The 57,671-nt window shown below is 40.0% G+C and carries 53 protein-coding genes and 1 tRNA gene (2 of these 54 running past the window's edge); 26 read left to right on the forward strand and 28 right to left on the reverse strand.

The genetic code is table 11. From position 1 onward, the window contains the following. The 4 genes in view from lsa66 to EHO58_RS06465 are tightly spaced (at most 7 nt apart) and all read left to right on the forward strand, a layout consistent with a single transcriptional unit that may run on beyond the window. Positions 1 to 330, forward strand: the 3' portion of a protein-coding gene (gene lsa66 / locus EHO58_RS06450) for a fibronectin-binding adhesin Lsa66 (RefSeq protein WP_135679390.1). Its footprint begins 1,443 nt before the window's first position; 330 of the gene's 1,773 nt are visible here — the last part of the coding sequence; its start codon lies beyond the left edge, outside the window; it ends in the stop codon at positions 328 to 330. A gap of 1 nt (position 331) precedes the next feature. Then, the gene (locus EHO58_RS06455) at positions 332 to 1,078 is read left to right on the forward strand and encodes an NRDE family protein (protein WP_135628304.1); all 747 of its coding nucleotides are present in this window, start codon (positions 332 to 334) and stop codon (positions 1,076 to 1,078) included. A 7-nt stretch (positions 1,079 to 1,085) separates the two neighbouring features. Continuing rightward, positions 1,086 to 1,469: a PilZ domain-containing protein gene (locus tag EHO58_RS06460; RefSeq protein WP_100721962.1), complete on the forward strand. Its 384-nt coding sequence runs from the start codon at positions 1,086 to 1,088 to the stop codon at positions 1,467 to 1,469. After that, positions 1,466 to 2,641: an MFS transporter gene (locus tag EHO58_RS06465; RefSeq protein WP_135679391.1), complete on the forward strand. Its 1,176-nt coding sequence runs from the start codon at positions 1,466 to 1,468 to the stop codon at positions 2,639 to 2,641. Before EHO58_RS06460 ends, EHO58_RS06465 begins: the two co-directional genes overlap by 4 nt. A 7-nt stretch (positions 2,642 to 2,648) precedes the next feature. Here EHO58_RS06465 and cueR read toward each other — a convergent pair whose 3' ends face one another. After that, positions 2,649 to 3,038: a Cu(I)-responsive transcriptional regulator gene (cueR, locus tag EHO58_RS06470; protein WP_135679392.1), complete on the reverse strand. Its 390-nt coding sequence runs from the start codon at positions 3,036 to 3,038 to the stop codon at positions 2,649 to 2,651. 137 nt (positions 3,039 to 3,175) lie between these two features. Between cueR and EHO58_RS06475 the strand changes: the two genes are divergently transcribed. From EHO58_RS06475 to EHO58_RS06505, 7 genes are all read left to right on the forward strand, one after another. Continuing rightward, positions 3,176 to 3,382 carry a heavy-metal-associated domain-containing protein gene (locus tag EHO58_RS06475; protein ID WP_135679393.1) on the forward strand — a complete coding sequence of 69 codons (207 nt, stop codon included), beginning with the start codon at positions 3,176 to 3,178 and terminating at the stop codon, positions 3,380 to 3,382. A gap of 4 nt (positions 3,383 to 3,386) precedes the next feature. Next, entirely contained in the window at positions 3,387 to 5,747 is a 2,361-nt protein-coding gene (locus EHO58_RS06480; protein ID WP_135679394.1) for a heavy metal translocating P-type ATPase, read from the forward strand. A gap of 76 nt (positions 5,748 to 5,823) precedes the next feature. Beyond that, complete coding sequence (locus tag EHO58_RS06485; protein ID WP_135628299.1) at positions 5,824 to 6,660, forward strand: adhesin OmpL37 family surface protein; 837 nt, start codon at positions 5,824 to 5,826, stop codon at positions 6,658 to 6,660. 75 nt (positions 6,661 to 6,735) lie between these two features. After that, positions 6,736 to 8,697, forward strand: a complete 1,962-nt coding sequence (locus EHO58_RS06490) for a DUF4178 domain-containing protein (RefSeq protein WP_135679395.1) — start codon at positions 6,736 to 6,738, stop codon at positions 8,695 to 8,697. A gap of 9 nt (positions 8,698 to 8,706) precedes the next feature. After that, positions 8,707 to 8,907 carry a hypothetical protein gene (locus EHO58_RS06495; RefSeq protein ID WP_100767349.1) on the forward strand — a complete coding sequence of 67 codons (201 nt, stop codon included), beginning with the start codon at positions 8,707 to 8,709 and terminating at the stop codon, positions 8,905 to 8,907. Between the two features lies 1 nt (position 8,908). After that, the gene (locus tag EHO58_RS06500) at positions 8,909 to 10,408 is read left to right on the forward strand and encodes a polyamine aminopropyltransferase (protein ID WP_135679396.1); all 1,500 of its coding nucleotides are present in this window, start codon (positions 8,909 to 8,911) and stop codon (positions 10,406 to 10,408) included. Positions 10,409 to 10,557: 149 nt separating this feature from the next. After that, positions 10,558 to 10,935 (forward strand): hypothetical protein, encoded by a 378-nt coding sequence (locus EHO58_RS06505; protein ID WP_135679397.1) that lies wholly within the window; start codon positions 10,558 to 10,560, stop codon positions 10,933 to 10,935. On the opposite strand, the gene EHO58_RS06510 is transcribed toward EHO58_RS06505, so the two are convergent. From EHO58_RS06510 to EHO58_RS06555, 10 genes are all read right to left on the reverse strand, one after another. Beyond that, positions 10,910 to 12,934, reverse strand: coding sequence for a PP2C family protein-serine/threonine phosphatase (locus EHO58_RS06510; protein ID WP_135679398.1), 2,025 nt, complete (start codon positions 12,932 to 12,934; stop codon positions 10,910 to 10,912). The two genes, EHO58_RS06505 and EHO58_RS06510, sit on opposite strands and share 26 nt — an antisense overlap. A gap of 11 nt (positions 12,935 to 12,945) precedes the next feature. After that, positions 12,946 to 13,425, reverse strand: coding sequence for an EVE domain-containing protein (locus tag EHO58_RS06515; RefSeq protein WP_135628294.1), 480 nt, complete (start codon positions 13,423 to 13,425; stop codon positions 12,946 to 12,948). Next, the gene (gene ftsH / locus EHO58_RS06520) at positions 13,422 to 15,398 is read right to left on the reverse strand and encodes an ATP-dependent zinc metalloprotease FtsH (protein ID WP_135628293.1); all 1,977 of its coding nucleotides are present in this window, start codon (positions 15,396 to 15,398) and stop codon (positions 13,422 to 13,424) included. The genes EHO58_RS06515 and ftsH overlap by 4 nt, the downstream gene beginning before the upstream one ends. Before the next feature lie 211 nt (positions 15,399 to 15,609). Next, the gene (gene pth, locus EHO58_RS06525) at positions 15,610 to 16,173 is read right to left on the reverse strand and encodes an aminoacyl-tRNA hydrolase (RefSeq protein WP_086447991.1); all 564 of its coding nucleotides are present in this window, start codon (positions 16,171 to 16,173) and stop codon (positions 15,610 to 15,612) included. A 42-nt stretch (positions 16,174 to 16,215) separates the two neighbouring features. Continuing rightward, a complete protein-coding gene (locus EHO58_RS06530) occupies positions 16,216 to 16,851 on the reverse strand; it encodes a 50S ribosomal protein L25/general stress protein Ctc (RefSeq protein ID WP_100721974.1) in 636 nt (211 codons plus the stop codon). Between the two features lie 17 nt (positions 16,852 to 16,868). Further along, a complete protein-coding gene (locus EHO58_RS06535; RefSeq protein WP_135679399.1) occupies positions 16,869 to 17,810 on the reverse strand; it encodes a ribose-phosphate diphosphokinase in 942 nt (313 codons plus the stop codon). After that, entirely contained in the window at positions 17,807 to 18,562 is a 756-nt protein-coding gene (locus EHO58_RS06540; protein ID WP_135679400.1) for a sugar phosphate nucleotidyltransferase, read from the reverse strand. The genes EHO58_RS06535 and EHO58_RS06540 overlap by 4 nt, the downstream gene beginning before the upstream one ends. Before the next feature lie 25 nt (positions 18,563 to 18,587). Continuing rightward, positions 18,588 to 18,663 (reverse strand) — tRNA-Gln (locus EHO58_RS06545). Positions 18,664 to 18,673: 10 nt separating this feature from the next. Continuing rightward, positions 18,674 to 19,567 (reverse strand): 4-(cytidine 5'-diphospho)-2-C-methyl-D-erythritol kinase, encoded by an 894-nt coding sequence (locus EHO58_RS06550; protein ID WP_135679401.1) that lies wholly within the window; start codon positions 19,565 to 19,567, stop codon positions 18,674 to 18,676. 45 nt (positions 19,568 to 19,612) lie between these two features. After that, the gene (locus tag EHO58_RS06555; protein ID WP_135679402.1) at positions 19,613 to 20,566 is read right to left on the reverse strand and encodes a helix-turn-helix transcriptional regulator; all 954 of its coding nucleotides are present in this window, start codon (positions 20,564 to 20,566) and stop codon (positions 19,613 to 19,615) included. A gap of 163 nt (positions 20,567 to 20,729) precedes the next feature. Between EHO58_RS06555 and EHO58_RS06560 the strand changes: the two genes are divergently transcribed. After that, the gene (locus EHO58_RS06560) at positions 20,730 to 21,035 is read left to right on the forward strand and encodes a hypothetical protein (protein ID WP_135679403.1); all 306 of its coding nucleotides are present in this window, start codon (positions 20,730 to 20,732) and stop codon (positions 21,033 to 21,035) included. 155 nt (positions 21,036 to 21,190) lie between these two features. After that, a complete protein-coding gene (locus EHO58_RS06565; protein WP_135679404.1) occupies positions 21,191 to 21,598 on the forward strand; it encodes a 5-fold beta-flower protein in 408 nt (135 codons plus the stop codon). A gap of 64 nt (positions 21,599 to 21,662) precedes the next feature. Here EHO58_RS06565 and EHO58_RS06570 read toward each other — a convergent pair whose 3' ends face one another. After that, positions 21,663 to 23,240, reverse strand: a complete 1,578-nt coding sequence (locus EHO58_RS06570) for an LA_3751/LA_3752 family putative glycosyltransferase (protein WP_135679405.1) — start codon at positions 23,238 to 23,240, stop codon at positions 21,663 to 21,665. A gap of 128 nt (positions 23,241 to 23,368) precedes the next feature. Here EHO58_RS06570 and EHO58_RS06575 point away from each other — a divergent pair, with 128 nt between their 5' ends. Beyond that, on the forward strand, positions 23,369 to 23,605 hold the full coding sequence (locus EHO58_RS06575; protein ID WP_135679594.1) for a hypothetical protein: 237 nt from the start codon (positions 23,369 to 23,371) through the stop codon (positions 23,603 to 23,605). A 61-nt stretch (positions 23,606 to 23,666) separates the two neighbouring features. Here EHO58_RS06575 and EHO58_RS06580 read toward each other — a convergent pair whose 3' ends face one another. After that, positions 23,667 to 24,002, reverse strand: coding sequence for an LIC10421/LIC12816 family protein (locus tag EHO58_RS06580; RefSeq protein ID WP_008595389.1), 336 nt, complete (start codon positions 24,000 to 24,002; stop codon positions 23,667 to 23,669). A 572-nt stretch (positions 24,003 to 24,574) separates the two neighbouring features. Here EHO58_RS06580 and EHO58_RS06585 point away from each other — a divergent pair. After that, positions 24,575 to 24,997 carry a VOC family protein gene (locus tag EHO58_RS06585; protein WP_135679406.1) on the forward strand — a complete coding sequence of 141 codons (423 nt, stop codon included), beginning with the start codon at positions 24,575 to 24,577 and terminating at the stop codon, positions 24,995 to 24,997. Positions 24,998 to 25,003: 6 nt separating this feature from the next. Here EHO58_RS06585 and EHO58_RS06590 read toward each other — a convergent pair whose 3' ends face one another. Next, entirely contained in the window at positions 25,004 to 26,119 is a 1,116-nt protein-coding gene (locus EHO58_RS06590) for an AraC family transcriptional regulator (protein WP_135679407.1), read from the reverse strand. A gap of 116 nt (positions 26,120 to 26,235) precedes the next feature. On the opposite strand from EHO58_RS06590, the gene EHO58_RS06595 reads away from it, so the two are divergent. Then, a complete protein-coding gene (locus EHO58_RS06595; RefSeq protein ID WP_135679408.1) occupies positions 26,236 to 27,378 on the forward strand; it encodes a DJ-1/PfpI family protein in 1,143 nt (380 codons plus the stop codon). Between the two features lie 7 nt (positions 27,379 to 27,385). Here the strand turns inward: EHO58_RS06595 and EHO58_RS06600 are convergent, their stop codons facing one another. Beyond that, complete coding sequence (locus EHO58_RS06600) at positions 27,386 to 28,624, reverse strand: M48 family metallopeptidase (RefSeq protein WP_135679409.1); 1,239 nt, start codon at positions 28,622 to 28,624, stop codon at positions 27,386 to 27,388. A gap of 10 nt (positions 28,625 to 28,634) precedes the next feature. After that, positions 28,635 to 29,654, reverse strand: coding sequence for a helix-turn-helix transcriptional regulator (locus tag EHO58_RS06605; protein ID WP_135679410.1), 1,020 nt, complete (start codon positions 29,652 to 29,654; stop codon positions 28,635 to 28,637). Between the two features lie 156 nt (positions 29,655 to 29,810). Between EHO58_RS06605 and EHO58_RS06610 the strand changes: the two genes are divergently transcribed. Beyond that, a complete protein-coding gene (locus EHO58_RS06610) occupies positions 29,811 to 30,026 on the forward strand; it encodes a hypothetical protein (RefSeq protein WP_135628279.1) in 216 nt (71 codons plus the stop codon). Between the two features lie 175 nt (positions 30,027 to 30,201). After that, positions 30,202 to 31,302 carry a DegT/DnrJ/EryC1/StrS family aminotransferase gene (locus tag EHO58_RS06615; RefSeq protein ID WP_135628278.1) on the forward strand — a complete coding sequence of 367 codons (1,101 nt, stop codon included), beginning with the start codon at positions 30,202 to 30,204 and terminating at the stop codon, positions 31,300 to 31,302. 21 nt (positions 31,303 to 31,323) lie between these two features. Here the strand turns inward: EHO58_RS06615 and EHO58_RS06620 are convergent, their stop codons facing one another. Together EHO58_RS06620 and EHO58_RS06625 are read right to left on the reverse strand one after the other, a co-directional pair. Beyond that, positions 31,324 to 31,932 carry a hypothetical protein gene (locus tag EHO58_RS06620; protein WP_135679411.1) on the reverse strand — a complete coding sequence of 203 codons (609 nt, stop codon included), beginning with the start codon at positions 31,930 to 31,932 and terminating at the stop codon, positions 31,324 to 31,326. Between the two features lie 328 nt (positions 31,933 to 32,260). Continuing rightward, positions 32,261 to 34,507: a hypothetical protein gene (locus EHO58_RS06625; protein WP_135679412.1), complete on the reverse strand. Its 2,247-nt coding sequence runs from the start codon at positions 34,505 to 34,507 to the stop codon at positions 32,261 to 32,263. Between the two features lie 609 nt (positions 34,508 to 35,116). Here EHO58_RS06625 and EHO58_RS06630 point away from each other — a divergent pair. The 3 genes from EHO58_RS06630 (at position 35,117) to EHO58_RS06640 (ending at position 40,278) form a co-directional block, all read left to right on the forward strand. After that, positions 35,117 to 38,473 carry an efflux RND transporter permease subunit gene (locus EHO58_RS06630; RefSeq protein ID WP_135679413.1) on the forward strand — a complete coding sequence of 1,119 codons (3,357 nt, stop codon included), beginning with the start codon at positions 35,117 to 35,119 and terminating at the stop codon, positions 38,471 to 38,473. 183 nt (positions 38,474 to 38,656) lie between these two features. Then, the gene (locus tag EHO58_RS06635) at positions 38,657 to 39,073 is read left to right on the forward strand and encodes a hypothetical protein (protein ID WP_135628273.1); all 417 of its coding nucleotides are present in this window, start codon (positions 38,657 to 38,659) and stop codon (positions 39,071 to 39,073) included. A 179-nt stretch (positions 39,074 to 39,252) separates the two neighbouring features. Then, on the forward strand, positions 39,253 to 40,278 hold the full coding sequence (locus EHO58_RS06640) for an LEA type 2 family protein (RefSeq protein WP_135679414.1): 1,026 nt from the start codon (positions 39,253 to 39,255) through the stop codon (positions 40,276 to 40,278). Between the two features lie 67 nt (positions 40,279 to 40,345). Here the strand turns inward: EHO58_RS06640 and EHO58_RS06645 are convergent, their stop codons facing one another. Both EHO58_RS06645 and EHO58_RS06650 read right to left on the reverse strand, forming a co-directional pair. Next, a complete protein-coding gene (locus EHO58_RS06645) occupies positions 40,346 to 40,759 on the reverse strand; it encodes a hypothetical protein (protein ID WP_135679415.1) in 414 nt (137 codons plus the stop codon). 12 nt (positions 40,760 to 40,771) lie between these two features. Next, positions 40,772 to 42,037: a sugar transferase gene (locus EHO58_RS06650; RefSeq protein WP_135679416.1), complete on the reverse strand. Its 1,266-nt coding sequence runs from the start codon at positions 42,035 to 42,037 to the stop codon at positions 40,772 to 40,774. A 111-nt stretch (positions 42,038 to 42,148) separates the two neighbouring features. Here EHO58_RS06650 and EHO58_RS06655 point away from each other — a divergent pair, with 111 nt between their 5' ends. The 3 genes from EHO58_RS06655 (at position 42,149) to EHO58_RS06665 (ending at position 46,541) form a co-directional block, all read left to right on the forward strand. After that, entirely contained in the window at positions 42,149 to 42,916 is a 768-nt protein-coding gene (locus EHO58_RS06655) for a response regulator transcription factor (RefSeq protein WP_135679417.1), read from the forward strand. Further along, positions 42,900 to 44,900, forward strand: a complete 2,001-nt coding sequence (locus tag EHO58_RS06660) for a sensor histidine kinase (protein WP_135679418.1) — start codon at positions 42,900 to 42,902, stop codon at positions 44,898 to 44,900. The genes EHO58_RS06655 and EHO58_RS06660 overlap by 17 nt, the downstream gene beginning before the upstream one ends. Before the next feature lie 162 nt (positions 44,901 to 45,062). After that, complete coding sequence (locus tag EHO58_RS06665; protein WP_135679419.1) at positions 45,063 to 46,541, forward strand: flavin-containing monooxygenase; 1,479 nt, start codon at positions 45,063 to 45,065, stop codon at positions 46,539 to 46,541. Here the strand turns inward: EHO58_RS06665 and EHO58_RS06670 are convergent. After that, positions 46,527 to 47,180, reverse strand: coding sequence for a TetR/AcrR family transcriptional regulator (locus tag EHO58_RS06670; RefSeq protein WP_135628266.1), 654 nt, complete (start codon positions 47,178 to 47,180; stop codon positions 46,527 to 46,529). The two genes, EHO58_RS06665 and EHO58_RS06670, sit on opposite strands and share 15 nt — an antisense overlap. Before the next feature lie 136 nt (positions 47,181 to 47,316). Between EHO58_RS06670 and EHO58_RS06675 the strand changes: the two genes are divergently transcribed. Continuing rightward, positions 47,317 to 49,341 (forward strand): oxidoreductase, encoded by a 2,025-nt coding sequence (locus EHO58_RS06675; protein ID WP_135679420.1) that lies wholly within the window; start codon positions 47,317 to 47,319, stop codon positions 49,339 to 49,341. Between the two features lie 16 nt (positions 49,342 to 49,357). Further along, positions 49,358 to 51,100, forward strand: coding sequence for an acyl-CoA dehydrogenase family protein (locus EHO58_RS06680; RefSeq protein WP_135679421.1), 1,743 nt, complete (start codon positions 49,358 to 49,360; stop codon positions 51,098 to 51,100). Positions 51,101 to 51,108: 8 nt separating this feature from the next. On the opposite strand, the gene EHO58_RS06685 is transcribed toward EHO58_RS06680, so the two are convergent. From EHO58_RS06685 to polA, 7 genes are all read right to left on the reverse strand, one after another. Beyond that, complete coding sequence (locus EHO58_RS06685) at positions 51,109 to 52,203, reverse strand: hypothetical protein (protein WP_135679422.1); 1,095 nt, start codon at positions 52,201 to 52,203, stop codon at positions 51,109 to 51,111. A 177-nt stretch (positions 52,204 to 52,380) separates the two neighbouring features. Then, positions 52,381 to 53,160, reverse strand: coding sequence for a GNAT family N-acetyltransferase (locus EHO58_RS06690; RefSeq protein WP_135679423.1), 780 nt, complete (start codon positions 53,158 to 53,160; stop codon positions 52,381 to 52,383). A 100-nt stretch (positions 53,161 to 53,260) separates the two neighbouring features. Then, positions 53,261 to 53,617, reverse strand: coding sequence for a PilZ domain-containing protein (locus EHO58_RS06695; protein WP_135628261.1), 357 nt, complete (start codon positions 53,615 to 53,617; stop codon positions 53,261 to 53,263). Positions 53,618 to 53,734: 117 nt separating this feature from the next. Then, complete coding sequence (locus EHO58_RS06700; protein WP_135628260.1) at positions 53,735 to 54,556, reverse strand: histone deacetylase; 822 nt, start codon at positions 54,554 to 54,556, stop codon at positions 53,735 to 53,737. A gap of 84 nt (positions 54,557 to 54,640) precedes the next feature. Next, positions 54,641 to 55,537: an alpha/beta fold hydrolase gene (locus tag EHO58_RS06705; RefSeq protein WP_135679424.1), complete on the reverse strand. Its 897-nt coding sequence runs from the start codon at positions 55,535 to 55,537 to the stop codon at positions 54,641 to 54,643. Positions 55,538 to 55,615: 78 nt separating this feature from the next. Then, positions 55,616 to 56,572, reverse strand: a complete 957-nt coding sequence (locus EHO58_RS06710; RefSeq protein ID WP_135679425.1) for an aldo/keto reductase — start codon at positions 56,570 to 56,572, stop codon at positions 55,616 to 55,618. 59 nt (positions 56,573 to 56,631) lie between these two features. Beyond that, a protein-coding gene (gene polA, locus EHO58_RS06715; RefSeq protein ID WP_135679426.1) for a DNA polymerase I crosses the window boundary here: on the reverse strand, positions 56,632 to 57,671 show its end. Its footprint extends 1,723 nt past the window's final position; only the last 1,040 of its 2,763 coding nucleotides appear in the window; its start codon lies beyond the right edge, outside the window; the stop codon is at positions 56,632 to 56,634.

The raw sequence follows: 57,671 nt of genomic DNA on the forward strand, positions 1-57,671 counted from the left end.
GAAGGTTTCAGATTCTCCGTTCCAAATCGTATCTACGAAGACAAATGGTGGACATTACCTTCTAAACTAAAATCGGTCTTAAATAAATTCCCAGGATACAAAGCGGAATTGCAGATCCATACATCTCATAGGGGAGATGACGAATATAATCTAAGAGCTTCCGAAGAAAAAGCGAAGAAGGTATTCCAATCTTTATTCGGAAAAGATTATGAATTCGGAAGATATAGATACAGAGGTTATGGAGAAACATTACCTTTGATCCCCGGCAACGGAGCTTATGAAGTGGATCGAAACGAAAGAGTAGATTTCTTCTTAAGTGTAGGAAAATAAAATGTGTACTTCTTTAATTTATAGAGATCCAAGTAAAGGAATACTTGGGGTCGGATTTAACAGAGATGAATCCGTAAAAAGAAAACCTTCTCTTTTTCCTCAATTACTCGAATCGAATTCCGGAAAAGCAATCGCACCGATCGACGGAGAAGCGGGAGGCACTTGGATCGGAGTTACCCAAACGGGAGAAATTATCTGCTTAGTAAACTACTACGAGGCTACCTTAAAATTACTGCGCAATCCTGTGAGTAGAGGACTACTAGTTCGTTCCGTTCTTTTAGGAGAGAGAACTCCTGAGTCTTATACGGATTCAGAGTTGGAAAAATATTATCCGTTCAAATTATTTAAAGTAAGCAAAGAGAAAACAGAAATATTTATCTGGGACGGTAAGACTTACCAAACAGAAACGGACTCGGAAACATTTGCAGTTTTCGGAAGTTCCTTCACGCAAGGACCAAAAGCCCAGGTCTCCAGAAGAGAAACATTCGATAATAATTTTCGTCCTTCTTCGCTTCCGGATGCCACAAATTTTGCAAATATAGCTAAGTCATTCTTATCTTCTCATCTACCGGAACAAGGCGCTTTATCGCCTTGTATGCATAGAAGAGACGCACATTCCGTATCCAGAACAGTAATCGTTTTGGATGGAGCTTCTGTTTATTTCTCTTACAAGAATTCTCAGCCTTGCGAAGAAGGACCTGAAGAAGATTACAATTTCACTTTGACTGAATTTCGAACTTCTGCATGATTGTCGTATGGCGGGCACTAATTCCCTTTTCGACGATAAATACGAATACCGGGACCCTTCTCAACAGAAGAGGAAGAACGCTCGCGTCAAAATCACCATAGACGGTGATTTTATAGTCAAAGGTAAAACCCAAAGATTTCCGGTATTCATAGTTGATATAGGAACTGGAGGAGCAGGCCTTGAGACCCGCACTTCCGTTTTCGAAGGAGACAGGATCATCCTATTCGGAAATATCAACGGCAAAAATATGGAACTCGAATCGGAAGTAATCCGAGTCTCCGGAAAAAAAGCGAACGTAATCTTTATCAGCCTTTCTGAAGAAGACAAAGATCTAATCCAAGACTTGATCCACAAAAAGTTCTTCGACAAAGACAAAAAGCCTCTATCCTGAAAAAAATCACCAAAGCAGTCTGGATACTTTCCTTCATCAGTCTTTTCACTGATGTATCCAGCGAGATGTTATATCCGATCATGCCTCTTTATTTAAAGAGTATCGGATTCTCCGTGGTTTTGATCGGAGTCTTAGAAGGGTTTGCAGAAGCGATCGCAGGACTTAGCAAAGGATATTTTGGAAAACTTTCAGACTTAAACGGCAAGAGAGTTCCTTTCGTTCAGTTCGGATATTTATTAAGCGCAATTTCAAAACCTATCATGGGGTTTTTCACATTCCCGTTCTGGATCTTTTTATCCAGGACAATGGATCGATTGGGAAAGGGGATTAGAACAGGAGCAAGAGACGCATTACTTTCCGACGAAGCAACACCGGAGACCAAGGGTACGGTTTTCGGATTCCATCGTTCTATGGATACTTTAGGAGCAGTACTCGGGCCCACATTCGCTTTAATATTTTTGCATTTTTATCCTGAAAATTATTCTGCTCTGTTTTTTATAGCAGCTATTCCGGGACTTTCGGCATTTCTGATCTCGGGCCTTTTAAAGGAGAAGAAGAAAGAAAAATTAGTAATACAAGAGGACTCGAACTTTCTATCTTCTTTTCTCTATTGGAAGAATGCGCCTATTTCCTATAAAAAATTAGTAATAGGACTTTTAGTCTTCGGGCTAGTCAATAGTTCCGATCTTTTTCTTCTTTTGATGGTGAAAGCAAAAGGTTTAGAAGATTCTCAAGTGATTGGAATATACATATTCTATAATTTAGTGTATGCTTTATTTTCTCTTCCCGCAGGTATCTTAGCGGATAAAGTAGGACTCAAGCCCTCATTGGTTTTCGGTTTATTTGTATTCGCTTTCGTATACGGAGGAATGGCATTTGCAGAAAACAAAATTCACTTCTATTCCTTATTCTTTTTGTATGGGATCTATGCAGCTAGCACAGAAGGGACTTCCAAAGCATTGATCACAAATATTATTCCTAAAACGGATTCAGCTTCTGCGATAGGAACATTTGCGGGATTGAATAGTATTGCCGCTTTGATTGCGAGCAATCTTGGCGGATTGATCTGGTTTTATTCGGGACCTAAAAGTATGTTCCTGATGACAGCTTTAGTTTCGATAACTGTTTCTTTTTATTTCATTCGCCTTACACTTAAAAATTCCGAAATTTAGAAGGAAATTATTCTCCTTCTAATTCTTCTAAGATCGGACAATCCGGTCTATGATCTCCATGACAATGTTTTGCTAAATGAGTAAGAGTATCGCACATGGATTGTAATTCCGAAATTTTAGCCTGCATTTCTTTTACATGAGTCATGGCAAGGGATTTGACCTGAGCACTTGCTCTAGATTTATTTTTCCAAAGTCCCAATAACTGTTTAATCTCTGGCAATGAAAATCCAAGACCTCTGGCTCTTTTGATAAATCTCAATATATGAATGTCTTTTTCTGAATACAGTCTATATCCCGAATCTGCACGAATGGGCTTAGAGACTAAACCGATGGATTCATAATGCCTGACTAATTTTGGGTTTACCCCGGATAATTTGGCGACTTCCCCGATATTCATAAATTCATAACCTTCCAATGATTAGAAGGTTAGAAAATCTTATTTTTTATTAAAAATCCGATTTTTTTTGGATTTGGGTCTTGACCTTCCCACTATTGGAAGGTTGACAATAGTATTATAGATTAAGGAGAGATAAAATGTACGAGATCAAATTATCAGGAATGACCTGCGAACATTGTGTAAGAACGGTATCTAAAACAATCCAATCTTTCGATTCCGAGTCTAAACCGGTAGTGGACTTAAACTCCCAGACTGCACGTTTCGAAACCAAAAAAGATATTTCTTCTCTTCCAAAACTATTAGAAGAAGAAGGATATCCAGTGGTTTCCATCAACCAGGAGTAAAAGAATGAACGCGGAAATTAGAGAAGATATCAAAACCTTCTCCCCCGAAGAAAAAACATCCGAGATCACTTTAGATCTTTTCGGAATGACCTGCGCCAATTGTGCAAGAAGGATAGAAACAGGATTAAACAAAGTCCCAGGTGTAGAAGAAGCCAGGGTAAACTTCGGAAGAGAGACTGCATTCATAAGATTCAACGAGTCTGTAAATTCTTCGGAATTATTTTCTAAAGTCGAATCCCTAGGTTATTCAGCAAAGGAACACTCGGAGAATAATTATAAAGAAACGGAAGAGTTACATAGAAAGGAAAGATCCAAATTAAGATCTAGATTTTTTATCTCTCTTTTATTTGCTTCCCCACTCTTCTATTCCATGGTTTCCCATTTTTCCTTTTTGGAATTCCTACCGAATCCTAAAGCTCTAATGCATCCTTGGATACAATTTGGATTGGCATTTCCAGTACAGTTTTGGATCGGATTTCCGTTTTATAAAAGTGCATTCAGAGCGATCAAGAACGGAAGTGCAAACATGGATGTATTGGTTTCCTTAGGAACCTCTGCAGCATTCGGATATAGTTTTATACTTTCCGTTTTGCAAGGCCTAGAACAAGGAGATCTTTTCTTCTCATCCTTCTGGAAAGAAGGCGCACATATACATTCACTTCCACCTTTATACTACGAAACATCCGCAGTATTACTTTGTTTTATACTCGCAGGCAAATGGATGGAGGCAGAAGCAAAAGGAAAAAGTTCCTCCGCAATCCAAACCTTACTGGAATTAAAACCGGAAACAGCTCGTATTAAAAAAGAAGAAACTTGGTCTGAAATCCCCACTGAATACGTAAAAAAAGGGGATATCCTACAAGTCAGACCTGGAGAAAAATTTCCGGTAGATGGACTAGTGTTAGAAGGTTTTAGCTCCGTGGATGAATCCATGTTAACGGGAGAAAGTCTTCCTCTAGACAAAAAGAAAGACAGCCAAGTATTCGGGGGAACAGTTAACGGGAATGGAAATTTGATCATCCAAGCCACTTCCGTCGGTTCCGAAACAGTACTCGCATCTATCATCAAAACCGTCGAAGAAGCACAAAGTTCTAAGGCCCCTATCCAAAAGATCGCGGATAAAATTTCCGCAGTATTTGTTCCGGCCGTGATCCTGATCTCTTTGTTTAACTTTTTATTATGGTTCTTCTTTTTAGAAGCAGGAGAACTAGGATCCGCGCTGGAAAAATCAATCGCTATCTTGGTAATTGCATGTCCCTGTGCTTTAGGACTTGCCACTCCAATTTCAATTTTGGTCGGAACAGGAAAGGCCGCAAGCATTGGGATCTTATTCAGAAACTCGGAAGTTTTAGAAACTACTGCTTCCTTAAATCTGATAGCATTCGATAAAACAGGAACAATCACCGAAGGAAATCCTTCCGTAACGGATTATAAATTTGTAGGAGAAGAATCGGATCTACTCTCTTCTTCTGCATCCGCAGAATCTGCATCTTCTCACCCTTTAGGAAAGGCTATTGTTTCATTTGTGAAATCAAAAGGTCATTCCGTTGTTTCTCCAGAAAATTTGCAAACTGTTCCCGGGCTTGGGATCACTGCTAAAGTAAACCGAAACAAAATTAAGATCGGAAAACTGGAATTTTTCGAAGATAAGGAAAGTTTACCTAAAGATTTATTAGAAATTTCCAATTCTTGGGAAAAAGAAGGTAAAACGGTAGTTTGGTCAAGATCGGAGAATGGGAAAAGTATCAACTCTAATACCGCAGCCGGCTCAACTGCAGATTCAGCCCCAGACGCCCATGTTGGAACTCCTACATGGATCATTTTCGCAATAGAAGATACAATCCGCCAAAATGCAAAATTTGCATTGGAGAAACTAGATTCTCTAGGAATAGAAACCCTACTCTTAACAGGAGATCATCAATCCGTAGCAGAAAGTATCTCTTCCAAAGTAGGGATCAAAAATGTACATGCGTCTCTTCTTCCAAAAGAGAAAGCGGAGATACTTTCCGGCCTACAATCCGAAGGAAAAACAGTTGGAATGACCGGAGACGGTATCAATGACTCTCCCGCATTAGCAAAAGCGGATGTAGGATTCGCAATGGGCACAGGAACAGGAGTCGCAATCGAAACCGCTGGAGTGGTTTTAGTAAAAGGAGATCTGGAAAAAATTGCAGAAGCGATCCTAATCGCTAAAGCCACTACCGGAAATATCAGGCAAAATTTTTTCTGGGCACTCGCATATAATACTCTAGGGATCCCGATAGCAGCTGCTGGGCTTTTAGCTCCTTGGATTGCGGGTGCTATGATGGCATTCAGTTCCGTTTCTGTGGTTCTAAATGCGCTCCGACTCAAGAAAAGGACATAAGATAAAAAATCGTTCAGTGAAATTTATCCTATAACGGGGTTCAATTTGGACCCCTCCTATTTCCGAAAATCCTAATATGGGATCGAAAAGATATCAAACATACATACTTCTTCTTTTCGCATTTCTAATTCTTCCTCTTGGGCAAACAAAGGCTGACTTGGACAGCAATAGAGCAACCGCTTTAGTCCGAGTAGAAAGAGGATTAAAACAAAACGAATTTCATTTAAAAGCGATTAACAGTACAATCTCCAATTACGGAACGGAAGAAGATAAGGCTTTATTCCGTAGATGTTTACAACATCATATAGAGACGTTCACTCTATACTTACAATTCGATCTTGCACACTCTTACGACGAGATGCGCCAGACCCAAAGATTGCTGGTGATATTATACGGTAAGATTGTGGAGGCATCCTCTTCCAGTGTGAGAAGAGAATTAGATTTTTTATCCAAGTATGCTCTCAGAACAAAAGATGCAGAGGCAAGACATCATTTGGAAATGGGCTATAGAGAATATGGAGCCTCTAACCAAAAGAAAACAATCGCAGATAATACAAGACCTTATTTACCTGGGATCAAAACCCAATACTTATACGAAGCTCTGAAATTATTAAAACAATCCAGAGAATACGTCATTCTTCTTTCTCTAAAATTCCTTTCCGATTTCGAACCGGATCTACAAACCACAGAATTCGAGGAAATTTATAATGAGATCAACCGTGCGATGTTTACCAAGGCGGACTATTATAATAGGATCCATTTCGATAACCATTTTCATATCTTCAATTCTCCGAACCTATATGAAGCTACTTGGGAAAATCCAGGCCTCCAAGAATTGGAAAAAGCTTTGGGAGATATAGATCCGGCCAGCGATCGGGCGAGAAGAATGGCAAAACGCTCCGTTATTCCCTAAAAATTCAGGAAATTTCTTTCGGCCCCTTAAAACCAGGATTGACAGAGTATCCTCCCGAAGTTATCACCTTTCTTTGTGTCGGAACTAAGTTGTCCTAATTGCGGAGCCCCGGTTCCCATCATTAATAAGGCTTCCGTGTATGCGGTTTGCTCCAGTTGTAAAACTCTATCCCTCAAAAAAGATGTGAATCTGGAAAAAATCGGCACAGCGGGAGAACTCGCAGACGATCATTCTATCATCCAACTCGGGACCCAAGGAAATTATAAAGGCACTCCATTCAGAGTCCTTGGAAGGATCCAACTTAAATTCGAATTAGGCTTCTGGAATGAATGGCATCTTATGGAAGGAGACGGAAGTTCTGCCTGGCTGGGAGAAGCTCAAGGTTCATATTATTATACAAAACTAAATGTCGGAATTCCAACAGAGAAAATACCGACCTTAGAAGGCGACGAGGATCCGATCGTGATCGCCTCGGGCAGAAGAGAAAGGATCACTCCGGGAGACAGTTTTTATTTAGGAGAAAACTGGACCCTAAAAGAGATCATGAAAGCTACTTGTATAGGTGGAGAAGGTGAACTCCCCATCGGATTCCAAACCGGATACGAAGCGATCTTATTAGATCTTGCAAGCGAAGATGGAATGTTCGGAACCTTGGACTATTCGGAATCTCCCGCATTATTATTCTCCGGAAGTTTTGCTCCATTAGAAGAACTACATTTAACCGGAATCAGGCAAGAAGAAGTAGCATACAACCAAACTCAGATCCCTGCAAAGTCGATTGAATGTAAAGGTTGTGGAGCTTCTATCAATCAATTCAGTCCCGATTTTTCTAAATCTTTGGCCTGCGAATATTGTGGCTCCGTAATGGATACCGAAAGTGATGATCTAAAAATTATCGCGAAATTCGATCAGGTTTCCAGGGATAATGTACTTCTTCCTTTAGGAACTCCTATCAAGTTGCCTAATTTTCCCGAATCAAAAGTTATCGGAGTATTAAGAAAATCTACTGAAGTAGACGATGAGACTTATACCTGGACGGATTACCTTCTCCGATACAAAGGTGGATACGCTTGGCTGAATGAGAATGGGGACAACTGGACCTATTTCGAGCCTCTTCCCGGAGTTCCAAAATGGGCGCCAGGACTAAAACGTGTTTTTCAAAAAAGATCTTATAAGTGGTTCGCTAATTCTGATTCCAATACTGATTTCGCATTAGGCGAATTCTACTGGAAAGTTTCAGCAGGGGAGAAGGCACAGATCGAGGATTTTATTTCCCCTCCTTATATGATCTCTTCCGAAAGAACCGATAAGGAACTTTTCTGGTCCAAAGGAGAATTCATTCCTTTTGATACGATGAAGTCTGCAGTTCCTTTGGACACAGCTTCTAAATTAAGAAAACCTGAAATAGTCGGAGTATGCGAACCGAACCCATTCAAGAACAGATTAAAACGAAATCTATGGGTGGCAGCAGCTCTCACTGCGGTATTTTTGGTATTCCAAATATACGGATGTATCAAGGCGAAAAACCAGGTAGTCTATCAGGGAAAATTCAAATACGTCCAAACCTCTGTGCCGAATACGGATATTGGCAGCGCTAATTTTAGAGATAATTCTTTCGTAACGGACGTATTCGAACTAAAAGGAGAAACAACTGAGAATGTGGAGATCCAGATCGAAGCTCCTAACTTGGACAATAAGTATCTATTTTTCTCGGCCGTTCTAATCAACGAAGACACGGATACAGCTTACGATACTTCTATAGAGACTAGCTATTATCATGGAGTGGATGATGGAGAATCTTGGTCGGAAGGTTCTAAATCGGATTCTAAATCTTTGGCAGAGATCCCTCCTGGAAGATATTATCTTAGATTAGAAAGCCAATCAGATTTTCCGGTCGGATGGGGCTCAGAATACAGCGTAAAGATAGTAAGAGATGTGATGAGCCCTGCTCCATTTTTCTTATTTTCTATCTTTCTATGGCTTCCTTTGATTTACACTTTTTTCAGAAGTTATTCTTTCGAATCCAAAAGAGTTTAAGGATTTATTATGTGGAATTTTTTAAAAGGTCTTGTTTATCCATTTTTCGCAGCATCATTAGGCCTCGGATTTTTTTCGGAATATACAAAAGGTGGAGCCAGCACTGATTTCGAAGAAGTAAACCAGGTCCCTAAAACCGTAAGACAAAACCCTGGGATCTATCGTTCTCATTACGCTTGGTTCACCAGAAATTTCCCAGGGGGAAAATAAACTGCAGAGAGCCTTATTAATCTCCGTCTTAATACTTTCTTCCTGCGGTTTAGTATACGAGCTATTAGCAGGCACCGTAGCGAGTTATTTACTCGGAGAAACGGTCACTCAGTTTTCCTTAGTCATCGGAGTTTATCTATTCTCCATGGGAATCGGAAGTTGGCTTTCCCGCTACCTGATAGAGGATCTAATCCCTAAATTTTTAGATGTAGAGCTCGCGTTAGGATTATTAGGCGGATTCAGCGCGGCGATACTATTCTTAAGTTTTGGACAGACCAGGATTTTCCAAATTCCACTATTTACCATTGTGGTCGCAGTTGGAACATTGGTGGGAATGGAGATACCTCTGCTTCTCCGTATCCTAAAAAACAAATTAGGATTTCGTGATATGGTCTCCAAGGTGCTTAGCTTGGATTATGCCGGAGCACTTTTGGCTTCCTTGGCATTTCCGATCTTCTTCGCACCTAAATTAGGAATGGTGAGGACTTCCTTCTTTTTTGGATTACTGAATGCCGGAACAGCGTTATGGGGGACATTCGTCCTTCCATTATCCAAAAAACATAAAAACCTATTAAGAGCCAAGTCGGCCCTGGTATTGACCTTACTTGGATTAGGCTTCGCATTTTCAGAGATGATCACTTATTACAGTGAAGAAAATCTTTTTTCGGACGAGATCATCTACTCTAAACAAACCAATTTCCAAAAGATCATAGTTACCAGATATAAAAGTGAACTTAGACTCTTTTTGAACGGACATTTACAATTCAGTTCCAGAGATGAATATAGATACCACGAAACATTGGCGCATCCGGCCCTTCTATCTCACCCGAACCCAAAAAGAGTATTGGTATTAGGAGGAGGAGACGGTTTAGCAGTCAGAGAGATACTAAAGTATCCAAGTGTAGAATCGATCACCTTGGTGGACTTGGATCCTGAGATGACACGTATTTTTTCGGAACAACCGGTTCTTACGGAGATCAACGGATCTAGTTTAAAAAACCCTAAAGTAAAAGTACAGAACGCGGACGCTTTTTTATGGTTAGAAGAATCTAGTTCGGTATTCGACGTGGTGTTAATAGACTTCCCGGATCCGAGTAACTTCTCTATCGGAAAATTATATAGTACAGCATTTTACAGAAGTTTAAAAAGAAGACTCAACGAATTCTCAGTCGTAGAGATACAGTCCACTTCTCCTTTATTCGCAAGAATGTCTTTCTGGTGTGTAGAAGCCACCCTCAAGGAATCCGGGTTTAATACTAGAGCATTGCATGTATATGTTCCTTCTTTCGGAGAATGGGGATTTATTTTAGGATCTGTGGGCAAACTGGGAGGATACAGAAAAGATCTACCCGCTGGATTAAAATTCCTGAATGAAACAGAACTTAAATCTATTTCTGAATTTCCTCAAGATATGTCCAGGGTGCCGACTGAACCGAATCGATTGGATAACCAAAGTCTTGTACGTTATTACGACCAAGAATGGAATCGTATCTTAGATTAGAAAGATTCCGAACTTTTACCTTTTCTTAGGTTCCCAAAATTTCAAACGCCTACCAATTTTTCGAAACTAGGATTCTTTCTTAAAAAATGGAAAGGACTTCCCTAAACTTATAAAGACTTAAAAATATAGGAAAAAGAGGACTTTCTTAGATGAACCGTAAACTTAAAAATATCTCATTCGTTTTATTATTCTTACTATGTGTTTCAACTTCCTATGCTCAATCCGGAACCACGGAAACCACGTTACACGATTTCATGGAAGATTATACTAAACCTGCTTCCAAAAAAGCTAAAAAGGGAGATAAGGTCGCTCTCGAAAGGATCTTAAAAGAAGTCCCGAACTGGGCTTTGGATGAACAAAAAACAAAATGGAAAGAGATCACCGACAAGGCTCTTGCATCAGGAGATCTGGAATCATCCTGTAAAAACTGTCATAAAGAATACAAAAAAGAATATAAGAAGAGCTATAGAAAACGCCCGATCCAAGTTTCCAACGAGCTAATCAGCTTTTTGAAAAACTCGAAGTAATTTCCTTAATTCCACTCTCATCGGGGATCGGTAAATAATCTAGGACGAGAAAAGTTAGGTCGTCTTCGAAATGTTTTCTGTTCCCCGTAAAATTCCTTACAGTAGCAAACAGATCCTCGCCAAGTTTCTCTCCAGGCGATTGCATATGATCACTTAACAATTTATAAAATCTCTGGAATCCGAAAATTTCCCCACTTTTACTTCGGGCTTCTGTGATCCCGTCGGTATATACGATCAAACGATCTCCGGGTTTCATCTGGAATTCGACAACGGAGTTTTTCAGATTCGGATCCATTCCCATGATCCAACCTGGTAAAAATATCTCCTTAGTCTCACCGGATTCTTTGTCAATAGCAACGATCGGAGGATGTCCTGCATTTGAGTAAGTCACTTTCCCATTCGCAGGGTCGACTATAAGATAAGCTGCGGTGATAAAATGTTTTCCATACTTACCGCTTAAAGATCTATTAATACTTCTTAAAACTTCTGCAGGATCTTCATTCTTTCTAGATTCAATCGAGAATGCCAACTTCACCATGGAAGAAATGATCGCTGCAGGAACACCATGGCCTGAAACATCGGATAAAAATATACCTAACTTACCGGATTCCAAATATTGGAAATCGTAGAAGTCACCTCCCACAGAACTGGCAAACTCTCCTCTTACGGAAAGTTTTAGATTTTTTACTTCAGGCAAACGATCCGGAAGAATAGATTCTTGTAGCTCTCTCGCGATCTTAAGCTCTTGCTCGATCTCGGTTAACTTCAATTGGCTTTCGTAATTTTCTAATCGAGCCTGCAAAGAATCTTTCTCTAATGTTTTGATCCTATCCGCCAAAGCAAAAGAAAGTAAAGTCATCTCAACCAAAGAACCGAATTGAGCAGACCAATGAGTAAGCTCGGTATCCTGAATAATGGACAGATTCCTAAGAGCAGTGATCAAAACGAAAAGGATCAGAACAGACCATGCCAATAGAAAATAACGTGCAGGACGATATCCCCTTCTCAAACGGATCGCAGCCGAATAGATCACCAAAACTGCAGCCAGGAAAGGATACCAGGAAACCGCCCAGATCATCGGCCCATAAATGCTGGAGAATAAAGAGGCAATAAATCCTAAAATCGCAAACGCCGACAATATTAAGAACGCATAATTCTTCCAACCGGTCTCTCTTTCCATATGTAAGAAGGAACGAGTAAATAAAAGTGAAAATGCAACGGATAAGAAAGCAAATCCTGTCAGATAATCATTCCAAGAAGTAGCTGGAGCAGGGATCAGATACTGTGCACCGACTCCAGTGACTGACATCTGCCAAAGTCCATAAAACAATAAATATAGAACGTAGAAGAAATAACTGGAATCCTTAACTACAAACGCAAGAAATCCGTTATATACCAACATGATCCCAATCGCTCCGAAGAAAATCCCCAAGAATAGGTTCTCCATTTGGATATGAGCTGCGAATTCTTTAGGAGCCCAGGCTTGAAAATTCAAAACTAGAGATCTTCTTGTAGAAGCGTGAATTAAAAATTCTTCCTGTTTGTTTGGAGGAGTTTCTATTAAGAATGCGGGTTGGATGTACGACATCCTCATATCCCTAGAAAGTTCAGACCATGCCCATCCCCCCGGCCCCCATACTCTTTTAAAAACGGTAAGGTTTTCCATTCCCGGGTTATTCAAAACTAAATACCAGGAGATCGTTCCTTCTTTAGGAGGAGCTTGTATCTTGAACTTTATTAAAAACTGATCATCAGTGAAACTGTAAGATAGACTGTCTTTATCCATTCTGGTCCAGTCACCAATTTCCAAGTCAGTAGGAGTTTTCACTTCTCCAGGACGGATCTTTCGGATAAATGTAAATTTATTTATGGGAGTTCCGGACATAGAACCGGAGATCGGAAAAACAGGAACATCTTCCTGAGAGTATAGAGAACCTATACCTAGGATGAGGATCAGCAGAATGAAGCTGATATTCCGAATTTTTCGGAAAATATTCACCAAAAATCTCCCTAACCGGGAAGACTTTTTGCCCCGGCCAATTTACAAATATAATGAAACTGTTCTTCGTTAACCGGTTGGATCGATAGTCTACCACCCGGCTGCAAAAGGATCATTCCTTTTAGTTGCCCGTGGGATCTTAATTCTTCTAGCGAAATTGGGCGAGAAAATTTTTCCTTAAATTTCACATCCACCATGAACCAGGTCGGTTTTTGTGGATCACTTTTTGGATCATAATACTTATGTTTCTTATCAAAAGCGAAATGATCCGGATAACCTTCTTTGACTACTTCCGCAAGTCCTGCCACATGAGGGGGTTTACAACTGCTATGGTAGAATAGGATGAGATCCTTTTTTTTGATCTCATCCCTTAGGTAATTTCTTGCTCCGTAACCTCTGACTCCCTCCCAGGGCGCTGTTTTGCCGGGAGAAGAGGCCAAAGTATCGATGGAAAAAACGTCAGGCTCGGTCTTAAAAAGCCAGAATTTCATTCAATGCCGGTAGAATAAGCGGGTTTGTTAGGAATCTCTCCCGATTTTTCCTTTTTGCTAGAACGTTCAGCCTTCTTTTTAGTTTCTTCATGAGCAGGATGAACGATCGCCATCAACTCGTCATGAGAAACTGTTTCTTTTGCAAGAAGAGCTTTGGCTAGATTTTCGAACTTGGTAGAGTTCTTACGGACCAGTTCTCTTCCTTTATCTAGGCAGGTCTGAACGATCCCTCTGATCTCTTTGTCGATCATTGCAGCAAATTCTTCGCTATAAGCCTTATTGCTCTGGCCCATATCTCTTCCTAAGAAAGGACTTTCGTGGCCGCTTCCGTAATTGATAGTGCCCAGTTTTTCGGACATTCCCCAATCACAGACCATTCTTCTCGCGATATTGGTAGCTTGTTGGATATCATTGCTGGAACCGGTAGAAGTCATTTTGAACTTAAATTCTTCTGCGATGAACCCGCCCATACAAACTACGATCTGATCCAACCAATACGCTTTAGTATGAATATGTTTATCTTCTGTAGGAAGAGATTGAGTAAGACCTAATGCTCTTCCTCTCGGGATAATGGTTACCTTATGAACAGGTTCCGTATAAGCCAAAAGTGTTCCTAAGATCGCGTGACCAGCCTCATGGTATGCAATCACTTCTTTTTCCTTTTCGGAAATGAAGAAGGATCTACGCTCAGGGCCCATCATCACTTTGTCGCGTGCCTCTTCTAATTCTTCTTGGGTTACACGTTTTTTATTCTTACGTGCAGCAAGTAAAGCAGCCTCATTGATCAGGTTAGAAAGATCCGCACCTGTAAATCCAGGGGTTCCTCTTGCGATTGAATTCAAAGAGATATCACTTGTTAAAGGAACTTTTCTAGAATGCACTTTTAGGATCTGCTCTCTTCCTACTAAGTCAGGAAGATCCACCATCACTTGACGGTCGAAACGTCCCGGTCTGAGTAACGCAGGATCTAAAACGTCAGCACGGTTCGTAGCTGCCATTACGATCACACCTTCGTTCTTCTCGAAACCATCCATCTCAACGAGCATTTGGTTCAGGGTCTGCTCTCTTTCGTCATGACCACCGCCCCATCCGGCTCCTCTCAATCTTCCCACTGCATCGATCTCATCTATGAAGATGATACATGGAGAATTTTTCTTACCTTGTTCAAACAAGTCGCGAACACGAGAAGCTCCCACACCCACGAACATTTCTACGAAGTCGGAACCGGAGATACTGAAGAATGGTACTCCAGCTTCTCCTGCAACCGCTCTAGCGAGTAAAGTTTTACCGGTTCCCGGAGGACCTACAAGCAAAACTCCCGTTGGGATCCTTGCACCCATTGCTTGGAATTTTTTAGGGTCTTTTAAGAATTCTATAATTTCGACCAATTCGGTTTTAGCTTCTTCACATCCTGCAACGTCCGCGAAACTTACCTTAACCTTTGGATCCACAGTCATCTTAGCTTTAGATTTTCCGAAAGAGAAAGCCTTATTGCCGGTAGACTGAACTTGGCGCATAATAAAAAAGTAAAATACGAAAATACCGATCACGGCGATCAGAAGGAATGAACTTAACATTCCGAATCCGTGTCCGTTCTCAGAAGGAACTACTTCCAGATCAATATTCGTTTTTCTTAAAGAAGAAAGGAATTCTTTGTCGATAGGAGCGATCCTGGTCTCGAAACGAACAGGGGCTTTTGCTGCTCCTTCTTCAAATGGTTCGTAACAACCTTTGATCATGTCTCCTTCCATGACTAACTTATCGCAGCCGGGGAAATTGGAGTCCGTGGTCTTAACCAGTTTGCCTTTCGGTTTAGAAGAAGCATCCGGTTCTACCATGTTCATAAATTGAGAGAACGGTAATATTCTAGGTTTGCCCAGAGCAGTTTGGATCTGCGGCACGAGAAGTGCTAATCCTAGGATTACTAAGATAAAAAGTATAAGTAATCTAAGACCTTTATTATTGTTATTCATGTGTAACTCCCAAGCTCCGCCATCTCTTCGGAGCCACATTCTTCCCGTAGTTTAGACTAAAGGAAGCAGGCAATGGACCTGCCGGAATCGTAAACCGGATACTATTTGGAAACCGTTTCGAGTGAAAAGGTTCCCCATAATCAGAGTCCCTTTTTTTCCGGAAAAGTAAAGGATTTTTAGATCTCGGCGGAACCGAGTTGAAAAATAGATCTTATAATCTGTATTTTTCGATCACGTCTTCAATATCGCCCAAACTGATGGAGCGAATTGCGGCTTCCGCGTCGTTGATAATCTGGATCAAACTTAAGTTTTCTAAAGGTTGGAAATCTTCCTTTAAAAATCCGTCCAGATTTGTGCCGTCAAATTGGTCGTTACCGATCCCGATACGGATGCGGATAAAATTTGGAGAACGTAAGGATTGGATCACGGATTTAATCCCGGGATTTTCGTTCCCGTTAGCTCCCTTATCCACTACAATTTTACCCAAGGGTAAGGTTAAATCTTCGTGGATTACAAGAATATCCTGTACCTGAATTTTCAGGAAGGAAGCTATGTACAGAACGGACTCTCCCGACAGATCGCTGAAGGTCTGAGGTTTTAATAATACTACCTCTTCTCCTTCGAAATCGCCTCGTCCGATCAAAGACTTTTTCTTTTTAGTCTTGATCTCAACGTTTATATTATTGGCGATCACGTCTAAAATTTTGAAGCCGATATTAGCTCGGTTATTATTGTATTTGTCTCCGGGGTTACCCAGTCCGACGATTAGCTTCATACAATAACGTACTCCAATTTTTTAGATCTCGGGAAGGGAAAATTATTTCCCTTTTTTAGCTCCGGCTTTTGCTCCCGGCTTCGCTCCGGCAGCTTCCTTAGCTTCTGCTCTTTCTTGAGCAAGTAATGCTTTGGTTTTCAGAACTGCTGCAACGATCGGATCTCCGTTCACTAAAATTTCCCAGCTTGCAGGAACTTTTAAGTTACTAACTTTGATAAAATCGCCTACATCTAGATCGGTTACATCTAGAACCAGAGTCTCAAGCAGATCCTCAGGAACAGTTTTCACACGGATCTCATGGATCAAATGGTCGAACTGACCACCCATCTTAGAACCTTTTGCAGTTCCCTCGGTGCGAATTCCGATCTTAGTAACGATCTTCTTACCAGGCTCAACTTTGTAGAAGTCTACGTGGCGAATTCTGTCGATTTCAGGAAAACGTTGTACTTCTTTAACGAAAACCTTTTGGATTCCTTCTCCTTCTACTTCCAACTCGATTAGAGTGGATTGACGGATCCCGGAATGAACTAGTTTTTCAAGTTCTTTCTCGTTTACGGAACCGGATGCGGCATTTCCGCCTCCGATAATGTTAATAGGAACTTGTCCAGCTTCACGAAGACGATTGTTTACGTTCTTGCCGGTTTCAGTTCTTTTTTTAACAGCTAATTTGTGGCTCATTGTCTTTACCCTTGTTCTTATATAAATAGGTCGCTGACCGATTGATTGGTCGATATTCTCTGGATAGCAGCAGCAAATAGCGGAGCTACTGAGAGAGTTTTTAACTTAGTGATTTTTTTGGATTCCGGGATCTCGATCGTATTAGATAATACGACCTCCGTAAAAGGAGTAGAGTTCAAACGATCGATAGCTTCTCCGGAAAGAACTCCGTGAGTTGCAGCACAATACACCGACTTCGCTCCATTTTTCAGAAGAGCATCAGCAGCTTTACAGATTGTGCCTGCAGTATCGATCATATCATCCAGAAGGATACAATTTTTACCTTCTATCTCACCGATCACGTTCATCACTTCGGAAACGTTCGCCTTAGGTCTTCTCTTGTCTATGATCGCTAAAGTTGCGTTCACTTTTTTACCGAAAGATCTTGCTCTTTCTGCACCACCGGAGTCAGGAGATACGATGACTAGATCTTCGAACTTCTTGCTTAAGATGTATTCTACTAGTACAGGATTAAAATGTAAATTATCCACAGGCACTTTAAAGAAACCTTGGATCTGGTCCGCATGAAGATCCATAACAATCACTCTTGTCGGCCCTAGGGTCTCGATCAGATCTGCTACAACTCTCGCGGAGATCGGAACTCTTGGTTCCGCTTTTCTATCTTGGCGTCCGTAACCGTAATAAGGAACAACTACTGAAATACTTTTAGCAGAAGCGCGTCTTAACGCGTCCATGATCAAAAGTAATTCCATCAAATTATCATTTGCTGGAGCAGAGGTAGATTGGATTACAAATACGTCTCTTCCTCTTACATTCTCTTCAATCTTAACCGCAATCTCTCCGTCGGAAAATTTGCGAAGATTGATCTTACCGGGAGCTATTCCTAACTCTTGGCAAATTTCATTTGCGATCGTACGATTAGAAGATCCTGAAAAAACCGCGATATTAGAGCCGCTCATTTTGCCACCGCTCCATTTAAAACTGCCGCTAAGTTTTCCAAGTCTGCAGGAGAATTCACACCTTGGCTTTCTCCGCTGTTTTTAAGAATTACTGCGCCCAACTTTTTTCCTTCTTTTTTGTACAACTCTACTAGATCAGGAAGATAATATTCCCCCTGAGCATTGCTATTTCCGATTTTTCTAAGAGATTCGAAAAGAATTTCGGAACTGAAAACATAAGTTCCGGTGTTGATCTCGTTTATTTTTTTCTGTTCCGCGTCCGCATCTTTTTCTTCAACGATTGCGGTTACTTCTCCGGAAGAATTACGAACAATCCTTCCGTAACCGGTAGGAATATCTACCTTTGCGGAAAGAAGAGTAGCTGAAAATTCATTTTGGACATGAGTGGAAACGAGAGAACCGAATGTGTCCCCAGTGATCATTGGGACATCACCACAAGCTACAAGGATAGGACCTTTATGGGATTTTACAAATTCTTCGGCACTTAATACTGCGTGAGCTGTGCCTAATTGCTCTTTTTGTTCGGCAAAACGAATGCCAGGAATTCCTGCGCAAAGTGCTTGGACTTCTTCTTTTTTATAGCCTACAACTATGACTATGTCATTGATACCCGCTTCTTTGAGGTGATCAATAACATGGTTTAAAAGGGGCTTTCCATTTAAAGGAACAGCCACCTTTGGGAGCTCCGTCTTCATGCGGGTTCCCTTTCCCGCAGCTAAAACTACGGCGACTGCTTCCTTTTTGGCGTCCATTCAGTAATCCGGTGAAATCAAACAGTGGCTGGGCCGATAGGATTCGAACCTATGAAATGGCGGTACCAAAAACCGCTGCCTTACCACTTGGCGACGGCCCAGTTTCGTTCTTTAATAATTAAAGCTTACAAACGTAAGGTCGGGAAATTCCGTTTGCATTTTGGCTAACAGCTCTTCCCGTATTTCCAATCCCTGCACCAAACCATAGATACAAGATCCTGATCCAGTTAAGGAGGAGTAACTAGCTCCATTCGCCAAAAAACTTTCCTTTAATTTCCCTAGCTGGGGAAACTTTTGGAAGGCAAGAGGCTCGAAGTCGTTTACGAGCTTTTCTCTCAAAGCCGCCCAATTCCCTTCTTTTAAAGAAAACTCGACGTCATTGCCTAGAGAAATCCATCTTTTCGAGGGAGGGTCGGCTTGTAAAGGCTTTTTGAGACCTGCGTACATTTCAGCGGTCGAGAGCACCTGAGGAGTTAAGGCTAAAATTCCCTGTCCAGGATGCACTTGAATGTCCTTCAAGATCTCACCTTTTCCAGACACCAAACAATGATTTTCGGATAAGAAGAAGGGAACGTCAGCGCCGATCTCTGCCGCCAGTTTAAAAATATAATCCGAATTAAACTCCGGGCTCAGGCCAAAATAAAAAGAGAAAAGTGATGCAGCGTTTGTAGATCCCCCTCCCAGGCCCGCAGCAGGAGGAATTTTTTTAGTAAGATGTATCCTCACGCCAGGAAGTTCTCCGAAATGAGCCCTAATCTTGGAGAATGTTTTGAAAAGAATATTCTTACTTAAGTCTCCTTTCTCAGAAACCTCGTCGTACAGACGTCTCTTTTCTAAAATGATCTGATTATTAGAAACCAATTCAAAAGATCCGGGAGTAATCGGCTCGATCTGAATATCATCTCCCCAATTCAAACGTAAGAATACACTTCGGATCTCATGAAATCCGTCAGGTCTTTTGTATGGGATCTCTAATCCTAAGTTGATCTTAGCGGGAGAAAGCAAGGTATATCCTGAATCAATCGTAAATAGAGAGGAGTCAATCGATTCCTAATAGGCTGAATCGGAAGAAATGCTCTCCCAATATGCAGTCATTCTTTCCTTTAGCGCAGGCGGATTATGAAGAATTACATTCGGACCAAAACCTTTTAGAACAGACAAAAACCAATCCTGGTTTCTGATCCTTGCTTTGGAAAGATAATATATGGTATCACCGATCTGCTTTTTAGTAGAAGTCCTTTCCAGATGCAAACGAGAATGCAAATTAAAATATACCTCTGCAGTATGATAGATCTCCGCAAAATTCGGATCCCCTTCTCCTCCTTGCAGGAAATTTTTTAATTTGGAGATCGCATTCTTTCTTTCTTCGTCAGGGATTTCGGCAACATTCTCCTGGGTCCTATTCAATTGAAGAATGGAATCCAATCTAAATGTTCTGGGTGCCTTTCTGGAATGGCAATAGCCGATCAGATATTCTTCCCTGAAACTTAATAATGCCCAAGGATCCACTTTTCTGGATTCCGGTTCCGCCTCTCCCTGGGCCCGGTATTTGATCTGCAAAGATTTACCTTCGGAAATGGAATCCTCTATATTTTTCTTTAATTCATTCTCGCTAGGTATTCCTGCAGAAGGAAGAATTGTATGAATTTTATCTAATATAGATTTCAGTATCTTTTTTCTGGAAGGAACTGTTTCTTTTTCACCTTCTTCCAGAAATAATTTTCGGATCATGGCCCATTCTTTAACGCTTAGGACTAACCCTTGCTCCAAACTTATAGGCATACGAATACCGATCGTCTCTCCGTCATAATCCAATTCCACAAATTGATCTGGAGTATAAGGATAAGAACCCACCATGTATAACTTTCCGAGTTCTTTTTTAAGATCTTTTATATCATCTATACCGGAATACTTGGAAAGATCCTCCAAACTCATTCTTTTGTTTTCCTGCAAAAGATGAATCACTGCTAATTTGGTTTGGAGTTTTTTCGTACTTGGATTCATGTCGGACATTCTTTCTTTCGGGAAATTCCGAGACAATCAAAAATACGTATCATTTGAGAAGGATTTTTTCAGGCCCTTCTTTTTACAGAATCGTAACCGAAAACATGTGATTTTAAGACGGATGATACCTATTTGTCCGGTCTTTCCAATAAAATGCGCCTATATGACCCAAACGTCTTTTTTAAAAAATACATTCAGACTTCTTCCTAAATTTTATCTGGAGTTATTCGATTCAGACCAAGTCTTCTTGGCCGCAGCACAGATTATTGGGAAGAGGATCTTACAATTCCGTATAGATTCCAGAGTTTCTTATAAAAAAGGAGATGGAGTTTATGGAAGATTGTACGGACTTAAATCCAATTTTTACATTCAGATCTCCGGGATAGTAAAAGAAAGAAAAGAGATACAATCCAAATACTATTCTAAGTTTTGCGAATTGGAAATAGAATCCGATGAGGATATAGAATAAGGAATGAACAATACATTTTACTCAATGAATCGAAAGTAGAGAAGCCTAGTCCAAGAAAATATTCCTCAAAAAATATCTCCATACTTTGTTACCTTTGGCATACGAATGAGCGAGATTGCCGATCTTTCTCTGAATATAAGAACGGAGATACATGAATGAAACCAAATTTGAAACTCATAGCTACGATCCTCTTTTTAATTGCTGGCTTGGGCTCCTTGCATGCAGGTGATCTGAGAAAGAACGGCTCTCTTATTGGAAGTATCGACTCCAGTGGAGACGTAAGGTTAAACGGTTCTCTCGTGGGAAGATTTGAATCCGGCGGGGATGTTCGGAAAAACGGAAGCCTGATCGGTAGAATCGACTCTAACGGAGACATTCGACTGAACGGTTCACTAGTAGGTTCGATTGATTCCAGCGGAGATGTACGCAAGAACGGAAGTCTGATCGGTCGAATCGATAGTAATGGTGATGTAAGAAAAAATGGCTCCTTGATCGGAAGTGCTGTGGGAATTCCAAGAGCGCAAGCAGCTGGATTCTTTTTCTTCTTCTTTTTAAACGAGTAAGATTAGAACAAGACCTTACTTTAGTTGTCTGCTTCCATCCGAGGAAGCAGCACAACAGACTTCATCATTCCCTGATTTTACTTTTCCTTTCCATAGAAAAGATCAGAACGTCTTCCTTATTTTCCGACCAAACTTTTTTAAAATCAGGACCCAATGATTGGGAAATACTCGCATAATATCTATTTTTCAAAAAAGGATCCGCATCATTCAAACTTTCTAAGATAGAAGCTTTTGTTTGAACGAATAATATTTTTCTAAATTGTTCCGGATGATTCTTGGAGAAGAAGTTTTTAATATCAGCTTCTCTCATAAGCCATACGGAAGGAGTTTGGAAAAAGTATTTACCTAAAATTTGAGAATATGTTCTGATCTGAACCACAACCAGATCAGGTTTTTGCTCCAAATAGATCGCATTCAGTTTAGTGGTCTTTCTTCCATATTTTCCCAGGATTTGTGTATAAGAATAACTGATGTAAACCGAATAAAGAAGGATCGAATACAGAACAATTTTTGCGATCTTGCGAAACTTCTCTCTTATATTCTCGAGTAAGATCAAAAACATTCCAGCAAAAGCAGGCAAACTCAAATGCAAATACCTAGAACCAAAATCTATGATCCCATCATTCGGCGCAGAAACCACCAATGCTAAAAACGCACCAAAACCTGAAAAAATAAACAGATCCCTATTTGAGACCTCGAGAGATATATTTCTTTTAAAAGGATTCTTCTTAAACAAAATATAATATAGAAAGAAGAATAGAACGATCAAAAACCCGGGAGTATATCCGAAAAACCCAAGTCGATTCGGGTTTGCGATCAATAACCCGGTGTAAATTTCCCATTTCTTCCAAGGAGGTAAGAACATTGTAGGCTGATTAAATGAAAACCTTGGGCCCAAGGGATGTCCATATAGAACATATTGAATTCCAAGTAGAAGTACTACTCCTATAAAAAAGCCGACCGAATATCCTAAAATTTTCCTTCTTTCTTCTACATTAGAAAACTTGTATATGCTTAAGAAAAATATAAAGGACAGCGGAAATACGATACTCTCTATCCTGAACCAAGCGGAAGAAGCAGAGATAAAACCTGCACTCACAAATCTAAACCAGGAAGAAGAAGGACCCGATCTTAAAAATCGAAAACTTCCCGCTAAAAATAAAAAGGAAGCAATACCCACGTCCGGGAAAAAATATCCATTCACCAAAAACGGAGAGGCTAATACCAAAACTCCCAAATAGATAGGATCCCAGTCCCATAAACTAGAAAGAAATAGAAAAGATAGAAGTATTAAAATCGCGGTTACGACGTATACACCTACTATCCCGCTCCAAGGAAGGAATATCGCATATACATAACCTAATGAGGCAGGAAATGGACTGATTAACTCTTCGCCGATACGGATACATTCCGTCGGGCAATAATTTCCTTCCGGATCCAAACCTCGAGAAGGTAGCACCAGGTTGCCCGAAAGGAATCCGTTTCTTCCTACGGATTCCCCCAATATAAATTTACCTAAATGATCAGAGTATAATTGTTCACCAGGCTTCAATAAGAACGGATATAATAAAGGGAGAAGGAACAAAAAACAAAACGTAAGCCTTGTCCATTTAGAGTGAAACTTTCCGCTTAGAAAACTCATCAGGGCAAATTAGAAGGTTTAAACCGTCTCACAATCCTTTTTCGGAGATCTGCAGCTCCCCAAATCGATTGACTCTAGGGAGGAAACCTGAAAGGGTCATAGAATCAGAGAATTCTCCGGAGAGTATGATGAAAAAAGTATTATTATTCACAATTTATTCCTTATTCGCCGGAAGTTTGCTCGGCCAAGATACGAGCACCCAAACTTCTACCAGAGAAAAAATGGTCTGCGAACGTATGGACCTGGAAATACAAAGTACTACTTACAACGACGCACTAAGATGTGAAACCAAAGACGCTATTTGTTATATGATAGAAGGTTTCAGTATGAGTTGTTTTCCTAAAGATAAGAAAATCTCTAAGTAACAAAAAAAGGCGCCTCACGGCGCCTTGCAGTCGATGGATTTTTAGGATTTGTGACTACTAATTAAAGATTGTTTAAAAATTCTTGAGTTCTTGCAGCTTCTGCTTCAAGAGCTTTTGCTTGTCTTAAGAATTTTTCAGACTGAGCGTTGCTAGCGAGGAATTTTCCACCAGTAGAACGTTTAGCCAATGCTCTTAACTCTTCAGCTCTTTCGTTCTTTTGTTGAGCGATTGCTTTCAAGTAAGTAGCTACTGCAACTTTTTGCTCTTTAGTAACCGCTGCGGATACCAAAGCTTGCTCTAAAAGACGATCTTCAGTATCTTGAGAAACTGCAAAAACGGAAGATCCTGCTAAGAAGCCTACTACCAATAGAAGAGAAGTGAGTTTGTTGATTTTCATAAAATTGAAACCTCAAGTTATTTTTATATTTTCTGTTCTCGTTTTCGCTTACATCCATCTGACCTATCGGCGTTGATGAATGGAACAAAAAAATTTTTATACAAAGAAAAAATTAAAAATTTTTGTTAAACGAACTCGAAGAACCATTTATCACATTTACATTTATTAGAATTATCTAATTTTCTAAGCACCTTGTTTCAACTAGCTTCTATCCATTCATATTGAATAAAAAAGAAGCGGAATCGGATGATTTCTCATACCGCTGCTTGAATATAGTACAAGTATCGACCCGAAGGGCGTTTTTTTCAAGCCGATTCTTTATTAGAAATTCAAAAAATGCTTATTTTTTGAGCACACTAATTAAGCATTTCGCCCTCCAGATAGGCAAAAATGGGGTCAAAAAGGGTGTTTTTGAGGGTAAATCGAAAAAATCCAATATGGCGGAATTTCCTAATTTGTTCATTTTTTCACCTTAGCTTTGGGCTTGTCATAGGGAAAATCCGCAGGTTTCTTTCCCATAAAGAAGGAAACAGTCTTCTCTTTTAGAGAAAATTTCTCCCAAGGGACACAAAATGAAATACTTACACGCTATGATCCGAGTAAAAGATCTGGATCAAGCATTGGATTTTTTCTGCAATAAGCTAGGATTAAAAGAAACAAGAAGACATGATCATCCGGAAGGAAGATACACTCTTGTATTCTTATCGGAGTTAGATGAAAATTCTCCTGAAATAGAGCTAACTCATAATTGGGATCAAGATTCCGCTTATACAAGTGGAAGGAATTTCGGTCATCTTGCTTTCGAAGTAGATAATATTTATGAAACCTGTGCGAATCTTCAGGCGAAAGGTGTAATTATCAATCGCCCGCCTAGAGATGGTAGAATGGCTTTTATTAGATCGCCTGATTTAATCTCTATCGAGTTATTACAAAAAGGAAAATCTTTAGAGATCGCAGAGCCTTGGAAAAGTATGAGTAATACCGGAGAATGGTAGGCTTAATTAAGGTTTTTTAGAAAAAGATAAACGATATTCTCCGGGAGAACACCCATATTTCTCCTGGAATAATTTATGGAACGCGGATTTGGATTTGAATCCTGCCGCGTAAATCACTGCAAGTACCGATCTTTGAGGTTCTTCTCTTAACATTTTAGAAGCTTCTTCCAAACGAAATCCGGTAATATACTCTCTAAAACCGATCCTCATCTTATCATTCAGTATTTCTGATAATTGATGGGTCTTGATCTTTAATTCATCCGAAAGAAGCGGAAGAGTAAGATCTTCGTCCAGATAGAGTTTTTTATCCATCATAAGTTCTTCCATCTTTTGTATGACCGAATCCACATCCAGACCTTGGAGTCTAGTCTCGTTATATCCTGCTTCCCTTGCTGTTTTTTCAAAAGAAACGATCAAATTGGGAGAAGTAGAAGCGCTTAAAAAAACAGAACATACGATCAACGTGAGGCCTGCGGCCGCAACAGTGAACAAAGGCATGAAGAAAATTTGGGCGATCACAAACAAGAAGATCACAAATATACTCGCGTAAAATAGAGCAAGAAACGGGGAGAATGCTCGACCTTCTTCTTTTTGGACGAATGTTTTCCATTTGCGGATTTTTCCGATCAGTAAAAGAGGATACAGTAAATTGGAGATTGTTCCTAAGATCAAAAGCCCAAACAAGAACTGGAAATAAATATTTCTAGGAGGAAATACATTTACGTATTCTAATTTGGAATTCGGATCGGATAGAACGAAAGGTAGAACTAGTAAAAACGCAGCGAAGCCAGGAACAAAATGTACCAAATTGAGTGCTTTCGCAGGTAATCCTCCCAATCTACTAAAATACAAATACGCAAAGGGCCCTGTAAAAAATAAAAAAGGGATATGGATTTCCGCAAACCATAGCTGCTCCTTTAGCTGGCTGGATAATTCCAAATACAAATGGAACTGCACTATAGAAAGAGACAGGAAGAAGAAGCCGATTGGTTTATAAAACGTAGACTTGGTTTTGGATCCGAAATTGGAGTCTTGGAATTTCTGCTCTTTCTCTTTTCGAATGAATTCGGAAATGGCTAATAAAAATGAAAGCCCTGCTCCAAATGCCAGAAACGTATCCATAAAATGAAAGAGTCCTATGAGAATTGGATGTCGAGATTTTTTCAGGATTTTTCTTTTTTTAGTCCGTCCGGATACGGAAGGACGACCACTTTCAGAAAAGATCGTATCCTGAATGTATGAAACATCTTAGCCCCCAACCAAATCGTTTTGTAAAATTATTCTGCGGGAGTTTGGCTCTCTTACTTTTATTCGGATTTGTAGAATACGGAATATCTTCCGAAATCACAAAAGTCCAGATCCAAGAAGAAGGTTCCAAAATCCCAACCTATCAGTCCAGATTCGGCAGAAAGCAGCCAATCATTGCAGTGATCGGTGAGAATCGAATGACTGAACTGACTGATTTTATGATCCCTTATGGAGTTTTAACTTCCGCTAAAATCGCAAAAGTGATTTCTGTTTTTCCCAAAACCGGGCCAGTCCAAATGTTTCCCGCATTAAAAATAGAAGCTGAGAAGTCCTTCGATCTTTTTGATTCGGAATATCCGGAAGGTGCGGATTATGTGATCGTGCCTGCTGTCCATTATTCGAATGATCCTAGTCTTCTATCATTCGTACAAAAACAATTAGCCAAAGGTTCTACGATTGTAGGTGTATGCGATGGAGTTTGGGTGCTTGCAAATGCAGGTGTTTTGAAAGATCATAAGGCAACCGGCCACTGGTTTTCTTTTTCTAATTTAGAGAAAGAGTTTCCTGAGACCTCATGGATCAAGGATAGAAGATACGTTGCAGACAGAAAGATCATCACTACTACAGGGATCACTGCTTCCATTCCTGTTTCTTTGACACTAATAGAAGCAATCTCCGGAAAAGAAAAAGTTATAGAGGTCGCTGCAAGCTTAGGAGCAAAAGATTGGAAACCCACTCATAAAAGTTCCGATTTTTATTTAAGCGGTAAAGATATGTATATTGCTGCGAAAAACTATCTAGGCTTTTGGAATTATGAGAATTTAGGAGTTCAAGTTTCTGATGGAATCGATGAAGTAGTATTAGCTCTGCAAGCGGATTCTTTTTCCAGAACCTATAGATCGGAAGTATTTTCCGTTTCCGACCAAAAACAAATCCGAACCAAATCCGGTTTGTTATTACATGTAGATAAAACGCAAGCAGAAGCCGCAAGCTTAGATTCTATTTTAGAAAATCTGAATGGAATTGCGGCAGTAACTGCTTATGATAAGAACTTAGCGGAGATTGAGTCCAGATACGGAACAAACACTGCGGCTTTTGTGGCTCTACAGATGGAATATCCTTGGAGAAGATAATTAAGATCTACTTCCAGCTTTCTGCAAACTCAATCCTTTCGATCGTTGTCGGATGAGAATGTTCAAAGATCACTTCTAGTTTGTGAGGGTTCAGCCTGGATTTATTATCTTTTGCAAGTTTGATCTCAGTGCTGATAAATGATTTTTTATCATTGGTTAATACGAGTGCTTCTCGATCTGCTTGGGTTTCCAGAGTTCTGGAAAGAGTTGCTGAAAAAGGTCCAAGTATTGTTCCAACGAGAGATAATATCAGGAACAGAAATGGTAAGGAAGAAGGAGAATAAAATTCCTTTAACGGGATCGATCCTTCTTCTTTTACTTTTTTGAATACGTATCCGAGTAAGAAACATAGTAAGAATGTTTCCAGAGTGCTCAGCGCAATCTCTATCATTTGGTGGTTATGAACCCAATGTCCTATTTCGTGTCCAAGCACACTTACTACTTCTTCTTCCGTGTGGTTATTGATAAGTGTATCGTATAAGAAGATCTTTTTACTTTCTCCCCAGCCTGTGAAGTATGCATTTGTATGACCGGAGTATTTGCTCTCGTTGATCACATAGATATTCTCTACTTGTATATTTGCTTTTTGGCCGAGAGCTAATATTTTTGTCTTTAAACTTCCTTCTTGGATTGGGCCATAATCATAAAAGATCGGTGTGATGACGATTGGATATAGGACCGACATGAGTAATCCGAATCCAAGCGATAAAATTGGCAGTATATATTTCCAAGCGCGGGGAAGATTTTTAAGCACGAACGCAACTACCAAAACTACCAATCCACCAAATAAAAATCCTAACCCAAAAGACTTCGCCTTAAATAAGATCCAATCGGTTAAGTTCATATTGGAGAATTGAAACTCGTGTTCTATGACATATCCAAAATAATAGCTAAACGGCAGCGAAATGATAAATTCCACAAGATAGAAGGCAGCAAAAAATAAAAATACCGTCGGATAAAATCTATCTCCCGTTTTTTTGCGGAAGTATTCCTCTAACTTTACCGAGATTGGGGAAAATACAAATGCTCCTGCCAAGGCAAAGTCCAATAAGGAACCTATAATGGAGACGAAAAATCCTCTTCTCTCGTATTCTATCCCTGAGTTGATATCATCTAGGGTAAAATACTTTAGAATTCTTTCATGCAGTTCCGGAGATAGATCTCCTTGGTAGGAGAAATATTTCATTATGAGTGTGAGTAAAATCTGTAGGGAAAATAAGGAGAATAGAATGTTCTTAAGTTTCATGTAATGTTTTTTATACTTTTTCGTAGAGTTCTGAGATCTGTTTTATCGAGTTTCTGAATACGTTATTCAATTCTTCAGGAAGAACTGTTTCAATCGCATCCGGCCATCTCCATAAGAATGGTAATAATCCTTCCAGGTTGGTAGATTGGAAACTGAGTTTATTTTTCTCTTCGGCATATTTGATTCCTGTCAGGAATAGTTTTGCTTTTACGAGACCTTCTTCTTTGCAAATCCACTCCACATTTTTAGGCTCGTGGACCGGGAATAATCCTGCGTGTATAATCAGATCTTCTTCCGTTTCTTTTTTGGCTCCTCTTGCCTGGTAGAGCAGATCTCCTTGTAGGAGTTCCACAGATAGGATCTTTGGAAGGACGAATCTTTTTTTGGTTTTTTCTTCTCTATCGTAAGCTAATAGATAATGATCCTGGCCTCCTTTTCGGATGAGTCGGATCGGATCGGCTTCTTTCGAATAGGAATCCTCGGGAAAAGTTTTATAATATTTGATCCGGATCGGAGTATGGTTCTTAAGTGCTTCTAAAATTTGAAATGCAGTTTCTCCTAACTCTTCCGAATTCTCCTCCGGATTTTCAGTCATTTCAGGAAAGTATTCCAGATCGCCGGCGAATATTTTTCTAGCGGCGGTATAAAGTTCGTATTTTGGAGCTTCCGAATATCCTTTTAATAGAAGTGCGGAAATTTCTCTTAGTTCTTCCTCGTTAAACTCTAGAGTTTTTGAAAGTGGATCTTTTACGAGCACGTATACGAAATCTTTTCCGTTCTTTTGGGGATAATATTTGATATGAAATCCTAGAGCACCTAACTCTTCTATATCTCTGGATAGTTTTCTTCTGTCAGAGTCTCTGTTTTCGTTATCGTAAAATCCCTCCATAATCTTTCTTAAGGAGCTTAGAGTGATCCCGTCCGGAAATCTGAAAAAATTGAATAATAATGTGAGAAGCCTGTATTCTGTGGGATTCATCTCCCTAGGCTCGATTTCCTGATCTATATCTTTGTCTAGTTCTTCTTTCATGGCTCGTTTCTAAATTTTGATTTTTGTAAAGTCCCTGGGCAAGGAAAAATCTCTGCCCTATTTTTGAATTCGAAGAAAGTCCCAAAAAACAACTTGATGAGTAAGATCCGACCTCGATAATTCTCTCGTTTCAGTCGCTTATCCTCAGAGGTTTTTATGGGCAAAATCATAGGTTTTCTTTTTCCGAATTTTATAGGTCTTATTCTTATTTTACTCGGATGGTGGACAACTATCATCAATGTAGCCACTCTTCGTTTCGCCGGTGAGTCTTATTTTAATAAATGGACCTATACCGGTCTCACTTTGATCATTATTGGGGCTTATTTGCCTGAAATCTGGATCGGGATCCGTAAGAAAATTTTCGGAGATTGATCCCCCCCTTTTTTTCTTGTACGAAAACGTCTAGACATTTCCGCTGGTATTCTGATTATTTGTATTGGATGTCCTAGTTGGTCCTGGGCTCGGAGATTTTGAAAAAGATCTTTACGAGCCAAGTACATAGGTTACAATGCGACATAATAAAATTACTGGAACCTGAGAAGGGAAGATGAGCGCGGAAACCGAAGTTTTAGAGAAACCAAGCCGGAAAAAAACCGATATCGAATTCCATAAGCCTACCCTTTCTCGGGAAGACCTAAAAACCGTTTTAGAGGCATTGGTAGAAGACCATCTCTCTTCCGGTTCTGTGACCCATAAGTTTGAGAAGGCTTTCTCTTCTACTTTTAGGACCAAACAAGTAATTTCGGCAAACAGTTTAACTGCTGCGTATCACCTGTCTTTATTAGCATTGGAGATCCAACCAGGGGATAAAATTGCTATCTCCACATTTGCCCCACTTGCAGCTCTAGATGCAATTTTCTTAATGCAAGCACAACCTTTGGTTGTGGATATGGGAAAACATTCTTTCCATATCTGTCCCGAAAGATTATCCTCCGCGTTAGAAGATGAATCAGTAAAAGCTGTGGTTTTAGATCACACTTTTGGATCTTTAGCGGACTTCTCCAAATATGATTTCAAAAATCGACCTGTAATCGAAGATTTTTCAGAAACAGTCGGAGCAAGAACTGAAACTTTTACCCCAGGCAAACAGGGAAAAATTTCCATCTGTGGTCTTTCTATCGAATATCTGATCACGACTGGAAACGGAGCTTTGATCTGTACTGATGATGATTCTTTGGCGAAAAAGATCAGAGCCAGAAAAGAAGGAAAAGATCCTTATCCACGTAAAGAAGGCCAGCCTAGATTAGATTACGACATGATCGATTACCAAGCTGCTTTAGGGATCGAACAATTATCCAACCTAGGTGTGATCTTAGAAAGAAAAAGAAAGATCGCTCAGGTGTATCTGCAATCTATCCAAGGTTCCCAAGTAGGATCTCATTTTAACGACCCGAATTCGGAAACTTTCAATCGTTTTGTGATCATTGCTCCAGGTAATTACGAGCAGGTAGAAAGGTACTTCCGCTCTCTACAAATTGGTACTCGTAGAACAGTTGCCGAACCGATCCATCATATTCTTGAACTTTCTAATTCTGATTTCCCGAACGGGGAAAGATTGTACCAAAGAGGCCATTGTATTCCGATTTATCCGAACTTAACTAAGGATAATGTGCAAAGGATCTCTCAGGCGATTCGTAGAATTTACTAAGCCTACTCTCGAAATCCGATCTCATTTTATGCTTATCTTATCGTTCCCTTTCTTCTCTTCGGGAGTTGGGATCGTATACAATTCCTTTAATTCTTTGTTCTTTTCTTTTACGAAAGTATAGGCCGGATCTTGGGACGACCGTAAGGTTTCGAACTGATTTTTGGACCTAGATAGGTTTTCGTCCTGGAGTTCTTTTGCCTTTCGGATAGATTCTCTGATTTGGTTCTTTGCAGAATCCGGCATATTCGGATCGTTTAAGAAAATTTGAAAACTTTCAGTGTATTGATCCTGAGCTTCTTTCATATCCCCGATCAATTTTTCGGAATTATAAAGATCATAAAATTCTTTGACCTGAAAATGTAAAAGTGCAAATTCTCGATAAGAGTTAAACCCGTTTTTTTTCGCAATTATTTCCGCTTGTATAGAATCTATCTCCGAAGGAGGTCCGAAAATTAAAGCTGGACTAGGCTTAGAGATCAACTCTCCGAAAGAAGAATTAGATTCTTTTAATTCTCGAAACGTAGAAATATAAGAGTCCAATTTTTCTTTCGAAAATCTAGGAGCCTTTAACAAGGAACAATTTAAAACGAATAAGGCCCCTAAAAATAAGATAGAAAGACAACGTTTCATTTTATAATCCTCTTGTTTATGATATGAGATTGTTTTACAAAAGAGCCTTACGAATCTTTTGGTCGGCAGTCTATTTAAAAAGGAGCAATTACTTTCATTCCACTACATTGATGAGCCTGGTACAATGCATTGGCAAGGTAGGTTTCACATTCCTCAGCGGGGTGATTTTCCATACATGATGCATAGACGTAATTTAAAGTTGCACTTTGATCTTTGCATTCATCACGAGCCCCCCTCTGGTTATCCCTTTCTCCGCAATTTAGGAGAAAGAATAGTACCAAGCAAATAAGTATGGATTTTTTTATAAAACTTCGCATTAAGATTTCCTTTACCAATTGATTGGAACCTCATAGGTTCCGGTTGTTCCTACAGATGTCGCCGCTTGTAGAGTAACTCCAGCATTTCCATGGAGAGTAAAAATGGTCCAGCCTACGATCGCCCTAAATCTAAGGGGAGAAATTGGATAAGCCACCGCATTTCTCATTCCGGAAATAATCCAAGCACTAGGTTTCGGCGGAGTACAATTCGGATCGATTGCATAAACTTGGAATTCCATTTCAATGGTTCCGTATAATGGAATTCCTCCAAACCATCCGTTAACCACAATTCTCGTAGGGGATCCTACCGCTCCGATATTCGGAGGAGCCGCAACTGCCCCCGGATATCCAATTAGAACCGTTAAGAACGTGGAATTTCCGTCTTCGTCCAAAAGCCTAAATCGAACAGTGTCTTCCCACCACCATTGGTTCCAGAATTTGCCATGGTAAACAAATCGATTTTTGGTCCCGGTCGAAGTTACGATCCCATTGCCGGAGCTTGGTTGCGAATCTAATAGTATGGCTACAGAGTCTCTGTTTCCATGAGGATCATCCCATTCTATCGTAATCGGAATATCCACACTTGTGGAAACTGTGCAAGTATTCAGGTAACTAGGTATTCCGGCTACCGCATATCCGATAGGTGGAAGTTTATAACTAGGAGGAACAGGCCAATTCGGGACCGAAAAATCCGGAACAGAATTCGGCTGCCCGTTCGGAGTTATCCCGTAATATTGATTCGGCTTTGCGATAAAGAAAAGATTATGTAAAAGTAAATAATCTAATCCGTGACTTTCTAACGGGAATAATGACGTTCTATTATGAATTTCTTTTTTTCGAATGAATCGATTGTCCGAAGCCCAACCACTATCCGATCCGAACTCTGTTCCTGTTCCACTCCATGGGGCTGAGTTTAAGAAGGATAAAGTTTTGCTTTCTAAAAATGCAGAAATATTCCCTCCAAAATGGAGGACGGAATGTAAAAGAGGATACAGATAGAAATCATGTTGGGCTGCTTGTGCAACCAGAAGGTCTTGTGTTGGTTCTCCCCAACTGTTCCCAATGGAAGCCAAGGCCATAACCATATGCGCGTTATCTGGTGTAGTAAAAACGGCAGATTGTGACAGTCCTCCCCATGTTAATAAATACTGTGGGTTAATATTCCAACTTTTACCTGATATCCAAGATCCTGCAAAATTAAAACCTGCCGAAAAAAATCGAGCATCAGCACCTCTAGTCACTTGTCCCATATGATCCGGATCGACAGGATGAAACGGATCGAACCAGCCCACACATAGAGGACAAGATCCGAACCAATTTACTTTAGGTGAGACTGGATTGGTAATTAACCAAGAAACATTCATTTCACCTACTGGAATTCCTAAAATTTCATATGCTTGGTCTTGGCCTGCATATACATAATCTACTAGTCTGCGTGCATAGATTTGGGCTTGGTGTCGAAAATTCATTCCTTGGTAAGAATATGTAAACGGCACCAAATGTTTTACGATCGCTAGGCCTAATAATAAATGAATCACCTGATCTTGGCTCATTTCTCGATTATAGGGAGGTGTAGGCAAAGCCTGTCCTCCAATCCATGTTTGGTAATCTCCTTCAGCTCCGTATAAGCCTAGATCTTGCATCACATGGAAAGGAACATCGTCCCTTACAAAAAAACCAGGAGTGTCTGGCCATTGATACCCTTCTGTTCCGAGATATTTCGCTACATTTACCGGATGTACCTCCCAGATACTTTGTTCCCCGAAACGATCCAAACGTTCTAATGCAATGAATGCGCAGAAAAGTTCTCGTATCGTATTTTGGATATCATTCCCATCTCCATATCCTGGATAGCTATTCGGACGGGAAAGCATATGTAATTCAGAACCGAGTAACCCTAAATACCAGCCTAGCTTAACTGTAGAATCTCCCCACTTTCCAAAACGTCCTTCGGGTAAGTTTTTAACCTCTTCCATTGGAAGACATCCACCCTTATCGGTGGAAAGTTTTATAAAATTATTTCGGAGTTTATTTCTTAGGTTCCAATATTTTTTCACATTTTTATTCGCATCCGTTCCACTGTATTCGGATCCGGGTGCTGAAGAATAAGGAAAACTAGAAGAAGAGGAAAAATTTCCTCCGAATAAATTCAAAAAACTTGAAATTAAAGAAGAACCGTTACTATCCGTTCCTGCTTGTAGAGAATTCCCGAATAGAACAGAAGAACAAAATACAAAGATGAAAAAAATTTTCCGCATAACGTTATACACCTATCCATTTTATTTCTTACGAAAAAGCTAACAGGCAAAGGCGACCGTCAATGAAAAATATACATTCTGTTTTTATTATACTAGAAAATTGATTCCGAATTGATATTCATCAGGTTTTTCAAAAATAATTTCCTGAATTTAGATTCAGAGTTTTTTGGGGACGCCCTATACATTAGCCGAATGGAAAAATTACAAAGAAAAAAAATGAAGACTAATTGTATTATCCTAATTTAGGATATGGTTTCTTATTAGGACTACCGATAGGGATGCGTAGGGCGTAAGTCCTGCAAGGATGAGCGCGAGCGAACCCGGAGCAGCCCGGCCAGCGAAGCTGGATCGGCCAATCCAACCGACTCTCGTCTAAAATACTTTAGAATCGTTCGAACGACGCCGTATGACGTTCGCTCCGGAAAACTACTAATTTAGTCTCCTTTGCTTTCGATTTCGAACACTTAGTCCGATTCCAAAACCTTTCTTTCTAAATTTCCGAACCGCGGTCCGCGAATTTGTTTTCGAAAATTCAGGAATGGATCGCAATGGACCTCTGAGCAGATTCTTCGTTCGATTTTCGAAATGTTAGGATACTGCGGAGGCAACTTGAATATCGCGCTCCTCTCTATTAAACGTCCCATATTTATCACTAGTCTTGTGATCCTGATGTTGATCACCGGTATCTTCTCCCTTAGTAAGATGGGAGTGGATCTTTTTCCGGATGTTAATATCCCGGTAGTGACCGTAACTACGATCTATCCGGGAGCAGGTCCGGAAGAGATCGAGGAATTGATCTCTAAACCTTTGGAAGAGGAACTTTCTTCTATTGCAGGTTTGAAAAAGATCACTTCCCGTAACCAGGAAGGTGTTTCCGTTGTTTTAGGTGAATTCACTCTTTCTACTGATATCAAATATGCAGAACAACAGTTTCGAGATAAGACTGCATCGGTCCGTCCTAAACTTCCGGACGGGATCAAAGAACCTAAAGTTGTTCGTTTCGACCCGGCAGATCAACCGATCATTCGTTTGGCGGTGTTTGCGGATCTGAATCAGGCAAAAATGTATGATCTAGCCAAGGAAACCGTTAAGGCTAAATTGGAACAGATCGCAGGTGTCGGTTCCGTTAAATTAGTAGGTGGAACCAGAAGAGAGATCCAAATCGAATTAGATAGAAATAAATTAGTTTCTTATCAAATGCCTATGGTGGTCATAGCCAACAGATTAAAGACCGCAGGTTTGAACGTTCCAGTTGGTAAATTCGATTCTGGTGCAAAAGAAACTTCCTATAGAACATTAGGAAGATATGAAACTCTTTCCCAAATCGAAAATACGATCGTTTCCTTCGGAGGAGATGTAGGTAATTCAGTACTCATCAAAGAATTAGGGATTGTAAGAGATGGAACAGAAGACGAAGAAACTTTAGGTTATCTTTGGGCTTCTAAAAGTGACGAAGTGGAAGAAGAGGATGTAGGTCTTTTAACTCATCCTATCACTTGGTTTATGCAACTTCCGAAACGAGTCAAAAGAGTTTTCGGCGGAAAGAAAACTGAAGTAATAGAAAAAGAACTAAAGCCAGCGTTATTTATCGACGTATATAAACAATCCGGAGCGAATACAGTATCCGTTGCGGACGAGGTCTTAAAAAGGATCGATAAGTTAAATGCGGATATCCAACCTCTGGAAGGAAAACCAAAGATCAGATTGATCCGTGACGGTTCCAGATGGATCCGTTACAACGTTGAAGACGTTACGGAAGCCATCGTTTTAGGGATCTTACTCGCAGTTATCACAGTTTATTTCTTCTTAGGAAACTTAAGATCTACGATCATCACCGGTCTTGCATTGCCTAACTCCTTATTAGGTGCATTCATCATCATGTGGATCATGGGATTCACGATTAACGTTATGACCTTATTGGCCTTATCCCTTGCGGTGGGTCTACTCGTCGACGATGCGATCGTGGTCCGGGAAAACATCTTTCGAAAATTGGAAGAAGGTGCGACCGTTATGGAAGCCGCAGAAAAAGGAACCATGGAAGTGGCTCTTGCGGTAATAGGAACTTCCTTAACTGTGATCGCGGTATTCTTCCCTGTTGGTTTCTTGTCGGGGATCGTTGGTCAGTTCTTCAAACAGTTCGGATTGACCGTGGTTTTTGCCATGATCATTTCACTCTTCGACGGTCTTTTTGTGGCTCCTATGTTGTCCGCTTACTTTGCGGGTAAATTGACTCACGATAAAAAGAACGCAGCAGTGGAAGCATTCGATCGTTTCCAAACTTGGTTGGAAAAAATTTATACGATCACAATGCGTTATGCATTGGCTCATCCAGGTAAGATCATACTTCTTACTTTCTTAATTTTTATTCTTTCCTTCGTGAGTTGCGCTTTTGTGAAAAAGACATTCTTACCAGCGAACGACCAGGGTGAGTTTATGGTAACCTTGGACCTTCCTCCAGGTACTAGCTTACAAGGAACGAAAGATGTTTCTGATAAGGTTTTAGCTGAACTCCAGAAATTCCCTGAGATGGATAAGATCGCGATTACAATCGGTAAGCCTGATGGTGGAGAACCAAACACTGCTATATTAGCAATCGCGCTTGTTTCTTCCAAAAAAAGATCTAGAGATACTACCTCGATCAAAGAAGATATCCGCAAAATGTTAAAGGCTTATGATTACGCAAGGCCTGCGGTTTCGGATTATTCTGCTGTGGGAGGCGGTGTCCAGTATCCATTCCAGTTAGTTCTCAAGGGAAACAACTTGGAAGAAGTGGAAGCATATTCTAAAAAAGTAATAGAAAGACTGAAAGGTATCAAAGACCTCGCAGACATCGATTCCGACTTTAGGGGAGGAAAACCCGAATACCAAATCGTTTTAGATAATTCTAAAATGCAATTAGTAGGTGTTCTTCCCGGTGTTGCAGGTTCCGAGTTAAGATACCAAATCGCCGGAGATCAGGTCAGTAAGTTTTACGATAAAGGGATCGAATATGAAGTTCGTATGAGACTCGGGCATGATCAAAGGAACTTAAGAGCGGCTTATAGCCAAACCAAGGTTCCGAATATCGCAAACAGATTGATCCCTCTGGCAGCGATCAGTACCGGTAAAGAAAACCTAGGTCCTTCTCGAATCAACCGTATCGATAGAGCAAGAGCCGTTGTGGTGAACGCGAACCTGGCACCAGGTGGCGCGATCGGAACTGCAATGGAAGAAGCGACTAAGATACTAACCAAGGAAATCCCTCCTCCACCGGGAGTTCGTTTTAATTTCCAAGGTCAGTCGGAAGACTTAAAAGAACTATTCTTGAATATTATCGTGGCATTCGGTCTCGCATTAATATTCATCTATTTGGTTCTTGCTTCTCTTTATGAATCGTTTATCACTCCGATCACGATCTTATTCGCGATCCCTCCTGCAATTTCCGGAGCATTCTTCGCTCTGTTCTTAACAGGAGAGATGTTGAATATATTCTCTATGATCGGACTCATCCTACTCATGGGACTTGTTGCCAAAAACTCGATCTTACTCGTGGATTATGCAATGCAGGCAGTGAGAGAAAGAGGCATAACAAGAGATGAGGCGATCTTTGAAGCAGGTCTCGTAAGATTACGTCCGATCTTGATGACATCCATCGCGATGATCATGGGAACTGTTCCGATCGCATTGGGTCTCGGAGAAGCTGCAAAATCCAGAACCGCAATGGGTATCGCTATCATCGGAGGTTTGATCCTCTCCACGTTAGTTACTCTGATTGTAGTTCCTTCCATTTTCGGCGGTATCGATAAATTCAGAGAATGGATAGAAGGCAAGTTCCGTCCGGATATGACTGCTACGATTCATAGCGAAGCCGGTCATTCAGGAAGCGCTGCCGTCTCGACGAATCATAACCAATCTTCCTTAAGCGAATGGGCCCAAGATGTGGAATCCAAACCTAAGAAAGGAACCGGTTCGAAGAAGAAAAAGTAACCGTTAAAAGAGGGCCTAACGGCCCTTTTTTATTTTGAAAATTCAAATTTACATAATATTCAAAAATTCTATTTTTTAATATTATAATAAGTAATAATTTATTGACTTTTCCTCGGTTTTGCCAATTTTATTGCTTTGTTTTTTCACGAATCAAAGGAAAAAACAAAGGAAAATTAGTAACAAATGAAACGTTTAGGGATATTAGCAGGGTTCTTTGTAATCTTAATGTTCGCCGGTTGTAAGGAAAAAACCGAAGATTTAAAAGATTCTCGGATCAATTTAAATGGAAAATGGGTATTAGTATATAGTTGTGTTGACGGTGGACCGAATACCACAGCTTGGTTGGAAATTGATTCTACAACAATCCGATCTTGCGCGAAACAACCTGGGACCGAAACTTACACAACTTTGAAAGGAACGATAAGACCTGCCGATACATATGGAAATTACAAAATCGATTGGAGCAACGGTTATAATCAAAATGCTAGCTATCCAGTAGGCGTTTTAAAACTATTATCCTTGATAGACCCGTCGACCCAAAGCACTCAGTGTTACACTACGAATCCTGGCGTTTCGCCGAATCCTCAGTGCCAATTTTAAACAATTTTCTCACCTTTTGCGATGTTGGAATTCCAACATCGCCCTGTTGATTAAATTCTACTCGCAATAACTCCTCCTTACTGATCCCAAAACTCCATTTTTTATTTCCAAGCATCCAAAACTTAGTTCCCAATAAACCATAAATCCTAAATAAAGACTTCACCTTCACGGAGGAGTTTATGATCCAAAAAACTTCCTTACATTCCTATATTGGAATTACTCTAGTAACAAACCTTCTATTCGGTTGTGCTCAATTACAAAATGTTGATTTAAAAAAAGTAAAAGAAAAGATCGAGGACCTGGACAAACCTTCCTTCATCTTGGAGAAAGTTTCTATCGCGGAGATCAATCTATCCGAGATCAAACTTAGAGTGGATTCGAAAGTAAAAAATCCATATCCAATCGCTTTGCCTGCGACCAATTTGGAAATGAATATCCTGATCGAAGGACAACAATTCACAAAGGCAAAAACCAAAATCCCTACCGTAGGTGGGAATTCCAATAAACCGGTTCCAGTGGATCTAACATTCGCATATAATGATCTGGCAGAACTTTACAAAAAAGTTCCCGGAAAGATCGACTTAGTAGTCAAAGTGCAAGGAGTCGTTTCACTTCCAATCCCGGAAAAATACAGAGCCATAGCAGGTGCTGCATCGCTCGACTTTCCATTCGAGGAAGAAAGAAAGATCCCGGCAGTTCTTCCGGACATAGAGATCCGAAATTTTAAAATTATCAAACCGGACCCTTCCAGCATCTTGAGTTCCGCCGGCACGGAAGATCTGGCGAAAAAGGCCACAACATTCTTAGACACGTTACTCGGCCCTCAGAAAAAATCACCAGGCTCAGCAGTCACCGCAGGATTATCGGCACTCGACTTAAAGGTAGATACGGAATTTCAGATCGTATTGAAAAACAGAGCCACATCTAGATTACAATTTTCTGAATTTGAATTTGAACTCACGCTTGAAAAAGAAAAATTCCTAACAGGCCAACCTGTCCGGATCGAAAACCAAGGACAAGAATCCATCCTAAGTGTTCGCACATCCTTCCCACTCGGAACGGTCACACAAGGTATCGCAAACGCAGTCTCCAAAAGATCCGCGGCATTCCGACTAAGCGGAAAAGCAACGACGGAAGCCCCGGAGATCGGAACAGGTCAGGTTCCATTCAAATTCGATAAATCCGGCTCTTTTAGCTGGAATTAAGTATCAGGGCGCATGCTCGCCATTCGGCGAGCACCCGGCTCTACGCTCCAATATATATTATAATTATCTAATTAATAATTCTAAGATACGAATTTTTTCCGGAAGAAAATCTCATCCAATCCGTTCTGATATTATTTTCTTCCATATAAATTCGAATTTTTTTGTTAACACAAAATCGCTCGCGTAAATCATCTTCGCAGGATAAGTTTCCAAATTTCAAATATTTCCCGGTTTCAACCTCGGCTTCTTCTAAATTCCTTGAAAAGACAGGAATATCTTCCTCAAGAAAGCCGATAAACCCTTTGTAAACTTTACCTAAACTTTCATATTTCTCAGCAAAACTTCTCTTTTGAATATAATTATCCATCAGATACCGATCTAGACGATCTCGGATAAGAATCGATTCATAAACTAATTCCCCTTCTTCACATTCAAAACCGTAACCTAGAATTTTCTTTTTAAACACTAAAACAATCTGCATAAAAGAAGTTCCTCAAACGAAAAAGGTCTGGAGAATTTTTCTCTCCGTATTCCGGGAAATATTCTTAAACTGTAGATAACATTCTTTGATCGGAATTTCTAATGCTTTGAAAGTTTTGCGATGATCCATCAAAACGGAAACACAAGCGGCAAAAGAAAGAAATCTCCACATGAATTTAAAAAGAAACCGAGTGATCGGGTTTTTAAGCCGTATCTTAAAAAATGTACAATGAAAGATCAGATGTTTTTCTTCATCTTCTGCGATATGAAGAAGTGCGTTTTTTACGGAACCAAATGGAATTTTCTCCGCGATCTTTTTGTAAAAGCAGATCCCGATCACTTCTGCGACTAATAATACCATCAACTTGAGCCTCGTTCCTAAAAGCCTTCTGCCGAAATGAAATAATTTTTCAGTCCAGTTCGATTGGATCAGTTCCCCTCTCAATGCACGAACGCAATCCCCTAAAATGCGTGCATGTCTACCTTCTTCTTTTACAAAAAGTTTTAACGCTTCTCTATAATTCGGATCAACTCCGTAGATATGTATATGATCTATATCTTTCGCGATCCTACCTTCTCCCGCTTCTCCTAACTGAAAGATCGCAAGAGACTTTGCAACAGGAAGACGTTTCTGCGGAATAAACCCTATAACCTGCTCTTGGACAAGCGGATAAGGTCGATCCGCATTTTTTCTAAAATGTTTGGCCCAATTTCCCCAAAAATAACCCCGATCTCGTTTTTGAAGATGAGTCCATAATAAATTTCTAATTCTTTTCTTGCCGAAAAGATTCATTACCAAGGTTAGAATTACGATCTTGCTATCTAAGATAAAACTTCTTCTTTTAAGATAAGAAAGATCGAAACAAAGTGAATATTTGGATCCTCTTCCTGAATATAATTGAGAAAGTCCAGTGATCCCAGGACGAACGGACCATCTTCGATCTAAACTTTCTACCCCCCAACCTAATCTACGAATATCTTGCTCGGTTAAAGGTCTAGGTCCAACGATACTCATATCCCCTTTTACTATATTCCAGATCTGAGGAAGTTCGTCTAAACCGGTGTTTCTCAAAAAAGAACCGGTCCTTGTAGGAATTCCATCTTTCAAGGTCCTGAATTTCCAGATCCGAAAAACCTTCTTTCCTAAACCTATCCTTTCCTGTAGGAAAAAAATCGGTCCCGATTCAAAAACAGAGATTAGTAAAAAGATCCCGAGTAAAATCGGAAAAAAAACAAGGAGCGCAATCAAAGCCAAAGAAAATTCTAAAATTCGTTTCATGGTTCAAAGAATATCGAATTTTCAAAAACAAACCCACCTTCCGAGTGCGGATCACCAAGCACTCAAGTGCTTGACCTCCTAGTTCTTCTTATCCTAAAATTCCGAGAATACATGAAAGCCGAGCCTCTTAAAATACTGGTCGCGGAAGACAATCTGAAACTCAGAAAAGCGATGATCTCCGGCTTAGAAGAATCAGGAAAAATTAAATCAGTATTCGATTGTGACTCGGGAGAAGAGGCGATCCGTTACTGTTTGGAAGGAGACATTGACGTTCTTCTTTTAGATGTAAGACTCGCAGGTAAATTAAACGGGATAGAAACCATTATTTCGATCCGGAAGGAATTCCCACGAAAACCTGTAGTCATCTATTCCATACAAGACAGTGACGAATACTTTCGGACTTTCAGAAGTTCCGGGATCTTAAGTCATTATGCATATGTTCGAAAATCGAATTACCTTCTTCCACAAATGGTGGTCCCGCTCATTCGATTGGCTTACGATGGAAAAAGTTTTATAGATCCTGAAATCGAATCCAGAGTAACAGAAGTCAGGGAGAAGGACGAAAATTCCCCACTCTCAGTTTTAGAACCCAATGAAAGATCTGTAGCAGAAATGTTGGCCAAAGGATTCAGTAACGAACAGATCGCCCAACATTTCGGATTCAAAGACAAAAGAACGATCAGCAGGATCAACGGACAGATCTATTCCGCCTGGGGATTAAACGAAACAAACTCCGATGAAAAAGTGGCTCGCACAAGAGCGGCCCTCATCGTATTATCCAATCGTTTTTTAGAATGGGAAGAAGACGAAAAAATTTTTTATAGGAATTCCTCCGGAGAAAGGATTCCATGGATGCCTAATCTTGACTATAGATCTTGAAATAATAATCTGTTCCGTTTTTATATTCCTTTCCACAAATTTGTTTTGGTTAGGATCTACGACCGGAACGAATTTAGAAAAGAAAAACGCTGCTGCGTATTTCAGTATTTTTACTTTAATCGTATCTTCTTTATTATTCTCTTTTTTTGCGATCCTTGGCCAGAACGGATTTTTAGTAGTATCTGCTTATCCTATCTTATATTTTTTCCCCGGGCTGATCTTATTAATACTCATCCCGTTCGGATGGTTCGTTGTTATCGTTTGGTTTTTCGGCTTTTTAAAGAAAAAAGGGATTTTTCTTTTTTTATTCTACATTTTATCCTTTTGCCAATTAGTTTCAATCTCCATACTACTTATTTATAATCCTGGTAAAACCTGGAATATCAGTTTATTTGAATATTGGAAATTTGCTCCATTCTCCTTCAAATCCGCTTACTTAATTTATATTTTCACTTGTGTTTTCCTTTCTTTACTTTGTTTATTCTTATTCAAAATTTCAGATAATAGTCTTTCCGAGTTAGGAAGACAAAAGTCGGTCCCTTTTTTAAAAGGAATCGGATTTTTATTGTTCGGAGTGGTCCTACTGGTTTCCGTTCTTTTCGTTGGAGATGAATTAGGAATTATAGAAAATCTGATCATAAAAGCAGAGAAAGAACCCAAATATTTTTACGGATTCGTACTTTGTATACAATTACTAATTTGTATTTCTATTTTAGTTTTAGGTTGGGCTTTAACTTCTTATGAGATACTCACAGGAAGGATCTTACCTAAGATCAGTTTAAAACAAGAATGGAAAAATTCCGTTTATACTTCCTTTGTGCTGGCTTGTTTATATTTTCTTTTTGCAAAATTAGGCTACCCTAGAGCGGAAATATTTATCGTATTCTCTTATTCCTTCTTTCTTTCCCGATTTTTTACGGTTCTAAAAAACAAGCAGGTAAGCTCCAACCAAAACGAAGTATTAAAAAAGATCTTATCTTCCGGTTCGGTCAGACTTTCTTTCGGATATTTATGCCGAGATGTATTGGAAACCCGAAAAGCTGCCCTCATATTCCAAGGAAAAATTCCCTATATCTCCGACACGAATATCTTTTATCCTGAAAATATTCCATTAGAAACATTTGATTTTTCTAAACTAGATCCAAATCCTGAAAATCCGAATATTCAATATTTGGACAAGGATCGATTCTCCGGATTTGTGATCCGAGTAAAAATAGAAAGTGTTCTTTCCGGCGATGCATACCTGATCTTAGGACAAAAAGAAAACGGAGGATTATTTGCAGAAGAAGAAATCGAGATCGCAAGGATCACAGGAACCTGGCTAGTTCATTCTTTATTTTTAGAAGAAACAGGGAATATTCTAGAGGAACTACAAAGAAAGAAAATACAGGAACAAAGACTTTCCGACCAAAAAACCAGGCAAATCCTTCACGACGAGATACTTCCGGAAATCCATTCTCTTATTTTAGAGATCTCCAATGATAAATCCGGAAGCCTAAATTCTCAATATGCAAATTCACTTACAGAACTTCATAAAAGGATCTCTTCTTTATTAAGAGAAATGTCAGATACCGGTTTGGAAATTTCCAGGTTGGGTCTAATTCCGATGTTTCAAAAACTACAAGATTCGGACGCAAAAGACTCCGATCTAATTTGGAAAATAGATCCAAAAGTTAATTCTCAAGCCGAAAAATTTCCTCCCGAAGTGCAGGAAGTTCTGTATTATGCATTCAGAGAATCTCTACGAAATGCGGTAAAATATTCCGGGGACGTCCGATCACAAATCGTGATCTCTATTCGATATGAGAATGGCTTATCTATCCAAATTAAGAATGAAATCGGAAAAGATCTTATATCTATACGCTCTTCCGGCCAGGGTTTAAAAATACATAGTGCATTATTGAAAATTTTCCAAGGTTCTTTAACATTAGAATTCCCTAGTCCAAAAGAAGCGATGATCCGGATCTTTCTACCTTCTCCCTAATTATATACCTGAATTGATATTTAACAAGGTTCGATACGAAATCTAATTCTAAAAATCGACTTGCTAGAATGATTTTCATTTCAATGATGCGCTTAGGCCGAAACCTAAAAAACCAAACACTGTGAACATTTGTTCATATTATCTATCCGGAGTTTTGAAAACATGCAGTCACAAAATAAAAAAGAAAAAGCGATCTCTATCGCTATTATAGGCACAGGTTTTGGCGGATTATGTGCTGCAATACAACTTAAAAAGAATGGATTCCATAATTTCGTAATTTATGAAAAATCAAATTCTGTAGGAGGAACTTGGAGGGAAAATACTTATCCAGGTGCGGCATGCGATGTTCCTTCTCATCTTTATTCTTTTTCCTTTGAACCGAATTCAAACTGGCCTAGAAAATATTCCGCTCAGCCTGAGATACTTTCTTACTTAAAACATTGTGCTGAAAAATACGGAATACTTCCTCATATTCGTTTTGGGATCGAGATCCAATCTGCTGATTGGGATGATACTTCTAGAGTTTGGAAGATCAAAACTTCTCAAAACGAATCCTTCGAGCATGATGTTTTTATTTCTGCTGTAGGGCAATTGAATCGCCCTGCTCTACCTTCTATCAAAGGTTTGGAGAGTTTTAAAGGTAGAATATTCCATTCTGCAAATTGGGATCCTTCGTATAATTTTTCAGGAAAGAAGGTAGCAGCAATCGGAACTGGTGCGAGCGCGATCCAATTCATTCCACAGATCGTAAACCAAGGAGCGGAAGTGACAGTATTCCAAAGAACCGCACCTTGGGTGGTTCCTAAACCGGATCGTAAATATTTTAGTTTCGAAAAATTCTTATTTAAGTATCTCCCTGGCTATAGGCTATTACACAGGCTCCAGATCTATATGTGGAATGAGATCAGAATGATCGCATTCCAAAAGAATAATCATGCGAATAAGATCGTAAAATGGATGAGCCTTTCTCATATGAAAAAGTTCGTAAAAGATCCTGAATTACGCAAAATCCTAACTCCGGATTATCCTGCAGGATGTAAACGTATCCTTCTTTCCAATGATTATTACGAAGCATTAGCAAAACCGAATACAAAAGTTCTTTCTGAATCTATCAAAGAAGCGACTCCGGAAGGGATAGTAACTAAAGATGGTCTCCAAAAATTTGATGCGATCGTTTTTGGAACTGGATTTAAAGCTACTGAATTCCTTTCTCCTATGAAAGTGAAAGGAACCAAAAACCAAGATCTGAATGAAGTTTGGAAAAATGGAGCGGAGGCTTATCTAGGTGTGACCGTTGCGGGCTTCCCGAATTTTTATATTTTATACGGACCAAATACCAATCTAGCTCATAACTCTATTGTGTATATGATCGAATCGCAAGTACGTTATCTTATTTCTGCATTGAATGAAATGAATAAAAAAGGGATCCAAGCATTGATCCCTAAGGTTCGTAGTATGCAAAATTATAATACATCTTTAAATAAAAAATTCGATAAATTCGTTTGGGATACCGGATGTACGAATTGGTATATCAACGCTTCCGGAAAGAACACGAATAATTGGCCCGGTCATACTTACGAATATTCTTATAAAACTAGAAAGATTGATCTATCTGAATATGAGATTTTATCCGGGAGGTAGAGGCAGGGTCATTCCGGTATATGCGCACTCTATCACGGACAAGATAAACTTTTTCATGTCCTCTTTGTTCTTTTGAGGTTTTATCCTGCCTTCTAAAAAGAGCATTGCGATTCCGTGAATCATCGACCAAGAGGCTACGGTCTTTTCGCGAGTTTGTCCCGGTTTAATGGCTCCTAGTCTTTGGCCCATGCGTATAATTTCATGCAACTGCCTGTATGTTCTTCTAGAAACCGCAGATAATGTGGGATGTAAATTTATATCGATACCACCGAACATGATCCTTGCAAATTGTTGGTTATTCAAAATAAACTGGATATAGGTCCAACCCAGGGCGCGGAAACGTCCTAAAAAATCGTTTTCCGTTTTTTCGAGTTCCTTTTGGTATTCGGAAAAATATTTCTGAAATCCTCTTTCTGAAATCGCAGCAAGCAAAGCATTTTTGTTTTCGAAATGATGATAAGAAGCCGCGTGACTCACACCAGCAAGAGACGCAACCTTTCGCAGAGAGATCTCCTCGAGAGGAGTAGTCTTTAATAATTCGGTACCCGCAGATATAAGATCTTCCCTGACAGTGATCTTATCATTTTTGAACGGCCTTCCCGGTCCCTGTTGTTGGCGGCGTTTCTTATTTACGGGCATACTAACGATTCTTCATATTTCCAATTCTTTGCAAGAATATATTTACCAGTGGTAATTTATCTATTGAACCCTATACCATTTATATTACCATTGGTAAATAATAGCTTCAATACGGAATTTCCACGGAGAATTGTATATGGAAAAAGCATTTCAACCCATAAACATAGGCAAGTTTACCCTTCCAAACCGGTTTGTAATGGGATCTATGCACCTCGGGCTCGAGGGCAAAACCGAAACTGCAGAAAGAATGGCCGCATTCTATGGAAAACGTTTTGAAGGAGGCGTCGGCCTTATAGTTACCGGCGGAATCAGCGTGAATGAAGAAGGAAGAGGATCTAAACATTTCTTCAATATACAAAACGAAGAGCACGCATCCGAATTAAGGAAGATGAATGATCTTTTAAATGGAAGCGGAACTATGTGCGCTCAACTTTTTCATGCAGGACGTTATGCATTTGATAGAAACTGCGTAGGCCCTTCTGCGCTCCGCGCTCCAATCAATAGATATGTTCCTAAAGCTCTCACGGAAGAAGAATGTTGGAAAACTGCAGAAGATTTCGGGATCGCAGCTAAGCTCGCGAAAGAAACAGGATTTGGAGCAGTGGAAATTATGGGAAGCGAAGGTTATCTCATTAACCAATTCTTCTCTCCTGTAACAAATCATAGAGATGATCATTTTGGAGGAGATCACAAACGAAGAATGAATATGGCTGTCGAAGTTCTGAGAGCAGTCATAAAAAATCTTCCGGAAGGTTTTCCGATTATTTTTAGAATGTCCGGAATAGATCTCATTCCAGGAAATCCAACTTTCGAAGAAGTATGTGATCTGGCCCAAACATTAAAACAAGAAGGTGTGTCCGCTTTAAATATTGGGATCGGATGGCATGAATCAAGGATCCCAACTATAAGCCAATTAGTTCCGAGAGGAGCTTGGGCAAATATTGCGGCGAGGATCAAAGAAAAAACTCCTGGAATTCCTATCATCGCTTCTAACAGAGTAAACGATCCGAGTACAGTACAAAGAATTTTTGATACGAATCAGGCTGATATAATTTCTATGGCGAGGCCGTTTCTCGCAGATGCATTTATCGTAAAAAAAATCCAGACAGGTAAATCGAATCATATCAACACCTGCATTGCATGTAACCAGTCTTGCTTGGATCATGCTTTTATAGATAAATCGGTTTCCTGTCTAGTCAATCCGCAAGCCGTTAACGAATTGGAATACAAAATTGATTCCAATGTGAAACCGCAAAAAGTTGTGGTGATCGGATCAGGACCGGGAGGGCTTGAAGCTGCAAGAGCCAGTGCTTCGTTAGGCCACGAAGTTATACTACTAGAAAAATCGGAACAATTAGGCGGGCAATTCCAACTAGCTTCGAATATCCCAGGCAAATCAGAATTTAAAGAGACGATCCGTTATTTCAAAAACGAACTCCCGGCTCTTGGAGTTGATATCCGTTTAAATACGAATTGTGATCTAAAGTTACTTGAAGAATTAAATCCGGATGCGATTATATTTGCTACCGGTGTGAAACCAAGAGAATTCACACTACCTGGAATGAATAATCTTCCAGTCGGAAATTATACGGATTATCTGACCGGGAAATTCAAAGCTGGGAAAAAAGTGGCTGTGATCGGTGGAGGCGGGATCGGTGTAGATGTGGCTCACAAATTAACCGAAGAAAACGATCCTGATCTAGAGTCTTATTCAAAAAAATATAATATCGATTCGTATACGAATGTCGTTATCCAGCCTCATAAATCGGAAAGAGATGTTGCGATTTTTAGAAGAAGCGGAAAACATGGTGCCGGTTTGGGACCTACTACTTTTTGGGCTCTAAAACAAGAATTAGAAGCATCCGGTGTGGAATTTTTCCAAGGACTCAATTATAAGGAAATCACTAAAGAAGGTTTAAAGATAACCTTGAAAAATGGAGAAGAGGTCCTTTATCCATGCGATTCATTGGTTCTTTGTGTGGGACAGGAAAAAGAAAGTTCTCTTTATGAAACCTACAAATCTTTATACCCTCAAAAGCAAATATTCATTATTGGAGGCGCAAAGGACTCCAAAGGAATTGATGCTGAGAGAGCCTTCTTAGAAGGATTGAACGCCGCTTATAGTATCGGAAAAGAAAACAAAATTACTGCGAATGCATAAATAAATAAGGGAATATATGATAGCTAATAATTATTTTACAGACGACGAAGATTTAAAACTAATTTTCGAACATTTAATCGATTGGGCTTCGATCGTAAAATCAACAGAAGGCGAAGAATTTTTCGAACACGAACTTTATAAAAAAACGAATAACCCAAGATACGAAATGGCTCCTTCTAGTGTTGAAGAAGCAGTAGAATTATACAGATCAAGCCTTGAATCCTTGGGAGAATTTTTCGGAAAAGACGTTTCTCAACTTTCTAGCATTATGGATAGGAAACATCTACGCTACGAAAATGGGAAAGTGATCTTTCCGGACGAAACTACATCGATCTACGAAAAATTCCGAGACACAGGGCTAATGCCATTCTCCATTTCAAGAGAAGCGGGAGGACTCGGACTACCAGGAACCATCAGCGCATTTTACGGAATGGTAATGGCAAGAGCGGATGTTTCTTTTTGTATGACTGTTGCGCTATTGAATCTAGCTCAGATCGTTTCTAGATATGGAACAGAAGAACAAATAGAGAATTTTGCAGCAAAAGCGGCAACCGGAGAGACTCTTTTTGCGATGTCTCTTACCGAACCTGATTTCGGTTCGGATCTAAATAATGTCAGAACTACCGCGGTAAAAATGGAAGACGGACATTACCGTCTAAACGGAACAAAACGTTTTATATCCCAAGGTTGCGGACTAGGCCCTTATCCATCTAGTTTATTAACTCTTGCACGAACAGGAAATGGAGGAGCTCGCGGATTATCCGTATTCCTAGTAAAAAGCGAAGATGTAACTGTTGCAGGAATTGAAACTAAAATGGGAATTCATGCATCACCTACCTGTGAGATCGTATATGAAAACAGTTATGGCGAACTTTTAGGACAAGAAGGACTAGGTCTTACCCGTTACACCACCGGTATGACAAATTTTATGAGACTGGGAAGTGCAGCCTGCGGTCCAGGAAGTGCAGCCGGAGCCTATTATGAATCCCTAAAATATGCGGAAGAAAGACAACAGTTTGGAAAATCGATCGTAGAGATCCCAGCGGTCGCGGAAATGCTTCATAAAATTAAAAGAGAAATGAACGCGTCCAGACTTCTCACTTTCGAAACTGCTCGTGTTGTGGATATGTATCAACACCATCAGATCCGTTTGGAAAAAGCGAATAAAGAAGATAGAGAGATCCGAAAAGACGAAAGGGTCAAAAAATGGGGAAACCTTGCTACGGTACTCACACCTATCTCTAAATACTATTGTTCGGAAGAAGGACATAAATGTGCAGGCCTCGCTATCCAAATCCATGGAGGCGCGGGTTATACTGAAGATTATGATGTAGCTAGAATATATAGAGACTCTAGGATCAATACCATCTACGAAGGAACAAGCCAGATCCATGTGCGAATTGCAGTAGGTGCGATTGTAGCCGGAATGAGTGGAGAAGGAAATTTCAAAAAATATCTGGAATCGATCAAAGCAGAAGTGGAATCACCTTCTAAATATCTAAATGAACAATCCCAAATATTCGAAGATGCGATAGCGAAATTCAAATCAATCGCAGACGATCAAGCTAAAGAAAGGGTCGCTGAAAATCTAATGATCATTACTTCAAGATATCTTTGCAGTATGTTGTATGAGAAAGCGACGTCTAAGCTGAAACAAAACGACCAATTCGATCGTTGGGCAAAAGATTGTAGAGCATATCTAATCGATAGTACGGCAATTTCGAAAGCATGTATCTATAGAATAGAAAATGCGGTATAAACTAAAGATTACTTTAGAAATTTAGGAATAAAGGAAGTCTTTTCGGGATAAAACTGAGAAGCGAGTAAGAATATAAAAATACTTACTGCAATTCCTATAGACGCAAGAAGTACATCCTTACCTACTTTTCGGAATGTCTCCAAATAAGGAGCGTCCCTGTAGGTAAGGAAATTTAACACAATCTCTCTTCCTGCAAGCATGCCTAGAAAAACCCAGGTGGTGGACATAGGCATATTGCTGATCTTCTGGAAAAATATTAAAATACTAGCATATACTAAGTCTACGATAGTGGCTGCCTTAGACCATTGGATGTCGGACTTCTCCGTAACTATCTCTTGGATCGTTCCACCGTTGGTATACAATATGATACCGAGAGCACCTATCAGAATAGAAACAGCGCCGGTAAGCTCCATCCAATTCAATTGTCTAGGAAGATATACGACTATATTCGCAGCATCTTGAGCAAGCCAAGCAGCCCATAAAAACAATGTGGAGAACCACTGTAAGATCGCCCATTTTCTTTCCGTTCTTGGATCGGGCATATGATCGTCATAATATTCTTTCGGATCAACTTTTACTAAAATTCCCCAAACCACCAACGCAGTGATAAATGCGATCATGTATCCTAAAAAGGACTTGGTTAACATCTTCTCTATATTCTGTCCGCCGAATAAACCTAGGATCAGAAACGTAGTGGAGATCGGAGATTTCATCCGAGTGATGACGACTAGAACGATAGGCGCAATCAATTGTAGAAAATTATATTTTGCAGGAGGAGTAAAATTATCCAGTCTGTGAAAATGAACTTCTCCGCTTGCAGACCACCAAGCATATCCGAATACTAAAGCAAGAAGTCCACCCAGAGCTGCAAGTTTTGGAAACCAGTGCACTGATTTTTTACTTTCTATAAATGTTCCGACAGTTTGGACAGCATCGTTACCGGCAACGGAAAATGCGGAGATGCAGAATGCGAACCAGCCAAGAATATAAGAAGAAATCCCTAAATAATAACCTACGCTCATGATCAAGAAGGACAGAAATACCAGAGTGTAAAATCGGATCTGGTCTTTAAAAGAGGGATGTTGGAAATCGATTTGATTCATGAGTCACCCAAACTGGGTTTTCGCTTGTTTAGAATGAATTTAGTATAGAAAAAAAGGAGAAGCCCAAACGGTCAAGGTGTATCGGCCCATATTTAGGCGCAGGAAAGGGGCTTAAAAACAAAAACGGGCCTCATACGAGACCCGTCCTTACGAGAAAACTTAAGGAAACCCTTAGTTCTACTCTAAGTAATGTTTGCTGTATCTTGCTTCGATGTCTTTGATATCGAAGATGATAAAGAAGTCGGTAGTCTTGAAAACTGAGTCCAATGCTGGAATTCCGCAAATTGTCGATCCGGCTCTAATGTAACCCTTGATCAATGCAGGGATTCTTTTAGAAACTTCTTTGATGTCTTCAGGAGAATAGTTCTGATCGAAACCTGGCATCTCAAATCCAGGAAGAGGTTTTACATCGAAAGCTTCTCCAGCAAGAGCTTGTTTATCTTTCAAAAACGCGTAAACTTCGTTTGCAGATAAAGCATCAGTGCTGTGAACCGAACCACAACCGAAAAGATATCCGATATTGTTCTTCTTCATGTATTGAGCAAGTCCGCCCCAAAGAAGAGAAATTACGGATCCGTCTCTGTATTCAGGATGAACGCAGCTGCGTCCGATCTCTGCAGGTTCTCTTTCTAATTCGTAAATTTTAGTAATATCGAATTCGTTATCTGAGTAAAATCCCAGATTTGCCTTAGCGACACTTCTGCGCAGGATACGATAAGTTCCGACGATCATATCATCTCTGTTCTTATCTACTACGATAAGGTGGTCGCAAAATAAATCGTATTCATCTCTGTCTTTACGTGTAGCTGCGGATTGAGGTAAACCTTCTCCCAACTCTAGATTGAATACGTCATAACGAAGAGCTAAAGTTCTTTCGATCTCGAGTTGGTTCTCTGCGATCCTTACTTCAAGCTTACGTTCTAATTTTTGCTTTTTTTGGACTGTTCCTGATCCCATTGTCGTCCTTCTTTTCCTTGTTAGGATGTTTCTATATATCATCCTAAATGGTTACAGTCGGATTACGCTGGAAAGAAATTCCGATGACTGACCTGGCCGATTATCCTGCCATTCTGCGGAGAGAGGTCAGTTTTTTGACATAATCGAGGAGAAATCCCTTACCTTTTACGTCGATTTGGGTGAATTGGAGCCCGAAAAGGCCCTGAGCTTCCTTGGAAGCGCTCAAATGTTTGATCTTACCTAATGCTTTAAACGGTTTGTATCCGGGTAGAGAGACCACGATTTCCACGCTGGAATGTATATCACATCCATCAAATTTATGAGGAACACGAACCGCTATCCCTCCCTCACTAACGTCCTGGGCGACAAGAATATCTAAAAAACCGTTTCCCATCAATTGGAGTTGAACTGGTTGTTTAGGGAAAGGGACTACCCTTACCTGTTTTCTTTTATCCATCCGAGGACCCTCCGGATACTAGAATAATGGCCAAACCTATATTATAAATGGATAAGACGGGAGAAGAAAACGGTTTTCTTACGAAAAATAATCACGTAACACTCGTTCAAAATAGTGCTAAGTATTTAGTCCTAATTCTGCCTCTGCACCTTCTACCAGAGAGAGTTTGTAGGTGGAAAGTATCTTGGAAACCTTCTTCTCAAACTTGCGATTGAATACGAAGAAGTTCAAAGATTTTTCCAAAAAGAAAATCATCTCTATCGGTTTCCACTCTATCACTCCACGTTTTGCATCTACGATCTTTCCATGTTGTAAAAGAGTAGAGATGGCTCGGATAGAATGTTTCGGGAATGTTGTTCTTAACGCTTGATAAAGAGCTTTAGAGTCCGCTTCTAAAAAATGGAATTTACGGGAGAAGAGTACAGCGTCATGAAAATATTCAGGACGTATCACTGCCCCATTCAATCTAAGGGAGATGATCAAAAACCCGATCAGGTCAGCCATCTCGGTAAAAATTCCAAGACCTGGAACATCTTGACCGGGATATAAACGAGCGGAATCTCTTCCGACCTGTTTCGGATGACGTGTCTGAAGCCAATTCACAACCAAATATTTTTCTTTGAAGAAGTAATCGTTGAGTCGTATCCTATATTCTTGGATACTCAAACGTAGATGGACTAAAATTTCGTTTTGGAAAGTGAGAATTAGTTTTTGGTAGGTATCATCGCTACCGGAAAGATCTAGCTCAAAGGAATCGTATCCTCTTTTTTTGAGTTCCGCCAGAACTCCAGTGATCTCAAAAAGTTCCCAGACACTTTCTTTGGTTAGAGAATGGAATAGAACTCCTGATTGTGCGACATGTGAGTCCACCGCCGCACATAAAAAGTCGTCGTATACAAAATCGAAAAAACGCGGATTATTGTATGCAACCTTACCCATCTAATCTTTCGCTTTCTTACAGTCTGGCAGATTTCTTCCTTTTTTCAAGGAAATAAATCCGGTCACCAAACTATCTGAGAAATATCAAAGTTTAGATCTGAAGTTTGAGTACGCTTTCAAAACCTGGTCTGCAGCTTCTGTCTGAGGGTAATGTCCAATGCCTGGGAGTTCGTATACTTTCGCGTCTGGTCTCATCTCTCTCAAGCGATCAACCACATGTTTGCCGCTGACTGGATCATCCAGACCATCTGCCAATGCATAAGGAATTGGACAGTCGAGTATGGACCCCACCCATCTATCTCTGAAAATTTTTCTTTCTCTCATGTATCTTATCAACTTGTGATAGATCAACTTCCCCCCTCCGTTGTTCACACATTCCCAAAAACCGTCCAACTCCTCTTGTGCAGGTTTTGTATTCGGTCCGAAAACTTCTGAAAAACTTTTTTGAAAGGAGGTCTTGTTCACTAAACGAGAGAATAAAAATCCCAAGGGACCGTTTAATAATTTCTGCACTGCTCTAGGTCTATGGGTCTCCGGAAAAATTCCGCCATTTAGGAAGAATACAGACTCCAAGTCGGGTCCACCAATTCTCTGTCCGGATAATTTCTCTCTAAATCTTGCGACTAATTCTTGTGCGACCGTATCTCCCAGATCGTGAGCAAGAATATGCACCTTTTTAATCCCTTGTTCTTGTAGGAAGAACTCCGCCTGGTCCGCGTATTCAAAAATTGAATAATGCCCGTCCTTCGGTTTTTCAGAAAAACCAAAACCCAGATAATCTAAGGTCAGAACTTTGTACTGATGAGTAAGAGTTTCCCATACATCTTTCCAATCCCAGGAAGAAGTAGGAAACCCATGTAAAAGAAGAAGCGCTTCTCCTTCTCCGCCTATCCGATAGAATAGTTTCTTTTTTTTCCATTCAAAGAAAGCTCCCGATGCCTTCCAGGCCAAAGGGTGTGTTCTCCAAAGCGGTTCCGACATAGACTCCTCCAGAAGGAGCAATATTGTACTCCCTGCTTTCGGAATGGGAAGTGTAAAATCAATAACGTGAAAGAAATTTCAGTCCATTGCGTCTAGAAGGTTGGATAGAAAAACTTTCCTTTCTTTACCTTCCGGAAATCTACCAAGCCCGGCGCCCATATTATCTTTTAGATGAGAAATTTTAGAAGTAGCCGGGATTGCACAAGTTACTGCTGGATGAGAAAGAATATATTTTAAGAAGGCTTGGGCAAAAGAATTACAATTCCATTCTTTAAAATATTCAGGCAATGTTTTACCTTTTGTATTTCTGAAAAGTCCACCTTCTTCAAAAGGGCGATTGATTAGGATTGCGATCCCATGTTCTTGAGCAAAAGGTAAAATCCGATTCTCCGCTTCTCTTGTTTGGATAGAATAAGGTATCTGCAAGAAGTCCGGTTTTTCTTTTTCGGAGATCCTTTCCATTTCGGCGAATGCGGATGTAGTAAAATGAGTCAGGCCTATATAACGGATCTTTCCTTTTTCTTTCAGGCCTCTTAATGTTTTGAGATGAGTTTGAGTATCTAGTAAATTATGGATTTGGAATAGATCGATCTTCTCCGCTTTCATCTTTTTGAAAGAAGCCTCGATCTGTGATTTTCCGGCTGCTTCTCCTCTGATCCAAACCTTTGTGGCTAAGAAAAAATTCTTTTTCTCCGCGTCGGAAAAATCTTTGGATAAGATCCCGAAAATTTCCTCAGAACGTCCATACATAGGAGAAGAATCTATCACACCTCCACCAGTATGTAGGAACTCCGATAAAACTTCTTTTAAAGGAGCCAAAGAAGAAGGATCCGGATCCACATCTAAAGTTTGCCAAGTACCTAAACCGATTGCAGGAATTTCTTCTCCAGTTTTTGGGATCTTACGTTTTAACATTTTAGAGACTCCGGACGTTTGGGAGAATAACGGAGAAATTATATTCTCCGAAAGACCTAGACCTGCGGCGGATAACGCCAAAAGTTTCAGGAACTTTTTTCTGGAATAAAAGCTTTCCATTAAGTTCTCCCCAAGCGGCCGAATTTTAAGAGCAATTAGGCAAAAGACTCAACTAAAAATTAATGAGCCTCGTCCCAGTTTTGTCCGAATTTTCCTTCTACCTTAATTGGAACATCCAAAGGAAGAGCATCCTCCATCAGTCTTTTACAAACTTTTAGGAACTCATCCTTTTCCGATTTATACACTTCGAATACCAATTCGTCATGCACTTGGAGTAAAAGTTTGGATTTCCATTTTCTTTTTTCGATCTCGTCTTGGATTTGGATCATTGCGATCTTGATCATGTCGGCGCAGGTTCCTTGGATAGGAGTGTTGATCGCTACCCTTTTGGCTCCTTCTTTTGCCTGACGGTGAGTGGAGTTAATATCTGGAACAGGTCTCCTTCTTCCTTTCATGGTCTCTACATAACCTTTCTCTTCACAGAAGGCGATTGTATCATCCATATACTTTTGGACACCGGGATACTGAGCCAGATATCTATCTATAAAACTTTTGGCCTCATCTCTCGGAATTCGAAGATTTCGACTAAGACCATAAGGAGTTACCCCATATATTACGGAAAAGTTAACTACCTTTGCCTTATCCCTCATCTCGGGACTAACTAGATCTTCTGAAACTCCGTAGATTGCAGCGGCGGTTCTTTTATGGATATCGATCCCTTTTTTGTAGGCATCCATCATTGCAGGATCTCTGGAGATATGTGCCATGATCCTGAGTTCAATCTGAGAATAGTCCAAACTTAAGATCTCAAAATCCTTATGACCGGAGATAAAACCTTTTCGGATCAATCTTCCTTCTTTTTCTCGGATCGGAATGTTCTGCAAGTTCGGGTCCGTAGAAGAAAGTCTTCCAGTCGCAGCAATCGTCATATTATAGCTGGTGTGAATTCTTTCGTCTTTAGGAGAAGCCATACTGGGAAGAGTATCCACATAAGTAGAGATCAACTTTGTATATTTTCTATAATCCAAAAGTTTTTCGATGATCGGATGTTCTCCCAGTAATTCTTCCAATACCTCGTGGTCCGTGGAGTAACCTGTCTGGGTCTTTTTAACAACCCTAAGTTGCAGCTCATCGAATAGGATTTTTTGGAGTTCTTTGG

Origin of the sequence: Leptospira selangorensis (assembly GCF_004769405.1) — a bacterium.
GTDB classification, from domain to species: domain Bacteria; phylum Spirochaetota; class Leptospiria; order Leptospirales; family Leptospiraceae; genus Leptospira_B; species Leptospira_B selangorensis.

Bases quoted from the DNA above. Each gene is read 5' to 3' on its own strand.
- EHO58_RS06455 (WP_135628304.1), top strand. From the start codon at position 332: ATGTGTACTTCTTTAATTTATAGAGATCCAAGTAAAGGAATACTTGGG.
- EHO58_RS06460 (WP_100721962.1), top strand. From the start codon at position 1,086: ATGGCGGGCACTAATTCCCTTTTCGACGATAAATACGAATACCGGGAC.
- cueR (WP_135679392.1), bottom strand. From the start codon at position 3,038: ATGAATATCGGGGAAGTCGCCAAATTATCCGGGGTAAACCCAAAATTA.
- EHO58_RS06475 (WP_135679393.1), top strand. From the start codon at position 3,176: ATGTACGAGATCAAATTATCAGGAATGACCTGCGAACATTGTGTAAGA.
- EHO58_RS06480 (WP_135679394.1), top strand. From the start codon at position 3,387: ATGAACGCGGAAATTAGAGAAGATATCAAAACCTTCTCCCCCGAAGAA.
- EHO58_RS06485 (WP_135628299.1), top strand. From the start codon at position 5,824: ATGGGATCGAAAAGATATCAAACATACATACTTCTTCTTTTCGCATTT.
- EHO58_RS06495 (WP_100767349.1), top strand. From the start codon at position 8,707: ATGTGGAATTTTTTAAAAGGTCTTGTTTATCCATTTTTCGCAGCATCA.
- EHO58_RS06505 (WP_135679397.1), top strand. From the start codon at position 10,558: ATGAACCGTAAACTTAAAAATATCTCATTCGTTTTATTATTCTTACTA.
- EHO58_RS06515 (WP_135628294.1), bottom strand. From the start codon at position 13,425: ATGAAATTCTGGCTTTTTAAGACCGAGCCTGACGTTTTTTCCATCGAT.
- ftsH (WP_135628293.1), bottom strand. From the start codon at position 15,398: ATGAATAACAATAATAAAGGTCTTAGATTACTTATACTTTTTATCTTA.
- pth (WP_086447991.1), bottom strand. From the start codon at position 16,173: ATGAAGCTAATCGTCGGACTGGGTAACCCCGGAGACAAATACAATAAT.
- EHO58_RS06530 (WP_100721974.1), bottom strand. From the start codon at position 16,851: ATGAGCCACAAATTAGCTGTTAAAAAAAGAACTGAAACCGGCAAGAAC.
- EHO58_RS06535 (WP_135679399.1), bottom strand. From the start codon at position 17,810: ATGAGCGGCTCTAATATCGCGGTTTTTTCAGGATCTTCTAATCGTACG.
- EHO58_RS06540 (WP_135679400.1), bottom strand. From the start codon at position 18,562: ATGGACGCCAAAAAGGAAGCAGTCGCCGTAGTTTTAGCTGCGGGAAAG.
- EHO58_RS06555 (WP_135679402.1), bottom strand. From the start codon at position 20,566: ATGAATCCAAGTACGAAAAAACTCCAAACCAAATTAGCAGTGATTCAT.
- EHO58_RS06560 (WP_135679403.1), top strand. From the start codon at position 20,730: ATGACCCAAACGTCTTTTTTAAAAAATACATTCAGACTTCTTCCTAAA.
- EHO58_RS06565 (WP_135679404.1), top strand. From the start codon at position 21,191: ATGAAACCAAATTTGAAACTCATAGCTACGATCCTCTTTTTAATTGCT.
- EHO58_RS06570 (WP_135679405.1), bottom strand. From the start codon at position 23,240: ATGAGTTTTCTAAGCGGAAAGTTTCACTCTAAATGGACAAGGCTTACG.
- EHO58_RS06575 (WP_135679594.1), top strand. From the start codon at position 23,369: ATGAAAAAAGTATTATTATTCACAATTTATTCCTTATTCGCCGGAAGT.
- EHO58_RS06580 (WP_008595389.1), bottom strand. From the start codon at position 24,002: ATGAAAATCAACAAACTCACTTCTCTTCTATTGGTAGTAGGCTTCTTA.
- EHO58_RS06585 (WP_135679406.1), top strand. From the start codon at position 24,575: ATGAAATACTTACACGCTATGATCCGAGTAAAAGATCTGGATCAAGCA.
- EHO58_RS06590 (WP_135679407.1), bottom strand. From the start codon at position 26,119: ATGGATACGTTTCTGGCATTTGGAGCAGGGCTTTCATTTTTATTAGCC.
- EHO58_RS06595 (WP_135679408.1), top strand. From the start codon at position 26,236: ATGAAACATCTTAGCCCCCAACCAAATCGTTTTGTAAAATTATTCTGC.
- EHO58_RS06600 (WP_135679409.1), bottom strand. From the start codon at position 28,624: ATGAAACTTAAGAACATTCTATTCTCCTTATTTTCCCTACAGATTTTA.
- EHO58_RS06605 (WP_135679410.1), bottom strand. From the start codon at position 29,654: ATGAAAGAAGAACTAGACAAAGATATAGATCAGGAAATCGAGCCTAGG.
- EHO58_RS06610 (WP_135628279.1), top strand. From the start codon at position 29,811: ATGGGCAAAATCATAGGTTTTCTTTTTCCGAATTTTATAGGTCTTATT.
- EHO58_RS06615 (WP_135628278.1), top strand. From the start codon at position 30,202: ATGAGCGCGGAAACCGAAGTTTTAGAGAAACCAAGCCGGAAAAAAACC.
- EHO58_RS06620 (WP_135679411.1), bottom strand. From the start codon at position 31,932: ATGAAACGTTGTCTTTCTATCTTATTTTTAGGGGCCTTATTCGTTTTA.
- EHO58_RS06625 (WP_135679412.1), bottom strand. From the start codon at position 34,507: ATGCGGAAAATTTTTTTCATCTTTGTATTTTGTTCTTCTGTTCTATTC.
- EHO58_RS06635 (WP_135628273.1), top strand. From the start codon at position 38,657: ATGAAACGTTTAGGGATATTAGCAGGGTTCTTTGTAATCTTAATGTTC.
- EHO58_RS06640 (WP_135679414.1), top strand. From the start codon at position 39,253: ATGATCCAAAAAACTTCCTTACATTCCTATATTGGAATTACTCTAGTA.
- EHO58_RS06645 (WP_135679415.1), bottom strand. From the start codon at position 40,759: ATGCAGATTGTTTTAGTGTTTAAAAAGAAAATTCTAGGTTACGGTTTT.
- EHO58_RS06650 (WP_135679416.1), bottom strand. From the start codon at position 42,037: ATGAAACGAATTTTAGAATTTTCTTTGGCTTTGATTGCGCTCCTTGTT.
- EHO58_RS06655 (WP_135679417.1), top strand. From the start codon at position 42,149: ATGAAAGCCGAGCCTCTTAAAATACTGGTCGCGGAAGACAATCTGAAA.
- EHO58_RS06665 (WP_135679419.1), top strand. From the start codon at position 45,063: ATGCAGTCACAAAATAAAAAAGAAAAAGCGATCTCTATCGCTATTATA.
- EHO58_RS06670 (WP_135628266.1), bottom strand. From the start codon at position 47,180: ATGCCCGTAAATAAGAAACGCCGCCAACAACAGGGACCGGGAAGGCCG.
- EHO58_RS06675 (WP_135679420.1), top strand. From the start codon at position 47,317: ATGGAAAAAGCATTTCAACCCATAAACATAGGCAAGTTTACCCTTCCA.
- EHO58_RS06680 (WP_135679421.1), top strand. From the start codon at position 49,358: ATGATAGCTAATAATTATTTTACAGACGACGAAGATTTAAAACTAATT.
- EHO58_RS06685 (WP_135679422.1), bottom strand. From the start codon at position 52,203: ATGAATCAAATCGATTTCCAACATCCCTCTTTTAAAGACCAGATCCGA.
- EHO58_RS06690 (WP_135679423.1), bottom strand. From the start codon at position 53,160: ATGGGATCAGGAACAGTCCAAAAAAAGCAAAAATTAGAACGTAAGCTT.
- EHO58_RS06695 (WP_135628261.1), bottom strand. From the start codon at position 53,617: ATGGATAAAAGAAAACAGGTAAGGGTAGTCCCTTTCCCTAAACAACCA.
- EHO58_RS06700 (WP_135628260.1), bottom strand. From the start codon at position 54,556: ATGGGTAAGGTTGCATACAATAATCCGCGTTTTTTCGATTTTGTATAC.
- EHO58_RS06705 (WP_135679424.1), bottom strand. From the start codon at position 55,537: ATGTCGGAACCGCTTTGGAGAACACACCCTTTGGCCTGGAAGGCATCG.
- EHO58_RS06710 (WP_135679425.1), bottom strand. From the start codon at position 56,572: ATGGAAAGCTTTTATTCCAGAAAAAAGTTCCTGAAACTTTTGGCGTTA.